Raw genomic sequence first — 57,671 nt, forward strand, 5'->3', positions numbered from 1 at the left:
ATGGTGACCCGTACGGGATTCGAACCCGTGTTACCGCCGTGAAAGGGCGGTGTCTTAACCACTTGACCAACGGGCCTTTCATGGTGAGCCATGGAGGATTCGAACCTCCGACCCTCTGATTAAAAGTCAGATGCTCTACCAACTGAGCTAATGGCTCTTGATACGAAGAAATTGTCGCTGTGGATAACGACAACATGAGTAATATTATCACGTCACAGTATCAATTTCAACTAGTTTTATATGAAAAAAATGATTCTTGGAAAAAAGCATCCGCCTCTGTGGCAGATGCTTAGTGATTTTTATTGGATCGCCCATACACCGCGGACCATATTTGTCTGATTCCGATCCGGGCCTACGGAGAAAATGCTGATAGGAATGTTGGTCAGCTGGGAGATACGTTCAATGTAGTGACGGGCGTTTACTGGAAGGTCCCCAAGCGAAGAAGCACCGGTGATGTCTTCTGTCCAGCCGGGCAGTTCTTCATAAATCGGCTCGCACTCGGCAAGTACTTTAAGACTCGCAGGGAATTCTTCCATAATCTCTCCCCGATACTTGTAGGCTTTACATATTTTCAATGTTTCAATACCGGTCAAAACATCAATGGAATTTAAGGATAAATCGGTAATACCGCTCACTCTGCGCGCATGGCGTACGACAACGCTGTCGAACCAGCCAACTCGGCGGGGCCGGCCGGTAGTAGTTCCGTATTCGTTTCCAACTTCACGAATCTGCTCTCCGGTTTCGTCGGAAAGCTCTGTTGGAAACGGCCCGTCACCCACACGGGTTGTATATGCTTTAGAAACACCCACCACATGCTGAATTTTGGACGGTCCTACCCCGGAGCCAATAGTTACGCCGCCGGCAATAGGATTCGAAGACGTTACAAATGGATATGTGCCCTGGTCAATATCAAGCATGACACCCTGCGCGCCTTCAAACAGTACACGGCGGCCTTTATCGATCGCTTCATTCAATTCTACCGAGGTATCACATACGTACTTCGCAAAAAACTGGCCGTAGTCGTAGTATTCATCCAAAATATCTTCAAGTTCAAATCCTTCTGCGTCATACATTCTTTCCAGCAGGCGATTCTTTTCTTTTAAATTCCGTGACAGCTTTTCCCGGAATTCATCTTTGTCCAGAAGGTCCGCAATACGGATGCCGACACGCGCCGCCTTATCCATATACGCCGGGCCGATGCCTTTTCGGGTCGTTCCAATTTTATTTGTGCCTTTGCTGTCTTCCTCCACAGCATCGAGACGCAGGTGATACGGTAGAATAACGTGCGCCCGGTTGCTGATACGCAGATTGCTTGTATCCACCCCGCGCTCATGAAGATATTCCAGCTCTTCGACAAGCGCTTTCGGGTCGATAACCATGCCGTTTCCAATGACACACGTCTTGTCATCATAAAAAATTCCGGACGGAATTAAATGAAGTTTGTATTTAGTTCCCCCGAACACAATCGTATGCCCCGCGTTATTTCCACCCTGGTAACGAGCCACAACCTCTGCATTTTCTGATAAGTAATCCGTCACTTTTCCTTTTCCTTCGTCTCCCCACTGAGTTCCTACAATTACTATTGACGACACAGCGTCCACCTCCACAATCTCTCCTGCCGGCACCTTAGGCATGTTTTTTCTTTGCTTATTCGATAACGTTCAGTTGGCTTCATTTAAAACTTTCATATGAATTCCACTCTGGAGAAAATCCCTTAGATAGTCTACCAACCACGGCTGACAAAGTCAATAAAACACGAACGTTAAAAGTTTTATCAGCTTAATTTGTTCGTTTATGTAAAAAGCCCGAAGCTTAAGCTCCGGGCGGGATTTGATTATCGTCATGTCGCCGGTCCAAATTAACGAATTTATTGTATTCCTTAATAAAAGCAAGCTCTGCCGTACCGACCGGGCCATTACGTTGTTTGGCGATAATAATTTCAATAATATTTTGGTTTTCAGATTCCTGGTCATAGTAATCATCACGGTACAAAAACGATACGATATCTGCGTCCTGCTCGATACTTCCAGATTCCCTCAGGTCAGACATCATCGGGCGTTTATCCTGCCTGGACTCTACTCCGCGGGAAAGCTGGGACAGCGCAATCACTGGCACATTGAGTTCACGGGCAAGAGCTTTTAAATTACGGGAAATTTCCGAGACTTCCTGCTGGCGGCTTTCTCCGCCCCTGCTGCTTCCCTGGATCAACTGCAGATAATCAATCAAAATCATGCCAATACCCCGTTCCTGCTTCAAACGAAGGCATTTTGCGCGTATGTCGTTTACCCGGATGCCCGGGGAATCATCAATAAAAATGCCAGCCGAAGATAAGCTTCCCATCGCCATCGTCAGCTTTTCCCAGTCCTCTTCCTGCAAAGCACCGGTACGAAGACGATTGGCGTCAATATTTCCTTCCGCACAGAGCATACGCTGCACAAGTTGGGCAGCACCCATCTCCAGGCTGAATATTGCTACGTTTTCTTCAGACTTTGTCGCAATGTTCTGGGCGATATTTAAGGCAAAAGCTGTTTTCCCCATCGAAGGCCTGGCAGCTACAATAACTAAGTCACTGCGCTGAAAACCGGCTGTCATATGGTCAAGTTCGGCAAAGCCGCTTGCGATTCCGGTGACATCATTTTCCCGGTTTTGCAGCATTTCAATATTGTCATATGTTTCAATGAGTACGTCTTTAATAGAAACAAAGGCCGAGGACCGGCGTTCCTGTGATACTTCCATAATGGTTTTTTCAGCTTCATTAAGTACTTCCTCTACATCGTGTTCTCCGCTGTAGCCTTCATTTACTATGTTGGTTGCTGCCCTTATCAGCCGCCGAAGCAGGGATTTGCTGTATACACCCTGACTGTAATATCCAACGTTTGCTGCTGTCGGTACAGCATTTGCCAGATCTGTCAGATACGACAGGCCGCCGATTTCTTCAAGTGCCTGCTTTGTCTGCAGTTCCGTGCTGACTGTAATAAGGTCGACCGGTTCTCCCCGTTCAGACAGCTCAATCATCGTATTAAAAATACGCTGGTGCGACTGGCGATAGAAGTCTTCCGGCATCAAATGCTCCGTGGCAGTAATGAGTGCTTCTCCCTCTAGAAAGACAGCACCTAAAACGGCCTGTTCTGCTTCAATATTCTGCGGGGGGACCCGTTCTGTGAAAATATCATTCATTGCTTTCACCTCGATAGAACGTGTTGAAAAAAGAGCCTGGTTCTTACCCTCTGTTTATGACGGGGAAACAGGCTCTTTATTCATCCACGCAGCTGTTACTCTTCGGTCACGTGTACGTTTACGACAGCCGTGACTTCAGGATGGATCTTGATTGGTACTTTTGTGTAGCCAAGCGAACGAATTGGCTGGTCAATTTCTATTTTTCTTTTATCTACTTTCATGTCCATGCTCTTCAGTTTTTCAGCAATTTGTTTTGTAGAAACCGCTCCGAACAAACGGCCGCCTTCGCCCGCTTTAGCTGTGAGCTCCACATCTGTTTTTTCGAGCTGCTCTTTAAACTTCTTCGCCTGCTCGAGCTCTTCCTGCTCCCGCTCTTTTTGCTTTTTCTGCGTAGCTTCCAGGTCCCGCAGGTTGCCTTTGCTCGCTTCTACGGCAAGGTTTTTCTTTAACAGGTAGTTTCTGGCGTATCCTTCGGAAACGTCTGCAACTTCACCTTTTTTCCCCTGGCCCTTTACGTCCTGCTTCAATATAACTTTCATTCGGTTGTGCCCCCTTGCAAATATTCATCAATGGCCTGCTTCAGGCGTTTTTCCGCTTCATCAATCGTAACGTCGGTCAACTGCGTTGCTGCATTCGTCAAATGACCGCCTCCGCCTAAAGCCTCCATTATTAACTGCACGTTCACTTCACCCAGTGAACGGGCGCTGATACTAATTTTATCATCCTGGCGCTTAGATATCACAAAAGAACCTTTAATATCATTCATCGTAAGCAGGGTGTCTGCTGCCTGGGCGATTAAAATCTGGCCGTACATTTCGTCTTCTGCTGCTGCTGCGACAGCCATTCCGTCCCGGTACACTTCTGCCCGTTCGATAAGGTGCGACCGCTCCACGTATTGATCGAGATCTTCTTTTAACAGCATCTGTACCATCGTCGTATCGGCCCCGTGCATTTTTAAAAATGAGGCTGCATCAAATGTTCTCGATCCTGTCCGGATGGCAAAGCTTTTCGTATCCACAATAATGCCTGCGAGCATTGCTGTTGCTTCAAGCACGTCCATGCTGAGCTTTTTCGGCTGATACTCCAGAAGCTCCGTTACAAGCTCGGCTGTGGAGGAAGCGTACGGCTCCATATATACAAGCACCGGGTCTTCAATGAACTCTTCCCCCCGGCGGTGATGGTCAAGCACAATCGTACGGTTCACGCGGTCAATCAGCCGCGGCTCAATAACCATGGATGGTTTGTGTGTGTCCACGACAACAAGCAGCGTATGCTTTGTCACTTCATCCATTGCTTCTGAAGGCGTAATAAATTGAGACCACAGGTATTCATGGTTTTCGATTTCTTCCATCAGCTTTTTCACGTCCGGATTAATTTCATCCGGGTCCACTACAACATACGCATCCGTATTGTTTACTTCCGCGATTTTAAGTACACCGATCGCAGCGCCAATCGCATCCATGTCCGGGTTCTTATGCCCCATTACAATAACCTGGTCGCTTTCAAGCACGAAATCACGCAGCGCGTGGGAAATAACTCTAGCGCGCACTCTCGTGCGTTTTTCGACTGCGTTGGACTTTCCGCCATAAAAACGCACTTTTCCATTAGCATCTTTGATGGCTACCTGGTCGCCTCCACGTCCAAGCGCCAGATCCAAACTGGACTGAGCCAGCGAACCAAGCTCCTGGAGCGAAGGCTCGCCCGCTCCAATGCCAATGCTCAGCGTAATGGTTACTTTTTCTTTACTGGTAATATCACGAACGTAATCGAGCAGTTCAAACTTTGTCTGCTCGAGATGATCAAGGGCCCCCTGATTCATGACAGCAATAAACCGGTCCACTGCAATACTTCGCAGTAAAATGTCATGATCGCCCGCCCATTCATTTAAAGCGGTGGTTACATGACTCATCAGCCGGCTTCTTGTCTGATCATCCATGCCCTGGGTGACTTCGGTGAAATTATCTAAATAAATAAATGATACAACGGATTTTTCTTTTTGATAAAGCGCCTGGGTATCTATCGTTTCGGTCATATCAAAAAAGTACAGCAGGCGTTCTTCGCGGTGAATATACACTGTGTAATGGCGATTTCTCATCGTCAGCTGTATTTCACTTTCGCCCTGCTTAATCGCTGCAGACAGACGTTCAGAAACAGTACTGAGCGGTTTTCCCATGAACTCTTTCGGTAGATAGGAAAGAATAAAGGGATTTGCCCACTGTACTTGATAATCCCTGTCGTACAGCAATATGCCTATGGGCATTTCAGTGACTGCTTCTTCCCCCGCCTTGTTCACCCGGTGGGTCAGCGTAGATATATACCGCTCCAGCTCTTTTTCAAATGAACGCTCCGCCTGGATAACATAAACAGCCAAAGCTCCGAGCAAAATAAAACCTACAGCCCCTATTTCCCATTGAAACCATGTGAGAAAGGCCAGGGCTATTCCGGCTAGTATGAACAATCCGACGATATGATAGCCGTACCACCGCCGTATTAAAAACTTCGGCATGTAACTCAACCCCTACTTCGTGTCGGTTTGAATGCGTTGCTTCAAATTTAGACCTAAATCTATTATACCTAAAATGCGGGCTAAAAATAATGCTATTGTTGATAATAATATACTCCCGACGATAATGAGAACCCCGTAGTATTTTGGATAGGATTTGGCATGCAGAAAATAGAAAATAACGGTAAAGCCCTGAATCGCTACAGCCAGCTCCAAAAGAGGAAAAAGGTTCATGACAACAATATACATAGCTGTGCCTTCTTCAAGCCCAATCAAAATAAATATAGAACCGGTCAAATAATACCATATAAGGGACCTCGGAAAGTTCCAGTTTCGAAATGCCGGAAACTGCTGATAATCCACCCGGACACGCTTCAGAATAATGTGGGCAAACGCCTGAGTTATAAACGAAAGAATAATGCCTGTACCGATAAGGAGAACTGGGCCGATATATTGAATCAGCGTAACCATCTCAGCCAGGGCGTCCAGGTTCGAGGTATTTTGATCAATGCTTTCCATCATGCTTCTCGCCTGGGAAATAGACTCGTTCAGTGTTTGTTGTATTAATTGGATAGGGTCAATATTAAACAGAAAAACGGAGCTCAAATAAAATAGAACCAGGCCGGTTATATATGCCACAGTCCCCGCAGCAAACACAGCAAAAGCGGGTTTCCTTTGATGAATAAGTGCCCCGGTCGCAATGCCTCCAAGACCGAAAATCAAAGCCGTCGGAAAGCCGATCCCACCCGTAAACAGAGTGGCAAGCAGCGCACAGACAATAAACATAAAAATGCCCGGCTTCCATCCGTTTCTTGCTACAAAAATAATAAACGGAAGCGGCATCGCTATCGTTAATAAACTCCCCAGGACCGGCACAAAAATCAACAGCAGTACCAGCACCAGGAACACAGCGCTAAAAACAGCTGCTTCTGCGACACTTCTAGCGTTTCTCACTTCACGTTCACCTCATTTGCAAAGGCAGTCAAATAAATGTACAGCAGCCGCTCAGCGCTTTCACTCCAACATTATCCCCGTGCTGCCTTTATTCCTTCGTATTCATGGAAATTCCATTCGTTCATTTTAGCTTATTCCTTTTCAAAAAGAAAGACGAACAGCCGAATAGTCAAAGGCTGTCCATATTTAAAAAGCGCTGACTTCCGCCAGCGCCCTGTTTCATTTATTTGCTTGCTGAAAAGCTTCTTTCTATTCTTCCTTCGGCAGTTTGAAAGAAGAGTTATCCGGCACTTCTGCTTCTATGTTTTCCTCTGCGGCCTGAATATCATCCTGTTTCAGTTCTTCCAGCTGTTTATTAATTTTTGTAATATAAGACTGAACGTCCATACAAAAGCCTCCCTCTTGGTGTATAAAGTGCGTCAACGATTACTTTATGTATACCCCGGAGGAAAAACACTAAACATCGAGACGATGCAAAACAGCTCCGCCGAAAAAAACAAACACCCCTTTCCAGGCATGAAACCTGGAAAAGAGTGTTTAGATGTTTTCCTTACTGCTCACGCACATAAGGAAGCAATGCTACGTGACGGGAACGCTTAATAGCGCGGGTCAACTTACGCTGATATTTCGCACTCGTTCCAGTTACGCGGCGTGGAAGAATCTTCCCTCTTTCTGAAATAAACTTCTTCAAGAGTTCAGTATCTTTGTAATCGATATGAGTAATTTTATTTACTGTGAAGTAACAAACTTTCCGTCTTTTTCCTCTACGACGTGCCGCTGCTGCCATTGTTTATCCTCCTTTATAAAAGATTGTTTATGCTCTCAGGGGTTTTAGAATGGCAAATCGTCATCTGAAATGTCGATTGGCTGCCCGTTGTCCGAAAACGGATCATCGTTTAAATTAGACGAATCGCGATTTTGCTGGCCTGAACCTGAGCTTTGGCTGTTCTGCTGCTGAGAATAGCCGCCTCCCTGCGAAGAACCTCCGCCTCCGGATGCTCCGCGCGGCTCAAGGAACTGCACGCTCTCCGCCTGAACTTCTACTACTGTTACACGACGGCCTTCCTGGTTTTCATAACTCCGGCTCTGCATACGTCCGTCTACACCGGCCAGGCTTCCTTTTTTCAAGTAATTGGCCACATTTTCTGCCTGCTTCCGCCAAATGACGCAGTTAAGAAAGTCTGCTTCACGTTCGCCCTGCTGGTTGGTAAATGGACGATTTACCGCAAGGCGAAAGTTAGCGACTGCTACGCCGTTCGGGGTATAACGCAGATCAGGGTCCGCGGTCAGCCTGCCGACTAACACGACACGATTTATCATTTAAACCCCTCCTGATTGTTAATGAAATTAGTCGTCGTTACGAACAACTAAGTGGCGGATTACGTTATCATCGATTTTAACCAGACGGTCAAATTCGTTGGTAGCGTCCGCGGTGCCTTTAATGTAAGTTACAACGTAATACCCGTCACGAAAATCATTGATTTCGTATGCGAGACGTTTTTTCCCTACTTCGTCTACTTTTTCAATTTCAGCGCCGTTATCTGTTAAGATTTTGTTGTACCGTTCGATTGTGTTTTTCACACCATCTTCGTCAACATTCGGGCTGATAATGTAAAGTACCTCATAATTCCGCATGCTGCGTCACCTCCTTTTGGTCTTCGGCTCTTTTCCAGTGGAAAAGAACAAGGAGCAAAAAACGCTTATCCGTTTTTAACTCGCAAGTTAAAATTATATCAGCTTGACTTTCATTTTACAATATTCCCGGCAGAAAAATTAAACGTTAAAGCGGAAGTGGACAACGTCCCCGTCTTTAACAATATATTCTTTGCCCTCAAGCCTTACCTTGCCTGCGTCTTTGGCACTGTTCATTGCACCTGCCTGCATTAGGTCTTCATAACCGACTACTTCTGCACGAATAAAGCCCTTTTCAAAATCACTGTGAATAACTCCGGCTGCCTGCGGTGCTTTTGTATTTTTGCGGATCGTCCAGGCGCGCACTTCAGGTTCGCCTGCAGTAAAGTACGTCTGCAGCCCAAGCAGGGAATAAGCTTCCCGGATCAGCTGGTCGAGTCCCGGTTCTTCAATGCCGAGATCCTGAAGAAATTCATTTTTTTCTTCTCCCTCAAGCTCTGCAAGCTCCTCTTCAATTTTCCCGGAAATAACGACCACGCCGGCGCCTTCAGCTGCTGCAAATTCTTTTACGCGGGAGACATGTTCATTGTCCCCTTCCTCCATTAAGTCGTCTTCACTGACATTGGCTACGTACAATACCGGCTTCATCGTGAGGAGCTGGAAGCCCTTGACGATTTTCAGCTCTTCCTCGGTCCACTCCAGGCTGCGCACTGGCTGCTCTTCTTTTAATGCTTCGATGATTTTTTCGAGAACCGCATGCTCCTGCATCGCGTCTTTATCTTTGGACTTGGCAAGCTTTGCTACCTTATCAATCCGCTTTTCTGCTGTTTCAAGGTCTGCAAGAATCAGTTCAAGGTTAATTACTTCGATATCGTTAATCGGATCTATTTTCCCGGACACGTGGGTGATGTCGTCACTATCAAAGCAGCGTACTACATGGGATATCGCATCCACTTCCCGGATATGAGACAGAAATTTATTTCCGAGGCCTTCCCCTTTGCTTGCGCCTTCCACAATGCCGGCGATATCTGTAAATTCAAATGCGGTAGGAATCGTTTTTTTCGGCTGAAACATATTTGTTAACTGCTCGAGCCTGCTGTCCGGAACTTCTACTATGCCTACGTTGGGGTCAATGGTGCAGAACGGATAGTTGGCAGACTCCGCCCCTGCCTGCGTAATCGCATTAAACAATGTTGACTTCCCGACATTTGGAAGCCCGACTATACCTGTAGTTAAAGCCATTTATTATTTCCTTCTTTCTTTCAATTAATATTTCTCTAAACATAACAAAGAGGACAACCGCAGCTGTCCTGTAAAGCAACTCTTTATCGTTAGTATATTGCTTTGAGTATAGTATAATTTCTTTTCTGCGACAACAAGAGCGGCTTCGATGGTTATTCGAGCACCTTTTTTACCTTTTTATTGAACTCTTTTCTCGGAAGCATCACGCTGTGCCCGCACCCCTCACATTTAATCCGGATATCGGCGCCCATCCGAATAATTTTCCAGCGGTTTTCTCCGCACGGATGCTGTTTTTTCATTTCTACAATATTATTGATTTCAAAAGGCTGCTTTTCCGCCATAGCTCCCGTTTCTCCTTTCCCATCATTTTTACCTGAACAATTTGATACTTTTTATCCTATCTTACTCCGCCGCAAACCTCAATAAAACCAGCATTTCCTTATTCACGAAGCCTGTCGCTTAAATATAACCGTTATTTTTGCCCACACGCGGGTATAGTAGGCTAATATCATTTATTTTTGGCTGCAATTCCGGAAAGGGGCTATCTGCTATGGGGAAAAAAGCTGTTTCACGTGAAACCTATCGTACTCACTGCCATGTCAGCATGAATGAGCCCGAAAGCGCTGGAGAACTGGCAAAATGCCTGACCAGCCATCTCCGTGAGCGTGTCACAGACGAAGACATTATAGTCGTGTGTATCGGAACAGACCGATCCACCGGAGATTCACTCGGCCCTTTGACTGGCAGCAAGCTTCTTGAAAAAAGACTGGAAAATTTTTATGTATATGGTACTCTCCAATACCCAGTACACGCTGTTAATTTGGAGGAAACGCTCTCTCTCATTGAAGCAGACCATCCGCATGCTTTTGTTATCGCTGTCGACGCCTGCCTTGGCTATCTGCAGAATGTCGGAAAAGTTACTTTGAATGAAGGAGGAGTAACTCCAGGGGCTGCGATGAAAAAGAAACTCCCTATAGTTGGAGATATGCACATTAACGGCATAGTGAATGTCAGGGGGATGATGGAATATTTTGTACTGCAAAACACCCGGCTTTATACTATCAATACGATGGCTTCTTTAATAGCAGACACCTTTCTTCTCGTTGATCAGTCATTATCAAAGCAGGATATTTTACGCAGGGGAGAAGCTGCTGCTCTTCCCGTTACATTTCATAATGATGATGATCATATCCGTTTTCTGCGTGAAGCTTCATCCGCCGAACAGGCGGATAATAAACACAAAAAAAGCCACCATCGGTATCGCCGGAAGTAGATTGGCTACCCGGATTTCTAAAAGCCCCACTAACTTCAATCCAATGGCGATAATCATCACGCCGCCAGTAGCCGTCATTTCGGTAATAAAGGTATCCATGGCTTCCTGGGGTACCAGCCTGTCAATTTGGACAGCAAAAAGAGCGATTGATCCCTGATAGAGGACAACAGGTATAAATGAAAAAAGCACACCTATCCCCATCGTCGTTGTAAAGATAAGCGCTGAGAACCCATCCAGCATTGATTTTGTAAATAAAACGTCGTGTTCCTGGCGCAGGCCGCTGTCCATTGCTCCAAGAACCGCCATCGCTCCCACCACGTAAACCAGCGTGGCCGTTACAAAACCTTTGGCTACTTTATTATCTGCACTACCGCTTCCAATCCGTTTTTCCACCCACCGCCCAAGAGATTCCAGTTTATCCTCAATTCGTATCCGTTCTCCTGCCCAGGCTCCTGTCACCAGGCTGCCTACGACAATTAAAAATTGTTCTGTCTGCAGTCCCATCTGTATGCCGAGAAGTACAACAGCCAGCGCCAATGCCTGCATAATGGTAGTTTTCATTCTTTCCGGAATACGGTGAAATAACAATCCCATTAACGATCCAATAATAATGGTCACTCCGTTAACCAGCGTTCCTGTAAGCACCATAAACGTCCGCTCCCTTTTCCTGCTTGTTTCTTTGTTTTTATATGTGCCCATCCAGAACTCAAAATCATAACGGTAAACGTTTGTCAGAAGCAGGCACAGGCTTTGCTTTCCTCTTCGTTTTCTTTCGGGAGTTCTTTTCAGCTGTCATTTCATTCTTTCCAGATTGGATAAAAGCTTTCCTTTTTACTTGCATACAGCATGTCTTAAAGATCTCCGTGCCCCGTCTCTTCTGGCAGGCACTCTCCAACTGCCGTTCACCTTTGTTAGTAACGGCTGGGCTTTAAATATTTTACTATAAAATGAAATAGAGCGGGCCCGTACTATACGGCAAAAGTTACATAGCCAAGATCTTTTACAGTTCCCCCGCCTCTTTCATTTCAAGGAGAGATCGTTATGATTGTCCAGTTATCCAATCATAAATACGAAACCGCAAAAAGCATACTTGCTCTGCAGCAGCAATCCTACTATACAGAAGCTGTGCTTATAGATAATTTTGATATCCCTGCTTTAAACGAATCAGTAGAAGCCATCCGCTCTTCGAAGGAAACTTTTGTAGGTTATTTTGTAGAGGGTGAACTCCGTGCTTTAATTGCTTATGAACACCAGGAAAAAAAGCTGCAAATTACAAGGCTCGTCGTGCATCCGGATTTTTTCCGGCGGGGCTTTGCTTCCTACCTGATGAAATATCTATTAAACCACCATCTCGATACTTTAATTTACGCTCATACGAGCGTAAAGAATCAGCCGGCGATCGATCTTTATTATTCTTTTGGATTTGTCATATCCCGTAAATTCAATCTCCCGGACGGGCATCCTATGGTAGTGCTAGAACGCTATTCTTCCTATGCCTGAAAAGGTCTTTTTCCCCGGGAGGCCTCTTTTGAACTATAAAAATTAGAAAAGGCTCCCGTTTGATAACTGGAAGCCCTTTCGTTATTCTTTCTCTTCGCTCAGAAGCTGGAGGATCCGATCGAGATCCTCATCCGAAAAGAATTCAATTTCAATTTTGCCTTTATTTTTCCCCTGTTGAATAGAAACAGAAGTTCCGAAATACGATTGAAGCTCTTCTGCTTTCTGCTCGAGAAAAGGAGAAGCAGGTTGCTTCTGCTTTGTTTCACGTGGAACACCTTCATTCATCTGCTGAACGAGCTTTTCCGTCTGCCTTACATTAAGAGACTGTTTAACAATCTGCTCGCTCACCTTAGCGGCCAGCTCTTTCTTTCTCAATCCAAGAAGCGTTCTGGCATGCCCCATAGAAATTCCCTTCGTTTCCACGAGCTTTTGTACTTCTGCTGGCAGCTGCAGAAGCCGGATATAGTTGGCAATGTGCGGTCTGCTCTTCCCGAGACGCTTAGACAGTTCATCCTGAGTAATATCGAGTGACTCCACCAGGCGCTGATACGCATGGGCTTCTTCCAAGGGATTCAAATCTTCCCGCTGCAGGTTTTCAATCAAAGCGACTTCCATCATCCGTTCATCGCTTAAATCCTTTACGATTGCCGGAATTTCTTTTAATCCCGCTGCCGAAGCAGCCCGGAACCGCCGCTCTCCGGTGACGATATCATATCCTTTAATACTTTTGCGGACAAGAATTGGCTGCAGAACGCCAAACTCTGCCACAGACTGCTTCAGCTCTTCAATGGCTTCTTCTTCAAACCGTTTTCTCGGCTGATAAGGGTTGGGCCGCAATTCCTGTACTGGTACCGCAGTGATTTGATCTTCGTTGCTGCCTGTTTCTTCCGGAAAAAAAGCGTTCAACCCTCTACCTAGACCTTTGGCCACCAGCAACCACTTCCTTTGCTAATTCTAAATAGACCTCGGCACCCTTAGACTTCGCGTCATACATAATAATTGGAAGACCGTGGCTTGGAGCTTCCCCAAGTCGTATATTCCGGGGGATAATCGTTTCAAATACTTTTTCCTGAAAGTATTTTTTTACTTCTTCTATGACCTGGAAACCAAGATTGGTCCTTGCATCGAGCATCGTAAGAAGCACTCCTTCAATTTCCAAATCATGATTTAAGTGCTTCTGTACGAGACGGACCGTATTGAGCAGCTGACTTAATCCTTCCAAAGCGTAGTATTCACACTGTACCGGAATTAAAATCGAATCCGAAGCAGAAAGCGCGTTAATCGTTAGAAGTCCCAGAGAGGGCGGGCAATCGATTATTATGTAGTCGTACTGCTCAGCCACATCCTCCAGAGCATTTTTCAGTCTTATTTCCCGGGAAATAGTGGAAACCAGTTCAATTTCTGCTCCGGACAGCTGAATAGTGGCAGGTACTACGTCCAACTGTTCCAAAGCAGTCCCCCGCACAATATCACGAATGTCCGTGTCTTCGACGAGAACGTTATATATGCACCGCTCCACGTCCCCTTTTTCAATACCGGCCCCACTGGTAGCGTTTCCCTGCGGGTCAATATCTACGAGAAGCACCCGCTGGCCTACATGCGCCAGGCAGGCGCTTATGTTTACTGCTGTTGTTGTTTTCCCAACGCCGCCTTTCTGGTTGGCGATAGCAACAGTTTTTGCCATCGATACACCTACTTTCCAAGTTCCATGCTGTTCTTCTTGTTTACTGCTTTGATTTTGGTATTCGAATAGTCACCTGATAATAACCATCGTAGTCTTCCTCATTTGTATCAATCGCCATACCGCTTTTTGTTACCATCTCTATTGACTCGCGGATCGTATTTAAGGCAATACGGGTATCCCTGGAGACATGCTTCTTCGGCTGCTTTGTTTTTTTCGGCTTAGGATCGAGCAAAGCAGCAATCTTATCTTCCGTCTGTTTTACATTCCAGTCCTTTTCTATCGCTTCATCAACGATACGATCCTGGCGCTCTGCATCCGGAAGCTTTAGAAGTGCTCTGGCGTGTCGTTCAGTAATAGTTTTTTCTGACAGCTTATCCTGCACATACTCAGACAGGTGTAAAAGACGAAGCTTATTAGCGATCGTAGACTGGCTTTTCCCCAGCCGCTGCGCCAGACTTGCCTGCGTGAGCTGATTCATTTCGAGCAGCCTGGCATAAGCGGCTGCTTCTTCAAGCGCAGTTAACGCTTCCCGCTGCAAATTTTCAATAAGCGCAATCGAAGCCGTCTGTGTATCATTAAATTCTTTCACCAGCGCCGGTATCTCTTTCCAGTCAAGCTTTTGCGAAGCACGCCAACGCCTTTCACCGGCAATTATTTCGTACCCCCCGGACTGCTTTCTGACCGTAATTGGCTGCAGGAGCCCGTGCGTCTGCAGCGACTGGGCTAACTCCGAAAGCTTTTCATCTGAAAAGATCGTCCGCGGTTGAAATGGGTTAGCCATGATTTGATGAATTGGAATCATTTTGACTTCGTGTTCATTAATGCCGCTTTTTTCAGCCTGATTATCGCCCAGGCCGAACCATTTTTGAATCGACTGTTTCATACCCGTATATCACCTCACTTAAAAACTGCGACCCTTGATGCTTCACTAGTGGATTTCGTGCCTTTGCTATTTTCATTCTATCACGTTTCTAAAGGTTGTCGAATGAGCCGGTAGTGATTATAAAGGATTTTTTGCCGGTGTTCCTGATTTTCTTGGATACGCCTTTGGGGTTTTTTTCTTTTTTGCGAATGTTAGAAGCACTCGTTCACTGTTTTCTTTCGGGAGTTTCATTTTCTCCGGGCTCCCAGCTTCTGCTTCTAATTTTGCCAGGGCGTTCTCCGCAGTGTGAAGTTCCTCTTCGCCACTTGCTCCCTTCCATGCAATAAAAACGCCTCCCGGCTTTACAAAAGGCAGGCATAGCTCCAAAAGCACCGGAAGTCTGGCCACAGCACGGGCACTGGCCATATCGAACTGATCCCGATACGCTTTTTGCCGTGCAAGCTGTTCGGCCCGGTCATGGATTAGAGTCACTCCCTCAAGCCCAAGCTCACTTACGATTTCCTCCAGAAAACCAATACGTTTTTTTAAAGAATCAACAATCGTAACCTGGAGTTCCGGGAAGCATATTTTTAGCGGCAGGCTCGGAAATCCGGCCCCCGATCCTACATCGATAAAAGATCCTTCTGCCTTGAAAGCCGGGAGAGAAGCTCCGGTGAGAGAATCATAAAAATGCTTCTCATACACCTCCTGTTCTTCGGTAATCCCTGTCAGATTCATGCGTTCATTCCATTCAACAAGCAGTTGATAATACTGCTCAAACTGCTTTTTCTGTTTATCATCCAAATTAATATGTATGGCTTGAAGCCATTCTGGAAACGCTTCTTTACTCATTTTATCTTCCCTGCCCTTCACTGGATAATACAACACTCCCGGACTTTCTTCCGGGAATAGAGATATCTTGAAAAAAGCCCCTGCTTACTGAAAGCAGGGGCTTAGTCATGCGCTACTGTTACGTTGTTGCCATACGGCCCTGTTCGATATATACAAGCAGTATAGATATGTCGGACGGGTTCACCCCGGATACACGGGAAGCCTGGCCGACAGACAGCGGACGTACTTCTGAAAGCTTTTGTCTTGCTTCGATTGCAATACCCGAAATGTCATGATAATCGATGCTCTCCGGAATCTTTTTCTCTTCCATTTTCTTCATACGCTCCACCTGTTCAAGCTGTTTCGAAATATATCCTTCGTATTTCACTTGAATTTCCACCTGCTCGGCTACATCCGGCGCAATTGACGAAGGCGCCTCAGCAAACGGAGCGATGTCAGCATAACCGATTTCCGGCCGCTTCATCAGGTGGGCTGCCGAAGCTGCTTCCTTCATCGCTGTAGAGCCCTGGGAAATAAGCATTTCATTAATCGCTTCATGGGGCTTCAAGGTAAAGCTTTCCAGTCGTTTTTTCTCGGCTTCGATCGCTTCTTTTTTATGAACAAATCGCTCGTAGCGGGCCTCCGGGACTAATCCGATCTCGTGGCCGGTTTCGGTTAAACGCAGGTCAGCATTATCATGACGGAGAAGGAGGCGGTATTCCGCTCTCGACGTTAACAGGCGATACGGTTCGTTAGTGCCTTTAGTGACCAGGTCATCAATCAATACACCGATATAGGCATCCGAACGGTCGAGGATAACGCCTTCCCTGCCCTGAGCCTTGCGGGCTGCGTTAATACCGGCCATGATTCCCTGCCCGGCAGCCTCTTCGTACCCGGACGTACCGTTAATCTGGCCTGCGGTAAATAGACCTTCCACCGTTTTGGTTTCAAGCGTCGGCCAAAGCTGCGTCGGTACAATGGCATCATATTCAATCGCATAGCCCGGACGCATCATTTTTACGTTTTCGAGCCCCGGGATCGTTTTAAGGATACCGAACTGAATGTCTTCCGGAAGACTGGTGGACAGCCCCTGTACGTATACTTCATCTGTGTTTCTGCCTTCAGGCTCGAGGAAAATCTGGTGCTTTGGTTTGTCATTAAAACGCACGATTTTATCCTCGATTGAAGGACAGTACCTCGGTCCGGTTCCTTCGATCATACCCGAATACATCGGAGAGCGCTGCAGGTTGTTTGTAATCAACTCATGTGTCTCCGAACCGGTATAGGTAAGCCAGCATGGCAGCTGATCAGTAATAAATTCCACCGTTTCGTAGGAAAAGGCTCTCGGCTGCTCATCGCCAGGCTGAATTTCTGTTTTGCTGTAATCAATAGAATTACTGTTTACCCGTGGCGGCGTGCCAGTTTTAAAACGGACCATGTCCAGGCCGAGTGCTTTAATGCTGTCCGATAAATTGATGGAAGGCTGCATATTATTCGGCCCGCTTTCATAAGCCAGTTCTCCGAGGATAATTTTACCGCGCAGGTAGGTGCCCGTAGTTACTACAACCGATGAAGCGTAATAGCTGGCACCAGTATTAGTCACTACACCCTTACAAACGTTATCTTCAACGATCAATTCCTCTACCAGCCCCTGGCGGATCGTTAAATTTTCTGTGTTCTCAAGGGTCCGCTTCATTTCCTGCTGGTAAAGAAACTTATCAGCCTGCGCACGAAGTGCCTGGACTGCCGGGCCCTTCCCCGTATTAAGCATTCGCATTTGAATATGCGTTTTATCGATGTTTTTAGCCATTTCTCCACCGAGTGCATCAATTTCACGGACGACGATGCCTTTTGCCGGTCCTCCTACGGACGGGTTACAGGGCATAAAAGCTACGGCGTCCAGGTTCAGCGTCAGCATCAATGTATTGGCCCCCATGCGTGCAGAAGCAAGCCCTGCTTCTACTCCCGCGTGTCCGGCGCCGATGACGATCGTGTCATAATTTCCTCCGTTGTAACTCATTACGGTTCCTCCTTCTAGTATTTTCCTCCGCCTACAGCGGATATATCTATTTTCCGAGACAAAACTGGGCAAACAGCTGGTCAATTAATCCATCATGTACGTTTTCCCCGACAATTTCGCCGAGCTGTTCCCAGGCCCGCGTAATATCAATTTGTATCATATCTACAGGCACTCCCATTTCCACAGCTTCCAAAGCATCATTCACCGAACGTTTGGCCTGATTCAATAACCCGATATGACGGGCATTGGACAAATAATTCATGTCTGCCGCTTCCACCCCTTCATCAAAAAAGAGATGGGCGATCGCTTCTTCAAGACTGTCGATGCCTTCATCATTCAGAAAAGAAGCAGCAATAATCGGCCGGCCAGATGTAAACTCCCGGAGTTCTTCCTCGTCTACCTGCTTGGGAAGATCCGTTTTGTTCATTATAACAATAACATTCATGCCTTGAACTGCCTGAAATAATGCTCGGTCTTCATCAGACAGCGGCTCTGCGCTGTTAATGACAAGAAGGATCAGTTCCGCTTCCTGAAGTACCTGCCGGGAACGCTCTACGCCAATCTTTTCCACAATATCTTCGGTTTCGCGTATACCGGCAGTGTCAATTAAACGAAGAGGTACTCCCCGGACATTCACATATTCTTCGAGCACGTCCCTGGTGGTGCCGGGGACTTCCGTTACAATCGCTTTATTTTCATGCACCAGGTTATTCATTAGCGAGGATTTCCCTACGTTCGGGCGGCCGATAATCGCTGTACCAAGCCCTTCACGCATAATTTTTCCCTGTCTTGCCGTTACAAGCAGCTGATCGATCTCTTCGCCGACAAACGCTACATTTTCCTTTAAAACGTTCGTGGTCACGACATCAGCATCAAATTCGGGGTAGTCAATATTCACTTCCACATTGGCTACTGTTTCGAGAAGCTTTTGGCGGAGTTTACGGATGCGTTCGGAAAGCCTTCCCTCCACCTGTTTTAAAGCACTCTGCATGGCACGGTCAGTTTTAGCTCTGATCAGATCCATAACACCTTCTGCCTGGGTGAGATCAATGCGTCCGTTCAAAAACGCCCGTTTCGTAAACTCTCCCGGCTCCGCCAGCCGTGCTCCCTGACTTAATACGTTATCAAGAACCCGGTTGACCGACACCAGCCCGCCGTGGCAATTAATTTCCACAATGTCTTCTCTTGTAAATGTTTTTGGGGCTCTCAGGACAGAAATCATGGATTCTTCAATCACAGAGCCATCTGCCGGGTCAATAATATGTCCGTAATGGATTGTATGAGTTTCCACTTCATGAAGAGATTTTTTGCCTTTATACACATGGTCTGCAATATCAAGCGCTTCGTCTCCGCTCAGGCGGACAATTGCAATAGCCCCTTCCCCGCTCGGAGTGGAAATCGCAGCAATTGTGTCTGTTTCCATTCATCAACCCTCCCTGGGTTTTTCTTCGTCTATTAGACACACGAAAAGGACGACACCTTTTTCGGCATCGCTCGCGTCGTTTTCCTTCTATGCTTCTAACTAAATAGAATATCATATGAAAGCATTTCGCAAAAGACTTTTATCCACATGTGGATAACCTGTGTATAAACGGCTTGCGAACAAAAAACCGCCTGGCAGCCCAGGCGGTGGTTAAATTTATTTTGGGTTTTCTTTTGCGGCAGGTGTAATTACCACATGGCGTCTCGGTTCTTTGCCTGTAGAGGTCGTTTCGATATCCGGGTGCCGGTGCAGCGTTTGATGAACAATTTTTCGTTCTGCTGCATCCATGGGCTCGAGCTTAATCGTAATGGCTTCCCGACGAGCTTTCCCGGCCATACGCTCCGCAAACCGCTGCAACGATTCTTTTCGATTTTGACGATAATTTTCAGCATCAAGCACAATATGCTGTTTAGCATTGGCATGCTTGTTGGCGACCGTGTTCGTAAGGTGCTGAAGCGCATCAAGAGTTTTCCCCCGTTTTCCAATTAAGAGACCCAGAGAATTACCTTCGAGCTCCATCAAAATAAGTTTTCTTGAGATTTTTACTTCCACTTCTGCTTCTACGTTCATAGCCTGAACCACATCTTTTAAGTATGCCGCCGCCTCTTCTACAGGATCAACCCGCACGGATACTTCCACGTAAGCCTGCCTCGCTCCAATGCCTAAAAACCCTTTTCGTGGTTCTTCAAGCACCTGGTATTCGATACGGTCTATTGTTGTTCCCCATTCCTGCACAGCTTTATCTAAAGCTTCTTCTATTGTTTTACCGGAAATTTTCATCGATTGATTCACTGTCAGCCCGCCCTCCTGAAGCCTTACGTTTCTTTGTGGCAAAGATTTCATGTACAATCATGTGCAAAAATAATTCAGGTGAGTCAGCCCCTCTAGCACTTTAAATACATTCTCCATCACCCCGGGAAATTCCTGCTCTTTGTCAGAATTTTACCATGCTGAACAGAACCGGGAGCAGAGGAGTGCCTATTTTTGTGGCTTTGCCTTGCTGGGGGTTAATAGACCAGCCTTTTTAAACACGTGAGTGAGGCTCTTTTTCGTTTCATGGTAATCCATCTCTGCTACTGGTTTCCTGGCTATAACCACTAGGTCATAGCCTCCAGGGATGCGAGGCTCAAGTTCCGATACAGCTTCCCGAAGATAGCGCTTAATCCGGTTACGCATGACGGCATTTCCCATGCGTTTACTTACTGTCAGCCCTGCACGGTAATGAACCTGATCCTCCTTCTTTAAGGTGTAAAGCACAAACTGCCGGTTGGCAAAGGAAGTCCCGTGCGCAAAAATATAGCTGAATTCGTGATTCTTTTTTAAACGATTATACTTTTTCATTACCCGGTTTTCCCCCTTTTTCCTTTAACAACCGCCGGTATTTTTCTTTCCAGCTGAAGACAGAAAAAAAGACCACTGGATAGAATCCGTGGTCTCTTTTTATGCAGATAATACTTTTCTACCTTTACGACGACGATTTTTCAAAACCTGACGGCCGTTTTTTGTTCCCATTCTCGCACGGAAACCGTGTACCTTTTTACGCTTCCGGTTGTTCGGGGTAAATGTTGGTTTTCCCATAGTGTATCGCACCTCCTCAAGGAGTAATAAACGTTCGAAAACATTCCCGTAAATTATATAGAGAATAAGAAAAACTGTCAACCATCCCCTTGTGAAAACAGGCAGCTGGTCCCTTTGTTTGTACACATCTGATTTAACCGATTGTGTGGATAAACAAAAGCGAACATAAAAAGCACCCACAGCATTATAAACAACTTGTACACATAATCTAGTGTTGTGGATAGTTTCTATACACAAGTTCTTGAGTTTGTGGATAAGCAAATATGTTCCCGTTGTTATTCATCTTTTTATTTGCTATCATTGATTAAGTTTCTGTTAATAACATTTCATACAACAACGTCTTATCCACACGTGTTGATAACTTTGTGGATAATTTTCCACAGCCTCCGGATAATATTATTCACAGCCTTGTGTATTATGTGTATTTCTTTTTTTACATAATTTTATTATTATTGCACAATAATTTTATAACGCATGCAATATGCATTTTCCGCATATTTTACTTATTGGGTTTCTTTCTTTCACCATGATAAGATAGAAGCCTTTTCTGTCTTTCTAAGGATTTAAGTTCCCAGCCAAGCCACTGTATACTGCTAAGCCTGTACGAGAGGAGTGCATCCTTATTGGAAAATATTACTGATTTATGGAACCAGACATTGGAACTAATGCAGGAAAAAGTAAGTAAGCCAAGCTATGAAACATGGTTAAAAGCGACAGAAGCCTCGGATCTTCAAGGAGACACTGTAATTATTGAAGCACCGAATGAATTCGCCCGTGACTGGCTTGAAAGCCGATATACAAACCTGATTACTGACGCTTTAGAAGATATTACCGGATCTGCACTGCAGGTGAAATTTGTCATTCCCCAGGCTGAATCCCCGGTAGAAAACGAACCAGCGCCGCCAAAGGCTGCACCTCCCGCCTCCAGCCAGGACCTTCCAAAGAGCATGCTGAATGATAAATACTCGTTTAACACTTTTGTAATTGGTTCTGGAAATCGTTTTGCCCATGCTGCCTCACTTGCAGTAGCTGAAGCTCCAGCCAAAGCGTATAATCCATTGTTTATTTATGGTGGAGTCGGCCTTGGAAAAACACACTTAATGCATGCTATTGGACACTACGTTATTGACCATAATCCAAATGCCAAAGTCATGTATTTGTCTTCTGAAAAGTTTACCAATGAATTTATTAATGCTATCCGGGACAATAAAGCCGTACATTTTCGAAACAAATACCGGAACGTCGATGTGCTGCTTATCGATGATATTCAGTTTCTAGCTGGAAAAGAGCAGACACAGGAAGAATTTTTCCACACCTTTAACGCTCTTCATGAAGAAAGCAAGCAGATTGTCATTTCAAGCGACCGGCCGCCAAAGGAGATACCAACGCTTGAGGACCGGCTCCGTTCCCGGTTTGAATGGGGGTTGATCACTGATATCACGCCGCCGGACCTGGAAACAAGAATTGCTATTCTGCGCAAAAAAGCAAAAGCAGAAATGCTCGATATTCCAAATGAAGTTATGCTTTATATTGCTAACCAAATTGATACAAACATCCGTGAGCTTGAGGGGGCACTTATCCGCGTCGTCGCTTATTCTTCTTTGATCAACCAGGATATGAATGCTGATCTGGCGGCTGAAGCTTTGAAAGACATTATTCCCACTGCCCAGCCTAAAACGGTTACTATAGAGCATATTCAGGAACGGGTAGCGACGCAGTTTCAAATGCCTGTACCGGAATTAAAGGCGAAAAAACGCACGAAAAGCATTGCTTTTCCGCGCCAGATCGCGATGTACCTCTCCCGCGAAATGACGGATGCCTCTCTTCCAAAAATCGGTGAAGCTTTTGGAGGCAGGGATCATACAACCGTCATTCACGCCCACGAAAAAATATCAAATTTAATGTCTACGGATACGGATCTGCAGAAAACCGTTCAAGGAATCATCGATCAGTTACGCACATAGGTGTGGATAACACCACAACGCTATACACAACTTATTCACACGTGGAAATCCCTGATCTGGCAGTGCAAACCTTATTTATCCACATTACTAACAGGCCCTACTACTATTACTACTTTAAAAACAATATATATAAAGGGAGATGACCTATGCATTTCACCGTTAATCGAGATCAATTTGTGCAACATGTACAAAACGTAAATAAAGCTGTCTCCTCGAGAACGACAATCCCAATACTGACTGGTATCAAGATCGTTGCCGCTGCTGATGGCGTAACATTAACCGGAAGTGATTCCGATATATCGATCGAAACGTTTATTCCGACAGAAGAAAACGATAACCAGTATGTTCAAGTGCACGAGCAGGGAAGCATCGTGCTTCAGGCCCGTTTTTTTGCAGAAATTGTAAAGAAACTCCCGGGCGAGGAAGTTGAAGTTGTTGTACAGGACCAGTTTGCGACTACGATTCGTTCCGGTTCGGTCGTGTTTAACCTGAACGGCCTGGATCCTGAAGAATACCCAAGGCTTCCCCAGCTTGATGATACAAATATGTTTCACCTGCCACAGAGTCTGCTTAAGGATATGATCCGCCAGACTGTTTTCGCCGTATCAGCGCAAGAAACCCGGCCAGTGTTGACAGGTGTAAACCTTGAAAGCGAAAACGGGGAGCTGATCTGTACGGCTACAGACAGCCACCGTCTCGCTCTCCGAAAAGCAAATCTTGAAGCAGGTTCGGATGCGCCCGATTTATCTAATATTGTTATCCCGGGTAAAAGTCTAAATGAGTTAAGCCGCCTGCTGAGCGATGATGATTCCACCGTTGAAATTATTATTACGGAAACCCAGGTAATGTTTCGTTTTCCACATCTTCTGTTTTATTCACGACTCCTCGACGGGAAATACCCGGTAACAAAAAATATGATTCCTTCCGAGACCAAAACCGGGGTGGAGTTGTCCACAAAAGAGCTGCTACAGTCCCTCGACCGGGCACTGCTGCTATCAAGAGAAACAAAAAACAACGTGATCAACTTGAAAACGCTCGGGGACGGACGAGTTGAAATTAACTCCGTTTCATCTGAAATTGGAAAAGTGACGGAAAACATCGATTGTGATAAAATAGATGGAGAAGAACTTCGCATCTCGTTTAACGGAAAAAACATTACAGATGCCCTGAAGGTAATCGACAGCGAAAAAATCCATATTCAATTCACCGGAGCTATGAGCCCATTTGTTGTACGTCCGACAGACCACGATCAAATGCTGCATTTATTCTCACCGGTACGCACGTATTAAAGTTAAACGAGTATACGGCCTTTTGTATAAAACAGGAGGCCGTTTTTCTTATGTTGTGCTGGCAGGGCACGTGAAACGAATAGTGCGATATACTGGCATTTTTCGCTTATTTTTAGTAAAATATAGAGTATGAATGAAATATGTTCGGAAACAGGCAGAAGTAATAATTATGCTTTGAATATCCGGCGTCGGGAGGATCAATATGGGAGAGGCGATTAATATCACAACCGAATATATAACACTCGGCCAGTTCCTCAAAGAAGCTGGAATCATCGATACAGGTGGTATGGCGAAGTGGTTTCTCTCTGAGTTCGCTGTGGAAGTGAACGGGGAAGAAGAAGCCCGCAGGGGAAGAAAGCTGTATCCAGGAGACGTAGTGGAAGTCGAAGAGAACGGAACCTTCACTATCGATACCGGCGAAGGATGACTACAGGCCTGTGTATGTAAAAAATATTCGGCTCAAGCAGTATCGGAACTATGAAGATATTGCTTTGCAAATAGAGAACACTGTAAACGTTATTGTTGGAGAAAATGCCCAGGGAAAAACGAATTTGATGGAAGCTATTCATATGCTTGCTTTTGCGAAGTCCCACCGGACCCCCAAGGATAAGGAGCTAATCGGCTGGAACCACGATTTTGCCCGTATTGAAGCTTCAGTAGAACGAAAGCAGCGGCACGTTGATCTTGAAGTCGTTCTTTCTGCTAAAGGAAAAAAAGTAAAAAAGAACGGCATTGAACAAAAAAAGCTAAGTGAATATATAGGCGCCTGCAACGTCGTCATGTTTGCCCCGGAAGATCTTAACCTTGTAAAAGGCGGGCCGAATATGAGGCGGCGTTTTATTGATATGGAGATCGGCCAGATCAGCCCGGTGTATCTGCACGACCTCTCCAAGTATCAGCGCATTCTGAAGCAGCGCAACCAGCTGCTGAAGGGCATGTTTCCCGTGCCCAGCCAAGAGCAGGAATTAACGCTTGAAGTAATTGATGAACAGTACATTGAAGCAGCCGTGAAGGTAATTCAGCGTCGTTACGGCTTCCTGCAGCAGCTTGAGCGATGGGCCTCAGAGATCCATACGCGGATCACACAGAACCGGGAGCGCCTTGAGCTGCGGTACGACCCCTCTGCAAACATTCATGCAGAGATGGAGCCCTCCGTGCTTGCTGAAGAGCTTCGTACAGAGCTAGGCCGACGCAGGGAAAATGAGGTCCGCCGGGGGCTTTCGCTTGCAGGACCGCACCGGGACGAAATGAAGCTCCTAGTCAACGAAAGGGACGTACAAACGTACGGTTCCCAGGGCCAGCAACGAACAGCTGCCCTGTCCCTGAAAATGGCAGAGATAGAACTTATCCGCGCTTATGTAGGAGAGTATCCTATTCTTCTGCTTGATGATGTGCTTTCGGAACTTGATCAGCATCGGCAGTCTCATTTATTGGACGCGATTCAGGGGAAAGTACAAACCTTTGTTACCACGACAAGCATTGAAAGCATCAAGCACGAGACAATCGAGCGGGCAACCGTGTTTACAGCCCGCAAGGGTCAATTGGAAAAACAGTAGGTGGTGAATCACATTGTTTATACATTTAGGCGACGGCACCGTAATACGTTCGAAAGACGTTATTGCGATTTTAGATAGTAACAGCCAGAATTCTTCAAGCATCACACGGCAGTTCCTGCAGGCAGTCGAAAGTGACGACAAAGAACAAATCGCAGATTCTGAAGCAAAATCCGTCGTGGTTACGGAAGAAAAGGTATATTTCTCACCTATTTCTTCTTTAACGCTGAAGCGCAGATCGCAGATTATTTCAGAATATGATGAATATCATGAAGAAATACAGGCAGCTAAAGAAGACTAAGCGTGCAAAAGCATGAAAACGAGCGCAGGTATTTACGGACTACACGCGAGAGTTGATCCCGCAGGAAGCGAAGGTGAACAGATTGTCGATGAACCAAAATTCATACGATGAAAGTCAAATACAGGTACTTGAAGGACTCGAGGCAGTCCGGAAGCGTCCAGGCATGTATATCGGCTCTACAACGTCCAGAGGACTTCACCATTTAGTGTGGGAAATCGTGGATAACAGTATTGATGAGGCCATGGGCGGCTATTGTGATCAGATCTATATTACGGTTGAAGAAGATAACAGCATTACTGTAGAAGATAACGGGCGTGGTGTTCCTGTTGGTATGCACGAAAAAATGGGTCGTCCGGCGGTAGAGGTTATTATGACCGTACTGCACGCCGGCGGTAAATTCGGTGGAGGCGGCTATAAGGTTTCCGGCGGTCTTCACGGCGTTGGGGCCAGCGTAGTAAATGCTCTTTCCGAAACACTTGATATTGAAGTGCACCGTGAAGGCGAAATTTATCAACAGGCTTACCGCCGTGGTATTCCGCAGCATGATCTCGAGAATGTAGGCAAGACAGATAAACGGGGCACAAAGATCCGTTTTAAACCAGATCCGGAGATCTTTGAAGAAACCACCGAATTTGAATACGAAACACTTACGAGCCGTGTACGGGAGCTCGCGTTTCTTAACCGCGGACTCCAAATTACCTGCACCGATAAGCGCACCGAAGAAGAACAGGTGCAGACCTACCATTACGAAGGCGGTATTGCTTCCTTTGTGGAATACCTGAACCGCCAGAAGGACACACTCCATAAAGAGCCGATTTTTCTTGAAGCGAACCGCAACGGCATCCAGGTGGAAGTTGCCATGCAGTACAACAATGGGTACACGAGCAATGTGTATTCGTTTGCCAATAATATTAATACCCACGAAGGCGGAACTCACGAGTCCGGATTCCGGACGGCTCTGACGAGAGTTATTAATGATTATGCCCGCAGAAACAGTCTTTTCAAGGAAAACGACCCTAATTTGATCGGGGACGACGTGCGTGAAGGGCTGGTGGCGATTGTTAGTGTGAAGATTCCCGATCCCCAGTTTGAAGGACAAACAAAAACAAAATTAGGAAACGGGGAAGCCCGGACTATCACAGATTCGTTATTCTCAGAGCATTTCTCGAGATTTATGAGTGAAAATCCGGATACGGCGAGAACAATCGTAGAAAAAGGGTTGATGGCTTCACGTGCCCGCGATGCGGCGAAGAAAGCCAGGGAATTGACCCGGCGTAAAAGCGCCCTTGAGGTCAGTTCGCTGCCGGGGAAACTGGCTGACTGCACCTCAAAGGATGCGGCCAGCAGTGAAGTGTATATCGTGGAGGGCGACTCTGCCGGCGGCTCGGCCAAACAGGGACGGGACCGGCATTTCCAGGCGATCCTGCCGCTGCGCGGAAAAATTTTAAACGTAGAAAAAGCGCGCCTGGATAAAATTCTTGCCAACAACGAGATCAGAACCATAATTACGGCTCTTGGCACAGGTATCGGCAATGAATTTGATATCGAGAAGGCCCGCTATCACCGTATTATTATCATGACAGATGCGGATGTGGACGGGGCCCACATCCGGACGCTTCTGCTGACCTTCTTTTACCGTTACATGCGGCCGTTAATCGAAAGAGGCTATATTTATATCGCCCAGCCGCCTCTGTATAAGGTCCAGCAAGGCAAACACGTCCGCTATCTCTTTTTCGAACGTGAACTTCAGCCGGCCTTAGCAGAGCTTCCGGCACAGCCAAAACCAAACCTTCAGCGCTATAAAGGCCTCGGGGAAATGAACCCGACCCAGCTTTGGGAAACTACTATGGATCCGGAGTCAAGGACGACGATGCAGGTGACGCTTGAAGACGCTATGATGGCGGACGAAGTGTTTGAAACATTGATGGGAGACCAGGTAGAACCCCGCCGTGATTTTATTCAGGAAAACGCACATTACGTCCAGAACCTCGACGTGTAAGAGACGGCATCAAGGTGACACAAAGAAACCCCCGCGAAAGATTTAAGCGGGGGTTTCTATCGAATATAGCAACAATAGGCATTTAAGCCTGATGGAATAGAAAGTAGGAGGTTACTGCAATGGCAGAAAACGAATCCAGAGTCACGGAGATCGGTATTGGCGAAGAGATGCGCACCTCGTTTTTGGACTACGCGATGAGCGTTATCGTCAGCCGTGCTCTTCCGGACGTTCGTGACGGAATGAAGCCGGTGCACCGGCGTATTTTATTTGCAATGAGCGAACTTGGCATGACCCCGGACAAACCGTTCCGGAAGTCAGCCCGTATCGTTGGTGATGTTATCGGTAAATACCATCCACACGGCGACTCTGCAGTTTATGAAACAATGGTGCGGATGGCACAGGATTTCAGCTACCGCCACCCAATTGTTAACGGTCATGGGAATTTTGGTTCCGTAGACGGGGACGGCGCAGCAGCGATGCGTTACACTGAAGCGAAAATGTCCAAAATATCGCTTGAAATGGTCCGCGATATTAACAAAGACACCATTGACTACCAGGAAAACTATGATGGCAACGAACGGGAGCCTGTGGTGCTGCCGGCCCGCTTTCCGAATCTGCTGGTTAATGGAACCTCCGGAATTGCGGTAGGAATGGCTACCAATATTCCACCGCACCGGCTGGAGGAAGTCATTGACGGAGTGCTCGCCCTGAGTGAAAACCCTGATATTACGGTAGAAGAGCTGATGGAATACATTCCCGGGCCTGACTTCCCAACAGCTGCTTCCATTTTAGGACGCTCCGGTATCCGGAAAGCCTATCAAACGGGTAAAGGTTCAATTATTATCCGCTCGCATGCTTACATTGAGGAAGATAAAAGAGGCAAGGAAACCATTATCGTAGATGAACTGCCGTACCAGGTGAATAAAGCCCGGCTGGTAGAGCGTATTGCAGAGCTGGTGCGCGAGAAAAAAATCGACGGCATTACTGATCTGCGCGACGAATCAGACCGTAACGGCATGAGGATCGTCGTGGAAGTACGAAGAGATGCCAACGCCAACGTCATTTTAAATAACTTATACAAGCAAACGGCCCTGCAGACGAGCTTTGGCATTAACATGCTTGCTCTCGTTAACGGCCAGCCGAAAGTGCTGGATCTTAAAGAATGCCTGTACCACTATCTTGAACATCAAAAAGTAGTGATTCAGCGCCGCACTGCTTTTGAACTCCGAAAGGCAGAAGCCCGGGCTCATATTGTGGAAGGCCTGCGGGTAGCGCTTGATCATCTTGATGCAGTGATTGAGTTGATCCGGGAATCAGATACGACGGAGATTGCAAGAAACGGCCTGATGGAAAACTACGATTTGAGTGAAGATCAGGCGCAGGCCATCCTCGACATGCGTCTGCAGCGTTTAACAGGCCTCGAGAGAGATAAAATTGAGCAGGAGTACCGGGAGCTCATGGAGCGGATCCGCGAGCTGAAAGACATTTTAGCCAACGAAGAGCGGGTGCTTGAAATTATCCGGGAAGAGCTTACCGAGGTGAAGGAAAAATTCGGGGACGACCGCCGGACCCGCCTGGAAGCCGGAGAGAACTCCATCGAAGATGAGGACCTTATTCCGCGCCAAGACGTAGTAGTCACCATTTCGCACCAGGGCTATATTAAGCGTATGCCGATTGATACGTACCGGAGCCAGCGCCGGGGCGGCCGGGGCGTACAAGGAATGGGCACGAACGAGGATGACTTCGTAGAGCATCTGCTTACGACTAATTCTCACCAGACGATTTTATTCTTTACCAACAAAGGGAAAGTGTATCGCCTGAAAGCATATGAAATTCCTGAATTAAGCCGTACGGCTAAAGGAATTCCATTAATCAACCTGCTTCAGATTGATAAAGGGGAGTACATCAGTACCGTCATTCCAATCGAGGAGTTCTCGGAAAATGCTTACCTTTTCTTCCTAACGAAAAAAGGGATTTCGAAAAGAACCGTTCTTTCTGCGTTTTCGAATATCCGCAAAGGCGGCCTGTTCGCTATTAATGTCCGGGAAGACGATGAGCTTCACGGTGTGCGTCTCACTTCCGGGGACGATTCCTTAATTATCGGTACCAAACAAGGAATGTCTATTCACTTTGAGGAAGAGGATGTACGCTCGATGGGACGGACTGCTTCCGGTGTTAAAGCAATCTCGCTTCGAAATGGCGACGAAGTAGTGGGTATGGACATTGCACAGGAAAATGAAATGATCTTAATGGTAACGAACAAAGGATATGGAAAGCTCACATCACTTGAAGAATTCAGTAAACAAAACCGCGGCGGCAAAGGGCTAAAAGCCATTAAACTTACGAGCCGTACCGGTGAACTTGCAGCGATGCGTTCCGTACCGGTAGATATCGACCTGATGGTTATGACTATCCAGGGAATAGTTATCCGCATGCATGTTGGCGACGTTTCCAGGCTCGGCCGGTACGCCCAGGGCGTGCGTCTCATCCGCCTTGATAAAGGGGAAGCTGTTTCTACAGTAGCGCCTGTAATCGAACACGAAGTGAACGAAGAAGAAAACGTGCCAGCAGAATCCGAAGAAGAATAGTGTAACTCCCGGCCGTATGCTGAACGGCCGGGTATTTTTTTATGGAAGCTTGTTCTAAAATTATCCAATCAAAATAATGGAATTTTTCAAGGAAAATAGTACAATGAAAGTACTATATCAGGAGAAGTGGAGGAGGCTCCATGCGGATACATATTAATCAGGCAGTACCCGGATGCGTACTGGTGAACGATGTTTTTGCAGTGAACGAAACGCCGGTGGTTAGGAAACAAACAGCATTAACAGAACAGTTGGTTGAAATTATCAAACAGTTTCTTATAGAGTACATTGAGGTAAAGCCGGTGCTCGTTAACGGCGACCCTTTTTCACCAGTTAAAGAGGCTGAGGTAAACAGCAGGCATCAACAGCCGGAATTTGAAGATATATATGATACAGCGGTAGAAGCCCATGAAGCTATGTGGCGCTCTTGGAAAGCCGGGGGAGCCATTGAGATGACAAAAGCCCGGGCGGTCCTTGCTCCTCTGCTCGAAAGTCTTGAAGAACATGCCTCCAGCGTTTTTACGAGCTATCAGTTTATAGATCAGGAAAAGTACGATAGCCATCACGCAATCGCAGTGGCTCTGCTAGCTGCCTTTCTGGCCAAAAAGCATGGCTGCAGCCGAAAGGAATGGGCCGGAGCAGCACTAGCCGGGCTCTTATGTGACGCTTCCCTGGCCAGAAATTCCGCGTCGGGACAATCGGAAGCAGATAAGCATCCGATTCAGAGCTACCAGATGGCAAAGGCTGCCGGGACGGTCAGTGATGAAGTATTGCTTGCGATTCTGCAGCACCATGAACGAGAAGACGGGAGCGGCTATCCGCTCAAAATGAAAAGCGGCAAAATATATGTACTGAGCAGCCTTGTTGCAGCGGCGGATATGTATCACGCCATGGCAGGCGAGAGGCTGAACAGCGAAGGAAAATCGGCGTTTCATGTGATGCAGGAGCTGGCAGTCCATTCGTTTGGAAAACTGCCTCCCGCCGTAATAGAAACGTTAACAGAGCAGTTCATAACTGTAATGACTGGAAAGAAGGTGCAGCTTGCCGACGGCAGAACGGCCTCCATTGTGCATTTGGACCGCCGGGAGATAGAATATCCGCTGGTTCAGCTTGATAAGGACAAAGAGGTCGTTCAACTAAATGAAACATTAGCCATACACCATGTTCTCTAGCATGGTGTATTATGTATGAAGTAAAAACAGTGAAATCCTTTACATAAATATTAGCAGTTATTTATAAATTTTCGGAAAAATAAAACATATTCCTTTTGCTTCTGAGACTGGCTGAAACGTGATAAGATATTAGAAATAAATAAGTTACAGACCTCAGGATAGTGAAAAATCCTGTAAAATTACCCATTTTGAAGGAGGAAGATTCGTGCGAGCAGACAAGTTTTCCCAAGAAGGGCTAACGTTTGATGACGTTTTATTGTTACCGGCAAGATCTGATATTCATCCAAGGGATGTATCAGTACGCACCTCGTTAACCGACAAGCTTCCTTTGAATATTCCTGTCGTAAGTGCTGGAATGGACACAGTGACGGAAGCAGACATGGCAATTGCGATGGCACGGGCTGGCGGTCTTGGCATTGTGCATAAAAATATGTCCATCGAAGCACAGGCAGAGATGGTGGACCAGGTGAAACGTTCAGAAAGCGGCGTTATCACGAACCCTTTCTTTCTCCATCCGGACCATCAGGTGTTCGACGCCGAGCATCTAATGGGGAAATACCGCATTTCGGGCGTTCCTATCGTTGATGAGGAGCAAAAGCTGGTGGGGATTATCACCAACCGCGACCTTCGTTTTATCGAAGACTATTCGATTGGAATTAAAGAAGTAATGACCGCCAATAACCTTATTACAGCCCCGGTAGGCACTACGCTGGAAGAAGCAGAAGATGTGCTGCAGAAACACAGAATTGAAAAGCTTCCGCTTGTAGAAAAGGACGGTACGTTAAAAGGGCTTATTACAATTAAAGACATCGAGAAAGTCATCGAATTCCCTCATTCGGCAAAAGACGCCCAGGGAAGGCTGCTCGTTGGGGGAGCTGTCGGTGTGAGCGCCGATACAGACAAACGTGTGGAAGCTCTGGTCAAAGCAGAAGCCGATGCGATTGTTATTGATACTGCCCACGGCCATTCTAAAGGAGTGCTTGATAAAATTGCAGAAATCCGGAACAGCTATCCGGAGGTAGTACTGATAGCTGGCAATGTGGCTACAGCTGAAGGCACAAGGGATTTAATCGAGGCAGGAGCCGACGTTGTAAAAGTCGGTATAGGCCCGGGATCGATATGTACGACCCGCGTGGTAGCGGGCGTCGGAGTTCCACAGATTACTGCTGTATATGAGTGTGCAGAAGAAGCGGACAAGCATAACGTTCCGATTATCGCCGACGGCGGAATTAAATATTCCGGCGACATTGTTAAAGCTCTGGCTTCCGGCGCTCATGCAGTAATGCTCGGCAGCTTGCTTGCAGGAGTAACAGAAAGCCCGGGAGAGCGTGAAATTTATCAGGGCCGGCAGTTTAAAGTTTATCGCGGCATGGGTTCGATGAGTGCCATGGAACAGGGAAGCAAGGACCGCTATTTCCAGGAAAACAGCCAAAAGCTTGTTCCGGAAGGCATCGAAGGCCGTATTCCTTACAAAGGGCCGCTGAAGGATACCATCCATCAGCTGCTTGGCGGTTTAAGAGCCGGTATGGGCTACTGCGGTACCCCGACGGTCTCCTCCCTGCGTGAAGATGCCCGTTTCGTACGAATTACCAACGCCGGGCTGCGTGAAAGCCATCCTCATGACGTACAGATTACGAAAGAAGCGCCAAACTACTCTTAATAATAATGGAAGACGGAAGCCGCCAGCTTTCGTCTTTTTTGTATCTGCGCATATTTCCCGGGAAATATTGTTGCCCGGCCGGTTCTGGAAGGCTTTATAAAAGGAACAATGGCAGATATGTTTTAAAGTGAGGCTGTGGTAAAATATGCGATAGCTATACACCACGGAGGTGCAGAGATTGAAGAGAAATAAGCTGAAAACAGCAGGGGTCTCCTGCGTAGCGGCTGCAGTCATCTGGACGTTTGGCAGTATGCCAGTTCAAGCGGCAGAGCCTGATATAGAAGCAAGCGCTTCGATTATGATAGATGCAGACACAGGGCAGATAGTGTATGAAGATAATACAGAAGAGCTGCTTTCTGCGGCCAGCATGTCCAAAATGATGACAGAATACATAGTAAACAAAGCAGTTGAAGAGGGCGATATCAGCTGGAATGATGAAGTGGCAATCAGCGAGAAAGTCCGTGAACTTTCTCTTCAAACCAATTTATCAAATGTGCCTCTTCGTCAGGATGAGACCTATACGGTCAAAGAACTTTACGAGGCTATGGCCATTTATTCTGCGAACGGGGCAACCATTGCTTTGGCGGAACATATTGAGGGCAATGAGGCAGCTTTTGCCGACCGGATGAATCAACAGGCCGAGGAGCTTGGCATGGAGAAGTATGAATTCGTAAACGCGACCGGGCTGAATAATTCTACGATGATGGGGTATGCACCGGAAGGAAGCGGTAAGAGCGCAGAAAACATGATGTCAGCCAACGATACGGCCTTGTTGGCTTACCATCTGTTGGATGAATATCCGGAAGTGCTGGACGTGGCAGGCGTGCCGAAAAAAACATTCAACGAAGATTCGGAAGAATCAATCGAGATGATTAACTGGAATAAAATGCTTCCAGGTCTCCAACAGGAGTACGAAGGAGTGGACGGGCTGAAAACAGGCACAACTGACTTGGCCGGAAATGCTTTTACCGGGACGATCGAACAGGACGGAAACAGATATATATCAGTTGTGATGAATGCAAAAACAAAAATGTCACGTTTTACAGAAACGGCTAAACTGTACGATTATGCTGATCGGGAACTTGAAAGCCAAACGCTGGTGGAAAAAGGAGCAGAAATCGGCAGGGACTCCTCTATTGAAGTAGAAAATGGCCAGGAAGAAAACATACAAGTAGCAGCAGGAGAAGCACTGGAGCTGATTTCTTCAGAGAATAAAGAGCTCGAATATGAGATTGCTGTATCTAAAAATGAAGCCCCAATCGAAAAAGGGGAAGAAGTGGGCACAGTAGTTGTTACAAACAGTGAAGCCTCTTATATACAGGGCAGAGCCAACCGTACCGAAGTACCTCTGGTAGCGGCAGAAGCCGTGGAGAAGCGCGGATGGTTTGGTAACATGGTGCAGAACATTGGCAATCTGTTCAGCGGTTTATAGAACAGAGCCACTGATGAATAAAAGCTTTCTTGAAGGCTTTTTTGGCTTAAAACAAGATGCTTTATCCAGATATAGTATAGTGTTACAATAGGACTACTGAGCGTTATTATTACACCACAAAAAATGGTGGTAAAAGATAGAATATTGGAGCTGGAGGGCTGGAATATGGCAGAGAGAGGAACAGATCGGATTAAAAGAGGCATGGCTGAGATGCAAAAAGGCGGCGTTATTATGGACGTCGTCAACGGAGAACAGGCGAAAATCGCCGAGGAGGCAGGAGCCGTAGCTGTAATGGCCCTTGAACGGGTGCCTTCAGACATTCGGGCTGCTGGCGGCGTAGCGCGCATGGCAGATCCTACAATCGTTCAGGAGGTCATGGAGGCTGTATCGATCCCGGTAATGGCAAAAGCCCGTATCGGCCACATCGTCGAAGCACGTGTGCTCGAATCGCTGGGTGCTGATTACATTGATGAAAGCGAAGTCCTCACCCCGGCAGACGATGTGTACCACATGGATAAAACAGAATATACAGTCCCATTTGTCTGTGGAGCCCGTGATCTTGGAGAAGCGGCCCGCCGTATTGGTGAAGGAGCTTCCATGCTTCGTACAAAAGGGGAGCCGGGCACCGGTAACATTGTGGAAGCAGTACGCCACATGCGTTTGATTCAGTCTCAAATCCGCAAAGTAATCGGCCTGTCGAAAGACGAATTAATGACAGAAGCGAAAAACCTTGGTGCCCCGTACGAACTGCTGCTTCAAATCCGTGAAGAGGGCCGCCTGCCGGTGGTTAACTTTGCTGCAGGCGGAATAGCGACGCCAGCCGACGCCGCTTTAATGATGCAGCTGGGCGCTGACGGTGTATTTGTGGGCTCCGGTATTTTCAAATCCGAATATCCGGATAAATTTGCCCGGGCTATTGTTGAGGCGACAACACACTATGAAGATTACGAACTGATTGCTAAGCTGTCCAAAGGGCTGGGTACTGCAATGACCGGGATGGATATTTCCCAGCTCGAAGGCTTTGACCGCATGCAGGACCGCAGCCAGTAATATAATACAGGGGGTTTTTACTCATGATGAAAATCGGCGTTTTAGCTCTTCAAGGCGCTGTTCGTGAACATGTTAAAGGTTTAGAGGCCCCTGATACGGAAGTTATTATCGTAAAACGGCCGGAACAGCTTGAAGAAATTGATGGGCTGGTATTTCCGGGAGGCGAAAGCACGACGATGCGGCGTCTGGTGGAAAAATATCAATTTTTTGAGCCGCTGCAGGCGTTCGCCAAAGCAGGGAAGCCAGTGTTTGGCACGTGCGCCGGCCTGATTTTGATGGCGACCGACGTGGTGGGCGAGCCGGGAGGCCATCTTGAACTGATGGATATGACGGTTCAGCGTAATGCATTCGGACGCCAGCGGGAAAGCTTCGAAACCAGGCTTTCCATTCGCGGAGTCGCAGACGATGCCGAAGCAGTATTTATCCGGGCTCCACTGATTACGGAAGTTGGACAAAACGTCGAAGTGCTCGCAGAGTATAACGATGAAATCGTAGTAGCTCGGCAGGATCATCTGCTTTCCTGTTCTTTTCATCCGGAGCTGACGAACGACCGCAGATTTCACCAGTATTTCGTACAAATGGTACGGGAAGCGCAAGCGGCAGTGAATGTGTAAATACAATCGCGTTGATGGACAATAGTACTTCTGCATTTTTTCTTCAGAGAGTCGGTGGCTGGTGTGAACCGATGAAAATGCAGGGGGAATCCCGTCCGGAGTAAAACGGTGAACATCAGTAGCCGTTTTCGGCTTGTCCCCGTTAACGGATGAAAGAAAAGCCGGCAGTGACGTTTACTGCAACGAGGGTGGCAACGCGGGAAATTAAAGTCTCGTCCCTGATTCACAGGGGCGGGGCTTTTTTATAATATATAAAATAGATAACTATACAAGGAGGAAACACACTTATGCTTGACCCTAAACGATTGCGAAATGATTTTGATGCAGTGAAAGCCCAGCTTTCGAAACGAAATGAAGACATTAGCGAATTAGATTCTTTTGAAGCGCTCGACCGGGAACGCCGGGAACTGATCCAGGAAACAGAAGAGTTGAAGCAGCGACGTAACACTGTATCTGATGAAATCGCAGCTAAAAAGAAAAACAAAGAAGACGCCGATGAACTTATTACGGAAATGCGGGACGTATCAGGCAGGGTTAAAAAGCTGGACGAACAGCTACGTGAAAAGGATGAACGTCTGCAGCAGATTCTGCTTTCCATTCCAAATGTTCCACATGAAACAGTACCGGTCGGAGAGGATGAATCAGATAACGAAGAAGTTAGAGCCTGGGGAGAGCCGCCGGTGTTCGATTTTGCACTGAAGCCGCACTGGGATATCGGCGTCGATTTAGACATGCTTGATGCCGAACGGGCTGCAAAAGTAACCGGAAGCCGGTTTATGTTTTATAAGGGCGCCGGAGCCCGCCTTGAGCGGGCGCTGATTCAGTTTATGATGGACCTGCACAGCGATGAACACGGCTATGAAGAATTGATCCCTCCGTACATGGTCAATCGAAGCAGCATGACCGGCACCGGCCAGCTGCCGAAATTCGAGGAAGACGCTTTTCAGATCCAGGAAGAGGATTATTTCCTTGTACCAACAGCAGAAGTGCCTGTTACCAACATGCACCGCGAAGAAATTCTTGCAGGTAAAGAACTGCCAAAAGCCTATACGGCGTTCAGTGCGTGCTTCCGTTCTGAGGCAGGCTCTGCGGGACGTGATACCCGCGGCCTGATCCGCCAGCACCAGTTTAATAAAGTGGAGCTTGTACGCTTTACAACACCAGATGAGTCGTATAAAGAGCTTGAAACATTGACCGGTCATGCTGAAAAAGTGCTTCAGCTGCTTGAGCTGCCATACCGTGTGATGAACATGTGCACTGGAGATTTAGGTTTTACGGCCGCGAAAAAATACGATATCGAAGTATGGCTCCCAAGCTACGAAGATTACAAAGAAATTTCTTCCTGCAGTAATTTTGAGGACTTTCAAGCCCGGCGCGCCAATATTCGTTTCAAACGGGACCGCGGGGCGAAAACAGAATTCGTGCATACGTTAAACGGTTCTGGGCTCGCCCTTGGACGTACAGTGGCGGCAATTATGGAAAACCATCAGCAGGAAGACGGTAGCATCAAGATTCCTGAAGTGCTGCGTGGATATATGGGCAATAAAGCATACATCACAGCGAAATAGGCAGATTTTAAAAAACTCTGGACGCTTTAGGCGGCCAGAGTTTTTCATAGTTATGCAAAATACCTTCAAAGAAGCAATTGAAATGAAAGCGCTGACATTGTAGTATGAAAAGTATATTTGGCCTGTTTTCGAATCATAACATCGTTATATAATCTTACAAAAAAATTCATAAAAATCTTTCACGAATATTGCAATAATAAGAACAATTACTTATAATTACGTTAATCCACCCCGGTAATTGTTACGAAATTACTAATGTTAATTGTTTTATCTCGGTAATTCGTAATAACGAATACACGGTCATCAAGGTGAGAATGAGACAAAGAGAAGGGATGCCAATGAGCGTTTCATTAGATCAAGTAGATATGTCGATACTTGGGTATCTGCAGGCAAACGGCAAGGAATCCTACAGTGAAATCGCCCGTTGCCTGGGAGTGAGTGAGGGGACTGTCCGTTCAAGAATTAACAAAATGCTCCGCTATAACGTCTTTGAATTTATCATACATACCAATCCAAATAAAATTGGCCTTGATGTGCAGACGATTATCGGGCTAAGCACAAAGCTTGGAATGCAGGACGAAATTGCGAGTAAGCTGCAGCGTTTTTCCGAAGTGCGGTTTGTCGGTGCTTTCTCCGGCAACCACGATTTAATTTTACAGGCTTATTTTCGAAATAACGAGGATTTAGTGAATTTTGTTAACAGGGATTTAGCGCAAATTGATGGAATTTTGAACGCTGACGTGAACGTTGAGTTAAAGCAGTACAAGGATTCCTTTTCTTATTTAACTCCTTAACGGACCAACATTAAAGGTGGTGGTACCACGAGCGCGGGTAAAGCCGGGAGCATTTAATTTGCTGTGTAGTACAGAACCAGCAGTAAAAGATCCAGGGCAATCAGCGCCGCAGTCTGAATGAAAAGAACACGGAAAAAAGAGGTCTCGATGACCTCAGAAGGCGGAAGCCGTTGTTCCCAGCCCTGAGTTGAAGGCCTGGAGGGGGCGAGCCGATGAGCTACTTTTCGAAAGCTGTGAGTAATAGCATCGAAAAATCCTCCGCGCATTACAAAAGCTGCAATGAAAACGATTAGATAAAACAGCCCTACATAAAACACATAATTAATCACATTCAGCAGCCCGAATGCCGGAGAAAAAATGAAAAACAGCAGGCCGGCAATTATTAAATTAGCGGTGAATACGGAGAGATTCAGTTTCCAATGCATATGCGGAACTCCTTCAGGATATTTATAACGCCCATCATTATAGCATAAATGCAGGCCGTCGCTGAACGAATCATTTTATTTACGAATAATTGCCCTGTGTACAAAAACATTAGTGCTTTTCGTATAGACAAAACGAATAAATTTTCATTTTCGCAAAAAATTAAAAAATTAATGAAAATATTCGCAAAATCTTGTATACTTTGTGAATGCAGAGAAAACAGAAATTTTACACAATAAAGACATAAAAGTTTTGGGGAGGTCAACATATCTTATGAAAAAGACAAAATTGACAGTATTAGCTTCTGCATTAATCTCGAGTACAGTACTTGCAGCGTGTTCCGGCGGCGGGGGCGGAGAGTCCGGCGGAGACGGCGGCAACGGCGGTGGTGATGGAGGCGGCGAAGGCCAGGCAAGCGGCGAGCAGGTTATCAACATCTCGCAGTCGGGCGATATTCCTTCCATGGACCCTTCACTTACTACAGACCAGTTCGGCATCCAATGGTCGGGGGAAATTTATGAAGGACTTTACCGTCTTGGCGAGAATGCGGAAATTACTGACGGCGTTGCTACAGGCGACCCGGAAATAAGTGAAGACGGAACGACTTGGACGTTTAATCTTCGGGAAGATTCTACTTGGACAAACGGAGACCCTGTAACAGCCGAGGATTTCGTTTATTCCTGGCAGCGGGCGGTAGATCCGGAGACAGCTTCTGAGTACGGACCTTATATGATGGGGGGCGTCATTGAAAACGCTACTGCCATCAGCGAAGGCGAAATGGAGCCGAGTGAACTTGGAGTGGAAGCTGTAGATGAACATACACTGGAAGTTTCTCTTGAAAAACAGACGCCATATTTCGAATCTCTGACAACATTCCCGACATTCTATCCTCTAAATGAAGAGTTTGTGGAAGAGCAGGGTGATGATTATGCCTTGAACCCTGATAATATGCTCACAAACGGACCATTTACAATGGAAGAATGGAACACCGGTGACAGCATGGCATTCGTGAAAAATGAAGACTATTGGGATGCAGATACTGTACAGCTGGAGGAAATCAACGTACAGGTAGTCAAAGAACCTTCCACAGGCACGAACCTGTACGAAACCGGTGAATTGGACCGCACAGAGCTGACTGCGGAATTTGTGGATGAGTACAGCACGAACCAAGACTACCGTGCAGTAGAACAGCCAACTTCCTGGTACGTTAAAATGAACCAGGAAAATGAAATTCTTGCGAACGAAAATACTCGTAAAGCCATCCAGATGGCCGTGAACAAAGAAGACTTAACAAATACTATCTTAAACAACGGCTCCATGCCTCTGGGCGGCCTGATGCCGGGTAACTTCGTTTTCAGTCCTGAAGGAGAAGAAGATTTCCGCGAAGTAAACGGCAACCTCTCAGCAACTGACAAAGAGCAGGCGCAGGAGCTTTGGGAGCAGGGTCTTGAAGAAATTGGCGCCGATAGCGCAGAGCTAGGTTACCTCACAGGTGATACTGAATCAGCTCAAAACATTAGTGCATATCTCAAGGAACAGTTAGAGGGCACTCTGGACGGGTTAACTGTGAACGTGCAGCAGGTGCCGTTTCAGGAGCGTCTCGATCGTGACACTAACATGGATTATGACCTGTTAATGTCCGGCTGGGGTCCTGACTATGTGGACCCGAACACATTCATGAACCTGTTTGTTACAGATAGCGGCAATAACCACACTGGTTATTCCAGTGAAGAATACGATTCCTTGATTGAAGAAGCAAACAACGAGTTAGCTGACCAGCCGCAGGAGCGTTGGGACAACTTCCTCGAAGCAGAAAAGCTTCTGATTGAAGAAGACGCAGTAATTGCTCCAATGTACCAGGAAGCCCAGGCTTATCTCTGGAACCCGGAACTGCAGGGAGTTATCGTTAACGCTGCGGGGCCTGATTTTGAATACAAGTGGGCTTACGTCAACGAAGATGCTACAGAGGAATAAAAACTAAATAAAATAATATTTTCAGGGGGCAAGAGAGTATATCCATAATAATTGGCTTATGCTCTCTTTTCCCTTGTTTCCTAAACTTAAAGGATTCACAACATGACTAACACCACGACATTTACAAGGAGGAAAAATGTATGGCACGTTATATTGCCACCAGAATCGTATACATGGCGATTACTTTATTTATTATCGCCAGTGTTACATTCTTTTTAATGAAATTGATGCCCGGCACGCCTTTGAGCTCGGCTGATCGTTTGTCAGAATCCCAACAGCAGATTGTGCTGGAACAGTACGGCCTGGATAAACCGGTGCCGCTTCAGTATGTGGACTATATGCTGGGGCTTGTGCAGGGAAACCTTGGTATCTCCTTTCAGTTTGACAATCGGGAAGTAACCGAAATCCTTGGAAACCGGATCGGCCCTTCTCTACAGCTGGGCATTCAAGCGCTTTTCATTGGCTCGATTTTAGGAGCTCTTTTAGGGCTAGTCGCGGCTATTTTTCATAACGGTATTTTAGACTTTGGCTCTACGCTGCTTGCGGTTATCGGGACTTCGATTCCGTCCTTTATTTTTGCGGGGCTGCTCCAATATTTTCTGGGCGTGCAGTGGCAGTTGTTCCCGGTTGCTACTTGGGGAACGTTCGCTCATACAATAATGCCGACAATTGCGCTACTTATATTTCCGATGGCTATTTGCGCGAGGTTTATGCGTACAGAAATGCTGGAGGTATTAAACAAAGATTATATCACTACAGCAAGAGCTAAAGGCGTCGGCTGGACAGCAGTTATTTTCAAGCACGGACTGCGCAATGCCCTGATTCCTTTGATTACGATTCTGGGGCCGCTTGCAGTAAGTCTTTTAACAGGAACTCTTGTTATCGAACAGATCTTTGCAGTACCGGGGATCGGGGAGCAGTTTGTCACCGCCGTAACGACGAACGATTACCCAATGATCATGGGAACGACCCTGTTTTTCAGCTTCTTATTTGTTCTGATTATTCTAATCATCGATATTCTTTATGGCATCATTGATCCGAGAATCCGCCTGGATGGAGGGAAGTAGAAGTTATGCAGCACGAAAACGAGAAAGAAAGAAAATACGACAAAGAACTATTCTCTCCAGCTGATGTACGGGAAGAGGACATGGAGCAAATTAACCGTCCGAGCCGGACGTTTTGGCAGGATGCCTTCCGGGCGCTGCGTAAAAACGTGGCAGCGATGATTTCTTTAATAGCATTATTACTTATTGTGTTTTTTGCTATCTTTGGCCCGATGATGAATGAATATACGCCGAGAGAGCAGGACTTATCACGGTCAAATTTACCGCCAAAAGTTCCTGTGCTTGAAAATATCGGCTGGCTGGGTATGGACGGCCAGGAAACATATGTTTTTGAAAATATTACAGCGGAGCAGGCCCAAACAAACGCAGAAAGCCGGTTCGGCAACGAAGATTATGTTCAATATGAAACGTTAAGCGAAGGCGATGGCTCTGTAGGCTCTGCCCAGGTGCAGGTCAACGTGGACAGTTACGCGGCAGCCGGAGTAGAAGAAACCAACTTTTGGTTCGGAACGGACCGGCTGGGAAGAGACCAGTGGACAAGAACGTGGGACGGCACGAGAGTTTCCCTTTTCATTGCTCTCATTGCCACGCTGCTTGACTTATTTATCGGTGTCGCCTACGGCGGTATTTCCGGCTTCTTTGGCGGTAAAACGGATAACATTTTACAGCGTCTGTTAGAAATACTTTCCGGTATACCGAACCTTGTCATTTTAATTCTTATGATTGTTGTCCTTGACCCGGGGATTCTCTCCATATCGCTTGCGATTGCGATTACTGGCTGGATCGGTATGTCGCGTATTGTCCGGGGAGAAATCTTAAAGCTGAAAAACGAAGAATTTGTGCTGGCTTCCCAAACGCTTGGACTGTCAAATTCAAAAGTAATCACTAAGCACCTTGTACCGAATACTATGGGCTTAATTATCATTAACACGATGTTTACGATTCCAAATGCGATTTTCTTTGAAGCTTTTCTGAGCTTTATTGGTCTGGGGCTGCAGCCTCCGAACGCTTCGCTCGGGGTGCTGATTGATAACGGCTTTGATGCCCTGCAGACAACCCCGCACGTATTAATATTCCCGGCCGTTGTGCTGTCAGTGTTAATGATTGCCTTTAACATTCTGGCTGACGGTATGCGTGATGCGTTTGATCCGAAGATGCGCGATTAGAATGTGGGAGGAACGAACATGAGTAACGAAACCATTTTAGATGTAAAAAATTTAAGTGTTTCCTTTAAAACGCCAAACGGCGAAGTGCAGGCTGTAAGAGACGTCAGCTTTTCAGTTGGAAAAGGGGAAACCCTGGCAATCGTAGGCGAGTCCGGATCGGGCAAATCGGTAACGACAAAGGCGCTGATGGGCCTGCTTCCGGCACCGAAAGGGTATATTAAAAATGGCAATATTCTATACGGGAATGAGGATTTTGCCAAGCTGAGCGATAAGCAGATGACTAAATACCGCGGCAAGGATTTTGCGATGATTTTTCAGGATCCGATGACCTCCCTCAATCCGACGATGAAAGTAGGAACGCAGGTGATGGAAGGGCTGCGGATGCACCGGGGCATGAATAAAGAGGAAGCGAAAAAGGAAGCAGTACGGCTTCTGGAGCTGGTGCGCATCCCCGATGCAGAGGCAAGAATGAATCAGTACCCGCACCAGTTTTCGGGGGGCATGCGCCAACGGGTGGTCATTGCCATCGCGCTCGCCTGCGACCCGAAAGTATTGATTGCAGATGAGCCGACAACAGCGCTTGACGTAACAATCCAGGCGCAGATTCTGGATATTATGAAAGATATTCAGGAGGAATTTGAAACCTCGATTATTTTCATTACGCACGACCTGGGCGTTGTGGCAAATGTAGCGGACCGGGTCGCGGTCATGTATGCCGGTAAGATTGTAGAAATCGGCTCTGTGGACGAGCTTTTTTACAACCCGAAGCATCCTTACACCTGGGGCCTCCTTGGTTCCATGCCGACGGTGGACCAGCGGGAGGAAGAATTATTTGCCATCCCGGGAACGCCGCCGGATCTGCTTCATCCGCCAAAGGGCGATGCTTTCGCCCCCCGGAACCGGTACGCGTTAAAAATTGATTACGAAGAGCAGCCGCCAATGTTTCAGGTATCCGACACGCACTATGCAGCGACATGGCTGCTGCATGAAAACTCACCGGATGTACAACCACCCGCCTCAGTACAGCAGCGCATTGATGAGATGAACGGGAAATGGGAGGCAGGAAAGTAGATATGAGTGATGAGAAATTATTGGAAATCAAAAACCTGAGTCAGCACTTTAAAACAGGTAGAAAAAGTGTCGTACGGGCAGTAGACGGCTTGAATTTTGATATATACAAAGGGGAAACGTTCGGGCTGGTAGGAGAGTCGGGCTGCGGAAAGTCAACGACTGGACGCTCGATTATCCGCCTGTACGAAGCGACAAGCGGCGAGGTTTTGTTCAAGGGAGAAAACGTTCAGGGCAAGAAATCCAAGAAAGAGCTGAAGAAGTTTAACCGCCAGATGCAGATGATTTTCCAGGATCCATATTCATCGCTGAACCCGCGGATGAAGGTCATTGATATTATTGCGGAGGGCATCGATATTCACGGCCTGGCAAAGGATAAAGAAGAGCGTCGCCAGCGCGTATATGAACTGTTGGAGACGGTCGGGCTAAGCCGGGAGCACGCAGAGCGCTACCCGCACGAATTCAGCGGAGGCCAGCGCCAGCGGATCGGGATTGCACGTGCCCTGGCTGTGAAGCCGGAATTTATTATCGCTGATGAGCCGATTTCAGCTCTCGACGTGTCGATTCAGGCCCAGGTCGTCAACTTAATGAAAAAGCTCCAGCGGGAAGAAGAGTTAACGTATTTGTTTATTGCTCATGACCTATCTATGGTGAAATATATCAGCGACCGTATTGGCGTAATGTATTTTGGCCGTCTTGTAGAGCTTGCTTCGAGTGAAGAGCTTTACAAAAATCCGCTGCATCCATATACGAAATCACTTTTATCTGCGATTCCCCAGCCTGACCCGGTCCACGAACGCACGAGACGCCGGCTGGCTTATAACCCGGAAGATCATGACCAGAGCGAAGAGCCTGAATTTCGGGAAGTATCAAAGGATCATTACGTGCTGTGCACAAGCCAGGAATTTGAGGAGATGCAGCAGCAGGCTCCGGTATAAACGGAAGTCCCCGTTCCCAAACTCATCAAGGAACGGGGAATTTTTCTTTCAATATGGGTTGATCAACGGGTAGGGCTGTGCTATGATTATCGTTGTCAGTCACCAAGCTACATATTTTTCAGCACGGAGGAGTACCCAAGTCTGGCTGAAGGGAGCGGTCTTGAAAACCGCCAGGGGCTTTGCGGCCCGCGGGGGTTCGAATCCCTCCTCCTCCGCCATTAATTTACCAGCGATAACTGCCCCAGACGGCAGTTTTTTTTAACGCCACTATCCGTTACGAGGGAAAAGAGGGCAGATGGCAATGGATCTACATACATATTGGATGCAGGAAGCCATCCGGGAAGCAAAACAAGCAGAAGCAGCAGGAGAAGTGCCAATTGGCGCGGTCATTGTTTATCAAAATGAAGTGATCGGGCGGGGAAGAAATCGTCGGGAGGAAGATCAGCAGGCGTCCGCTCATGCTGAGATGATTGCCATCCAGGAAGCCTGTACGTTTTTAAACAGCTGGCGGCTTGAAGAATGCACACTTTACGTCACGCTTGAGCCCTGTCCGATGTGCGCGGGAGCTATTGTGCAGGCCCGGGTGCCCTCCGTTGTTTTTGGAGCACATGACCCAAAGGCAGGCTGTGCCGGGACGTTGATGAACCTTCTTCAGGAGGAGCGCTTTAATCATCGCTGTGACGTTACTGCTGAAGTTGAAAGATCCGCTTGTGCTGATCTCCTCATTTCATTTTTCCGCCAAATGAGAGATCAGAAAAAGAATAGAAAGAAAGAAAACGGGGAATAGCTCTACAGTCGTTTAATTCTATTTGGAATATAGAAGCGTACCGTGCTATATTTAACAGGATTATTGAATAAACAGGGGGTTTTCCAGTGCGTTCAAATCAATTTACCGTGGAAACGGCACAGAAGTTGTCTGAAAAGCTGAATGTCCCGGCTGAACAAATTATGCATACGCCGCCTCATCTGATTAAAGAAAAAATCGCTGAGTGGGAAGAAAAAGAAGCAGGTAAAAGCCCGCACAAATCTATGTCTGCCGATTGAACCTCATCGGTTGCATAATACTGAAAAAATAGATATACTTATTATGCGCTTCGATAAGAAGTGCCTAAATATAGTGAACCCATTTGCCGTGCTAAGTGGGGAGGTAGCGGTGCCCTGTACTTGCAATCCGCTATAGCAAGACCGAATCCCTTTCCGAGGCTTTATTTTTGTAGGGTCTGCCCTGCGTAAGTGGTGTTGACGCCCAGGTTCTGCGCAACGGAAACCCGCGAACCCTGTCAGGTCCGGAAGGAAGCAGCAGTAAGCGGACTCTTCCGTGTGCCGCAGAGCTGCCTGGGCCGAGCAAACTGCGCAGGTAACGCTTATGAAAGTATTGTCGAAGAAAGGTGCACGGCTCTATAAACATATCATTCAAACGATTCCGTCTCAGGGGTCGTTTTATTTTTATATTCAAGTACGAGCTCCCGGCGTTTGAGTTTTGAAAATAGCTTCATAAATAGGTATAATGAATAAAGAAAGAAACGGAAATGAAGGGGGGAAACATGGTTGGGCCATCAAGCTTTATACCGGATGTGGCGGCCGCAGCTGCTTGAAGACGTAGTCGGCCAGGAACATATTACAAAAACGCTTCAGAATGCCCTTGTGCAGGAAAAATTCTCCCATGCTTACTTATTCAGCGGGCCGAGAGGGACAGGAAAAACGAGCGCCGCTAAGATCTTCGCCAAAGCGATCAACTGCGCGCAGGCTCCAACAGCTGAACCATGTAATGAGTGCGACGCCTGCACGGGCATTATGGACGGTTCAGTCGTTGACGTGATAGAAATTGATGCCGCCTCCAACAACGGTGTGGATGAAATTCGTTATATCCGCGAAAACGTGATTGCCGCTCCGAGGGATATCCGTTATAAAGTGTATATTATCGATGAAGTTCACATGCTGTCGACTGGGGCTTTCAATGCGCTGCTTAAAACATTGGAAGAACCTCCAAAGCATGCTGTTTTTATTTTAGCGACGACGGAACCGCATAAGATTCCGCTCACGATTGTTTCCCGCTGCCAGCGTTTTGATTTTAAGCGTATCCAGCCGGAAACCCTGGTGGAACGCATGAAATATATACTCGGGGAGCAGCAGGAAACAGCGGAAGAACAGGCGCTTTACCTGATTGCCCGGGCGGCTGAAGGCGGCATGAGAGATGCCCTCAGCCTGCTTGACCAGGCAATGTCGTTTGCTGAAGAAGCGGTTCGTGCAGAAGACGTGCTGGCAATCACCGGCGCGGTGTCGCAGCAGTTTTTAACAGACACCGTACGTGCATTGAAAGAACAGAATACAGCTGAAGCAGTGCAGGCTGCAGATCGTCTGGTGAAGGAAGGCAAAGATCCGGTCCGTTTTATGGAGGACATCATCTATTATCTCCGGGATATGCTGCTGAACCAGGCAGCTCCGGGCATGCAGGAGCTATTGGACCGGGCCACGCTTGACCAGGAATTTGAAGCCCTTTCCTCGGAGGTGCCGGCAGAATGGATTTACCAGAGGATTGATCAGTTAAATAAAATTCACCAGGACATGCGCTGGTCAAGCCATCCTAAAATCTTTTTGGAGGTTGCTTTGATTCAGTCCTGCCACACGTCGGCCAAGGAGGCTGCTCCAGTATCGGAAAGCGGGGCTTCCGATGACAGAACGGCCCGCCTGGAAAACCGCATCGCATCGCTTGAAAAAGCCCTGAAAGAGAAACCGGCGGCGCCTGCGGCTCCTGAGCAGGCCCCGCCGGCGGCGGAAGAGCCCAAGCCTGAACCGGCTAAGCGTGCTTCCAAAAAAGGAGCTACTTCTTCCCCTTCCCAGGGTAAAGTCAAAGAAATCCTAAAAACAGCGACGAAGCAGGAGCTGCAGGACCTTGCCAATCAATGGAACAGCGTCATGAATGCAATGCGAGCAAAAAGTGTGCCCGGCCACGCCTGGCTGAACAACTCCAAACCGGTGATTGTCAACGAAACGGCCGTGCTCTTGTCTTTTAAAAACGAAATGCACCGCAATATGATTGAAACAAAGTTCCGGGAAGAAGTTATTGATGCCCTGCGGGAAATCACGGGGAAAGAACTGGAGCCGTATACGATCCTTTCAAATGAATGGGAAAGGATTAAGGAAGAGTACAAACAGCACCAGCAGGAAAATGGCACAGAGGCAGCAGAAAGTGAAGCGCCGGAAGCACCGGAAAATTCACAGGAAGAACCGCCGGACCCACTGGTGGAAGAAGCAGTGAGGCGCTTCGGCTCTGAGTTTGTCGAAGTGGTGGATCACTAAATATGAGGAGGAAATTAAAATGAAAAACCAGGCAAATATGATGAAACAGATGCAGAAAATGCAGAAGGATATGCAGAAGGCTCAGGAAGAGCTGAAGGAAAAATCAGTAGAAGCAACGGCTGGCGGCGGAGCTGTAAAGGTAGTAGCTTCCGGCGACAAACAGATTTTAGACATTGAAATTGATGAAGATGTGGTTGATCCAGATGATGTCGAAATGCTCCAGGATCTCATGCTTGCAGCAATGAATGAAGCGCTGAAGAAAGTGGATGAGCTTGTTGAGCAGGACATGGGGAAATTTACTAAAGGAATGAACATTCCCGGAATGTTCTAGGAGGAGATCAGGTGCAGTATCCGACACCTATTTCGCAATTAATTGACAGTTTTATGAAGCTGCCCGGCATCGGCCCAAAAACGGCCGGCCGGTTGGCTTTTTATGTATTAGATATGAAAGAAGACGATGTGCTTGAGTTTGCCAAAGCGCTTGTTAACGCAAAGCGGGAGCTTACGTATTGCTCGGTCTGCCACCACATTACCGACACGGACCCATGTTATATCTGCCAGGACAAGCAGCGTGACCGCTCTGTCGTGTGCGTGGTACAGGACGTTAAAGACGTCATAGCCATGGAAAAAATGCGGGAATTTTCAGGGCTGTATCACGTGCTGCACGGGGCGATTTCCCCTATGGACGGCATTGGGCCGGAGGATATTAACGTGCCCGACCTGTTAACCCGGCTCCAGGATGAACAGATCCAGGAAGTGATCATTGCGACGAACCCAACCATTGAGGGGGAAGCTACAGCTATGTATATTTCGAAGCTGCTAAAGCCGACCGGCATGAAGGTAACAAGAATTGCTCATGGTCTGCCGATCGGCGGGGATTTGGAATACGCTGATGAAGTAACATTATCAAAAGCCATTGAAGGACGTCGCGAACTGTAAGGGGATTTGTATGCCACTGAAAAAAAAGCTGAAAAAAAAGGAGCTCGAACGGCTGAAGGACCATATTTACGCTGCGAAGGAAAAAATGGAACAGTACCAGCGGCTTTTAAATAAAAGCGTGGAGCCTTCGGAAGAGCTTACGATCCAGTTCAAAATTCATCAGGCCAAATATGTTTTTTTACTCAAAGAAGCAAGGCATCAGAGGTATGAAGTAAAAACAAGTCCGTTTGCTTTGGAATAATACAGTAAAGTCGTTTCAGGCTTTTGGCACTGCCGGAGCCTGGAGCGGTTTTTTTACATAATACTAAAATCTCAGATTAAGAAAGTAGATATTATTCAAATTTTATTGTATTACTTCATTGAAACCCTCGTGATACGATTGCTTTTGAAAGCGATTACATTAATGAGGGGGATACATCATGGGGAGAACATGGAAAAAGCCTGTGGCGGCTTCACTGGCCGGAGTACTGGCTCTTGGGGGGCTCGCTGCCTGCGGTAATGACAGTGGCAGCGGAGGAGATGACGACGTCGTAACACTCAGTTACTGGAAATCGGCAGACACAGGCCGTCCGGACTTCGAAGCATTTATGGAGGTAGTAAACAAATTCAACGATGAACATGAGGATATCCAGCTGGATGTGAATACAACGCCCAATGATGATTATCGTACAAGGTTAAATACGAGGGCTGCCGGCGGAGATCTGCCGGATGTATTCCAAGTATGGCCAGGGGCAGAACTGCGCCCGCTTGTAGAAGCCGGAGCGGTAGAGCCAATCGATGATATTGAAGATTACTGGCTTGACAGTGGTTTGCTGGAAGAAGGATCTTTTGATGAATTTACAATAGAAGACAACACATACGCAGTACCGGTGAATAGTAACCCGACGCATTTTATATATTACAACAAGGACATGCTGAGTAAGGCCGGATATGACAGCTTTCCTGAAGATTATGAAGGATTTCTGCAGCTTATCAAAGATTTGAAAGAAGAAGATGTAACTCCAATTTCTCTTGGGAATTCAGGAGGATGGGTTTTGCAGTCAGTCTACATTTCCACAATAGCGGATCGATTTACCGGTCCTGACTTCCTGGAGGGCGTGGAAAATGGAGATAGAAAATTTACTGATCCTGAGTTTATTCAGGGCCTTGAAGTCATCGAAGAATTGAACAACATGGAAGCTTTTAATAACGATTTGAATACGATTGACAGTATACAGATGATAGACCAGTTTCTACAGGAGGAGTCCGCCATGGTAATGGACGGTAACTGGGCGGCTACTGAAATTATCGAAAATAAACAGGAAGATCAGGATATCGGCATTACTACTATTCCTTTAGGCGATCGTAACAGCATCTCAAATACTATGGGAAGCGCAAGCGCGATTAACAGTGATATCTCTGACGAGAAAAAAGAAGCAGCCAAAGAATTCTTAAAATGGCTCTACAACGAAGAATTGTTTAAAGAACTTCAATCAGTGGGCCGGATTGTGCCAACGAATGTGGAAAATCCAAATGATGAACTAGATCCGCTAGTAAATGAAATGATGGAAATTACGCAGGAAGCCGAAAATGCGCCAGTGTATGACGCCACTCTTACGCCGAGCTTAAATGATGAGCTTGAAAACCAGCTGCAGGCTTTAACCCTTGGAGAAACGACTCCGGAAGAAATTGGGGAAGCCCTGCAAGACGAAGTAGAATAATTAAGCCGTTCTGTTATCAAACATGATTTCATATATACTAAATAAAAGGAGGATGACCGGATTTCAGGTTTATCCTTCTTTTTGTTCCAGGAAAGGAGGGCGGTGTAGTGCGTAAAAAGCTTCCAATAAAGGACTGGAGCCTCAAAACAAAATCAACCATCATATTTCTCTGTCTGGCTACGCTCCCTATTTTAGCCGTGAGTGCCATCTTTTTTTACCAATCCAACAATATCCTCCGCCAGCAGGCGCTTGAAACGTCCAACCAAAACCTTTCCTCTATTGAAGCTGATTTAAATAATACGATGAGAGAGATTGAGGATATCTCGGAATATATTATATATAATAACGAATTTTATCAATATTTGACCTTTGAAGACGGGGAGGCCACAGTAGAAGAATTCAGCAACATGAATGAAAATCTGCGTGCATTTTTTACCTTTCATTTAACAAATAAAAACTACTTCCAGTCCGTGTTTATTGAAGGAGAGAATGGACGTTCCATTATGATGGGGGACTATATAGAAAACGAAAATAAAAAGTGGATCACGGCTTCGAGAGAGCGGGAGGGACAGGTCCTGTGGACAGATCCTTATGAAGTGCAGACAGGTTTTCCGACTGAAGAGAAAAAAGTGATCAGCCTGTTTCGCCAGATTAACAGCCGATATGATTTCACCAACTCGATAGGAGAGGTACGCATCCACTTAAATGAGCAGCAATTGTATGATTACTTGATGAGTGACCTGGAAAATGAGTCCAGCGACTTATTTGTGTTGAGGGAAGATGGAACGTTAATGCTTCATGCAGACAAAGAAACCGCTGGGCGTTCTTTTTCCGACCAAACTCTTATGCGGCGCATAAAAAATGAACAGGAAGAGCCCTTCAAATACAGCTACAACGGTGAAGATTATTATGTTTCTTCCAAGCAGCTCGAAGATTTATATCTTGTTTCCATGGTGAAAGAATCGTATATAGCAACAGAGCTTTCTAACGTACGTCACATTACTGCCGGAATTATCATTGGCACCATTATTTTAAGTATTCTTGTCATTATAGGTTTTTTCATGTTCGTGTTGAAACCGATCGGGGCATTAACACGAGAAATTCGAAGAGTGGAAAAAGGTGATTTTACGGCCCGGGTCGAAGCCGCTTCCAAGGATGAAATCGGAACATTAAGCAGACGCTTTAACCGGATGGTGCAGGAAATTCAGTCACTGATCAATACGAAGTACAAGCTGGAGCTTAAAACAAAGGAATCAGAGCTGAAGGCGATGCAGAGCCAGATCAATCCGCATTTTCTATATAATACCCTGGATATGATTCGATGGTCAGCGAGGCTAGAGAAAGCTCCAAATACCGGTAAAAGCATCGAAGACCTTTCCCGGATTTTTCGGCACACGTTAAGTAAAGGCAACACCTGGGTGGGCCTTGAAGAGGAATTAGTAAGTGCGAAAAGTTATCTGGAGCTTCAAAAAAGAAGGATGGGGGCAAAGCTTCACTACTCGTTGTTTGTAGAGACAGGATTGGAGCACGTGCCGGTGATGAAAATGATCGTGCAGCCCTTAATTGAAAACAGCATCGAGCATGGAATGGGGGCAAAGAAGCAGACAATTCATATTAAGGTTCGCGCTTACCAGCTTGAAGAAGCGCTGATTATAGATGTTATAGACAATGGAGTCGGTATTGAAGCGGAGGATATTAAAGAATTAAAAAGCAGCGCGCCTGAGTCACGACAAGGGTTTGCTCTGCAAAATATTGAGAAACGCATTGCCAATACTTACGGGGAGAGATTTGGTCTGAATATAGTGCCGGCGGCAGAAGGAACGCATATTCAGATCCGTTTTCCTATTCTGAAAGAAAAAAATAATGAATCACACCTCAACAAAGAGGAGGGGGAGACAAATGGCAACGAAAATATTGATCGTGGATGATGAACCTATGATTTGTGAAGGGCTTTCGCAAACGATCGACTGGGAAAGCATTGATGTAGAAGTAAAAGGAATAGCCTATGATGGCCTGCAGGCATTGGAGATATTGAACAAGCATAAAATAGATATAGTTCTTACGGACATTACCATGCCTAACATGGACGGTCTTGCTTTAACGGAAGAATTGACAGCGCTTCATCCGTATGTGGAAGTGATTATGTTCAGTGGCTATGACGAATTTGAATATGCCAGACAGGCTCTGCGGCTGGGGGTAAACGACTTTTTACTGAAGCCGATCGATATTGAAGAGCTGCTGTCTATTGTAAAACGTCTTCAGCATAAAAAAAGTTTCTCTGAGAATAATTATAGTGATCTTCGGGAGCAACTAAAGCTTACGATACAAAAACAGTTATTTCGTCATTATATTACGACTGAAGAAATTAATCGATGGGAGAAGCACTATAAAAGCTGCTGCGTAGTGGTCGCAGAAATAAAAGAATATGCCCGTGGGAAGGAAAAAATAGAGCAGGAAGGGCAGAAAGAACATTTGATGGCAATGATTGAAGAAAAAATTGCGGTATGGAGCCAGCAGTTCATCCGTATATGGAAGCATGAGAACGAATGGATATATGTATGCTGCGGGGATGACTCAAGCCTGTCAGTAACAGAGGATCACCTCGAAAAACTTCAAAAGCAGGTCGAAGCAAAAGGGATAAAAATGCAGGCAGCGTTATCCGCCCCCGGCTCCTTTCAAGACATACGAGTGCTTTATGAACAAGCAGACACACTTTTAACCCTTATCAGAGGAACCACTAAGGGCGTTACAGTGGGAGGGAATGATGAGCTTCAGGAAGCTTCTTTTTCTGCCTCAAAAGCCTTCAAAGACCAGCTGGCCGTTTGTATTATGGGAGGGCAGGCGGCAGAAGCAAAAGAGCTGGTACAGGAAGTATTTGATGAACTAATCGAAAAAGATACAGCCGTTGATCCAGTCTTCCGTATAATGAGGGAGCTTGAAGTAGTAATAAAGAATAAAGTGTTTTCCCAAGTCCAGGAACGAACATTTGATATCAACGAGTTTAAGCTTCAACAGGACGTTGATACGCGTATTTACAATACGCCCGAAGATATTCAAAGCTTCTTCATGGAGGATATGCTTCGCATGGCCGGGGCTTTATCAAACAGGAAGGAAACCAATTGGATCATTGATCAGGTGCTTTATTACATGAAACACAACTATCAGCATGATTTACAGGCAAAAGCGATCGCGGAAACCCATTTCATTACTCCTAATTATTTCAGTATATTATTCAAACAGGAAACGGGGCTGAGCTTTTCAGATTATTTAAATACCCTGCGTATCGAAAAAGCTTCAGAGCTGTTGGTGACTACGTCAAACCGGGTATTTGAGATCGCCGAGTATGTCGGCTACAGCGAATACAAATACTTTGTGAAGGTATTCAAAAAATATAAAGGAACGACCCCTACGCAATACCGCGCCATGAATACAACAAATACTCAATAAATGTGGATGTTATGTTAAAAAAGTCGATTTTTTGTCTCGGCAGCTCCTTTTATAATCTAAATGTAAGCGTTTTCTAAAAGGAGTGAAAAAATGCACTTGCTCAGAAGTCCATGGAAAATTGGTTTAGGTTTAGTGCTGCCATTGATTATTTATATGGTGTTTGGCATTATTCCGATTTTTATTTCTTTCTACTATTCCTTTATGGCCTGGGACGGGTTTTCTGCTATGAACTTTGTCGGAATAGAAAATTACGTTACTGCCTTTCAGGATTCGACGTTCTGGCTGTCACTGCGTAATAACATTTTGGTGGTACTTGCCTCTGTGCTTGGACAAATTCCGATTGGTCTGGGATTGGCTCTGTTATTAAACCGGAAAATTAAAGGAGCGAAGTTCTTCCGCACGATCGGTTTTCTTCCAGTGGTTATCTCGACTGTTGTAATCTCTATTACATGGAGGATGATCTACAACTCAGAGCAGGGGCTTCTTAACAATTTACTGGAGACTACAGGACTTGGTTTTCTCCAGCAGAACTGGCTCGGCGACCCGGATTCCGCCATATTTGCTATTTTAATTACGATAGTTTGGCAGTTTGTTGGCCTGTACTTTATTATTTTCCTTTCCGCCCTCCAGACGATTCCGAAGGAACTGCTTGAAGCAGCAGAGCTTGACGGGGCCGGGGAGTGGCACAAGATCTTACACATTACGCTCCCTTCCATCCGAAACGTCATTTTGGTCGCGATTGTTTTGTGCATAAGCGGCAGCTTAAAAACATTTGATTTGATTTATGTTATGACCCAGGGCGGCCCCGCGCATTCCACAGAAGTAATGGCCACCTATATGTACAGTGAAACATTTGAAGGCCTGAGCTACGGGTATGGAAGCGCGCTTTCGATTTTAATTCTCGTATTCAGCCTGATCCTGATTTTAATCACAACAAAAGTAATGGGTGTTAAGAGAGCATAAGGAAAGGAGAAAAAATATGATGGGAAATAAAGCAGAGCCAAGAGAAATGACTGCCGTCGACCGGGACGCCGTGGCAAAAACAAAACGAAAGCTCCGTAGGACGCTCGTATATATCATTTTAATTTTATTTACAATCGTGAATGCGTACCCTATCTTCTGGATGATTATGAATGCTTTCAAAACGAGCCAGGATTTTTCATTAAACCCGTTCGGCCTCCCGGCTCAGTGGGTGTTTGAAAACTTTCAGGATGCGTGGGTCACGGCAAATATCGGCACTTTCTTCTTTAACAGCGTACTGGTTGGAGCGGCAGCTGTGTTAATTTCTATTTTTTCGGGCGCGCTTGCGGCGTACTTTTTATCCAGGTTTGAGTTCCGGGGGAAAAAGTTCATTTATGGATTTCTCGTGATCGGCCTTTTGATTCCAATCCATGCCACTCTTGTGCCAATGTATATTCTTATGCAGAATTTAGGGATTTTGAATACGTATTGGGCACTGATCTTCCCGTACGTGGCGTTTAACCTTCCTATCACAGTATTTTTACTTACCAGCTTTATGAGTTCTTTTCCGAAGGAAATGGAGGAATCAGCGATTATGGACGGATGCGGGGTATTTCGTATCTTTTGGTCCATTATTCTGCCAATGACAAGGCCGGCGATTGCTACGGCAGTTATCATCAACTTTATTAACAACTGGAACGAGTTTGCCTTTGCCCTGGTGCTTATCAGCGACGAAGCGCTTCAGACACTGCCGCTCGGCCTGGCAAACTTTGCAGGCGCCTACACAACAAACTATCCGGCTCAGATGGCGGGATTAACTCTTGTGCTGGTCCCTACAATCATTTTTTATCTGCTCATGGAAAAGCAAATTGTTGAAGGCATGACACAGGGAGCTGTAAAAGGCTGATATTTTGAATATGAAGGAGCTGAAAATATGTCTACTCATACAGTAACTATTCCTAAAAATTTTATGCTTGGGGCCGCGCTGTCGGCCTGGCAGTCGGAGGGCTGGTCCGGGAAGAAGGAAAGCCAGGATTCCTACATGGACCTTTGGTATAAAAACCATCGGCATGTCTGGCATGACGGCTACGGGCCAGCCATAGCCACGGATTTCCGGAATCGGTACAAAGAGGATATCAGCTACATGAAAACCATCGGCCTGACGCATTTTCGTACCTCGGTGAACTGGTCCCGGTTTTTAACCGATTATGAAAACGCCATCGTCGATGAAGAATATGCTTCCTACGTGGAAGACATGGTGGACGAATTAATCGCCCAGGGCGTGGAGCCGATGATCTGCCTTGAGCATTACGAGATTCCGGCCGAGCTGTTTGAACGGTACGGCGGATGGGAATCCAAGCATGTCGTTCGGTTGTTTGAAAAATACGCGGAGAAAGTGATGAACCGACTCGGCGACCGGGTCAAACACTGGCTGACGTTTAATGAGCCCATCGTGCCGCAGACCCGCATGTATTTGGATGCGATTCGTTATCCGTTTGAACAAAACACTCAAAAATGGATGCAATGGAACTTTCATAAAACGCTTGCCACCGCCCGTGTCGTGAAATTGTTCCGGGAAAAACAGCTCGCGGAGCGCACCGGAGCGAAAATCGGTGTCATCCTCAATCCGGAAGTCACCTATGCCCGGTCGACAGCGCCTCATGATCAGGAAGCGGCGCACAAGCATGACCTGTTTTTTAACCGGATGTTTCTGGATCCGACAATCAAAGGGGAATATCCGGAAGAGTTGTATGAACTGATGCACAAGCACGATATTGCCTTTACAGCGGCCGAGGAAGACTTGGATACGATCCGCAGCTATACCGTGGACTACGTCGGACTAAATTTGTATTTTCCCCACCGCGTGCAGGCACGGACGTCCGGGTGGAACGAGCAGGTCCCGTTTCATCCAAGGTACTATTACGACCCCTTCGACCTCCCCGGGAAAAAGATGAATCCTTACCGCGGGTGG

55 protein-coding genes, 3 tRNA genes, 1 other RNA gene and 1 other annotated feature (1 of these 60 running past the window's edge) are annotated in these 57,671 nt (G+C 46.5%); of the genes, 35 read left to right on the forward strand and 24 right to left on the reverse strand.

Annotated features, from left to right (window positions below; translation table 11 throughout):
- Nucleotide 1: 1 nt before the first annotated feature.
- The 13 genes from ACTTK6_RS08780 to ACTTK6_RS08840 form a co-directional block, all read right to left on the reverse strand.
- Nucleotides 2-76: transfer RNA gene (locus ACTTK6_RS08780), tRNA-Glu, on the reverse strand.
- A 5-nt stretch (nt 77-81) separates the two neighbouring features.
- Nucleotides 82-157 (reverse strand) — tRNA-Lys (locus tag ACTTK6_RS08785).
- Between the two features lie 142 nt (nt 158-299).
- Entirely contained in the window at nt 300-1,592 is a 1,293-nt protein-coding gene (locus ACTTK6_RS08790; protein WP_079475045.1) for an adenylosuccinate synthase, read from the reverse strand.
- Between the two features lie 220 nt (nt 1,593-1,812).
- Nucleotides 1,813-3,177, reverse strand: coding sequence for a replicative DNA helicase (dnaB, locus tag ACTTK6_RS08795; RefSeq protein ID WP_079474490.1), 1,365 nt, complete (start codon nt 3,175-3,177; stop codon nt 1,813-1,815).
- A gap of 95 nt (nt 3,178-3,272) precedes the next feature.
- Nucleotides 3,273-3,716: a 50S ribosomal protein L9 gene (rplI, locus tag ACTTK6_RS08800; RefSeq protein WP_079474489.1), complete on the reverse strand. Its 444-nt coding sequence runs from the start codon at nt 3,714-3,716 to the stop codon at nt 3,273-3,275.
- Nucleotides 3,713-5,683, reverse strand: a complete 1,971-nt coding sequence (locus ACTTK6_RS08805) for a DHH family phosphoesterase (RefSeq protein ID WP_079474488.1) — start codon at nt 5,681-5,683, stop codon at nt 3,713-3,715. Before ACTTK6_RS08805 ends, rplI begins: the two co-directional genes overlap by 4 nt.
- A gap of 12 nt (nt 5,684-5,695) precedes the next feature.
- Nucleotides 5,696-6,634: a YybS family protein gene (locus ACTTK6_RS08810; RefSeq protein WP_462833219.1), complete on the reverse strand. Its 939-nt coding sequence runs from the start codon at nt 6,632-6,634 to the stop codon at nt 5,696-5,698.
- A gap of 249 nt (nt 6,635-6,883) precedes the next feature.
- On the reverse strand, nt 6,884-7,021 hold the full coding sequence (locus ACTTK6_RS08815) for a hypothetical protein (protein WP_158219096.1): 138 nt from the start codon (nt 7,019-7,021) through the stop codon (nt 6,884-6,886).
- A 163-nt stretch (nt 7,022-7,184) separates the two neighbouring features.
- Nucleotides 7,185-7,421 carry a 30S ribosomal protein S18 gene (gene rpsR, locus ACTTK6_RS08820; protein WP_079474486.1) on the reverse strand — a complete coding sequence of 79 codons (237 nt, stop codon included), beginning with the start codon at nt 7,419-7,421 and terminating at the stop codon, nt 7,185-7,187.
- Nucleotides 7,422-7,465: 44 nt separating this feature from the next.
- Nucleotides 7,466-7,954 carry a single-stranded DNA-binding protein gene (gene ssb, locus ACTTK6_RS08825; RefSeq protein ID WP_079474485.1) on the reverse strand — a complete coding sequence of 163 codons (489 nt, stop codon included), beginning with the start codon at nt 7,952-7,954 and terminating at the stop codon, nt 7,466-7,468.
- A gap of 27 nt (nt 7,955-7,981) precedes the next feature.
- A complete protein-coding gene (rpsF, locus tag ACTTK6_RS08830) occupies nt 7,982-8,269 on the reverse strand; it encodes a 30S ribosomal protein S6 (protein WP_022792961.1) in 288 nt (95 codons plus the stop codon).
- A 138-nt stretch (nt 8,270-8,407) separates the two neighbouring features.
- Complete coding sequence (ychF, locus tag ACTTK6_RS08835; protein WP_079474484.1) at nt 8,408-9,508, reverse strand: redox-regulated ATPase YchF; 1,101 nt, start codon at nt 9,506-9,508, stop codon at nt 8,408-8,410.
- A 152-nt stretch (nt 9,509-9,660) separates the two neighbouring features.
- Nucleotides 9,661-9,849 carry a DUF951 domain-containing protein gene (locus ACTTK6_RS08840; protein ID WP_079474483.1) on the reverse strand — a complete coding sequence of 63 codons (189 nt, stop codon included), beginning with the start codon at nt 9,847-9,849 and terminating at the stop codon, nt 9,661-9,663.
- A gap of 209 nt (nt 9,850-10,058) precedes the next feature.
- On the opposite strand from ACTTK6_RS08840, the gene yyaC reads away from it, so the two are divergent.
- On the forward strand, nt 10,059-10,781 hold the full coding sequence (yyaC, locus tag ACTTK6_RS08845; RefSeq protein ID WP_462833220.1) for a spore protease YyaC: 723 nt from the start codon (nt 10,059-10,061) through the stop codon (nt 10,779-10,781).
- Here yyaC and ACTTK6_RS08850 read toward each other — a convergent pair.
- Nucleotides 10,719-11,429, reverse strand: a complete 711-nt coding sequence (locus ACTTK6_RS08850) for a DUF554 domain-containing protein (protein WP_079474481.1) — start codon at nt 11,427-11,429, stop codon at nt 10,719-10,721. The genes yyaC and ACTTK6_RS08850 overlap by 63 nt on opposite strands.
- A 393-nt stretch (nt 11,430-11,822) precedes the next feature.
- Here ACTTK6_RS08850 and ACTTK6_RS08855 point away from each other — a divergent pair, with 393 nt between their 5' ends.
- On the forward strand, nt 11,823-12,281 hold the full coding sequence (locus ACTTK6_RS08855; RefSeq protein WP_462833221.1) for a GNAT family N-acetyltransferase: 459 nt from the start codon (nt 11,823-11,825) through the stop codon (nt 12,279-12,281).
- Nucleotides 12,282-12,362: 81 nt separating this feature from the next.
- Here the strand turns inward: ACTTK6_RS08855 and ACTTK6_RS08860 are convergent, their stop codons facing one another.
- From ACTTK6_RS08860 to rpmH, 9 genes are all read right to left on the reverse strand, one after another.
- Nucleotides 12,363-13,211: a ParB/RepB/Spo0J family partition protein gene (locus ACTTK6_RS08860; protein WP_079474478.1), complete on the reverse strand. Its 849-nt coding sequence runs from the start codon at nt 13,209-13,211 to the stop codon at nt 12,363-12,365.
- The gene (locus ACTTK6_RS08865; protein WP_079474477.1) at nt 13,192-13,965 is read right to left on the reverse strand and encodes a ParA family protein; all 774 of its coding nucleotides are present in this window, start codon (nt 13,963-13,965) and stop codon (nt 13,192-13,194) included. Before ACTTK6_RS08865 ends, ACTTK6_RS08860 begins: the two co-directional genes overlap by 20 nt.
- 40 nt (nt 13,966-14,005) lie before the next feature.
- Nucleotides 14,006-14,848, reverse strand: coding sequence for a nucleoid occlusion protein (gene noc, locus ACTTK6_RS08870; protein WP_462833222.1), 843 nt, complete (start codon nt 14,846-14,848; stop codon nt 14,006-14,008).
- Between the two features lie 117 nt (nt 14,849-14,965).
- Nucleotides 14,966-15,679: a 16S rRNA (guanine(527)-N(7))-methyltransferase RsmG gene (gene rsmG, locus ACTTK6_RS08875; RefSeq protein WP_462833223.1), complete on the reverse strand. Its 714-nt coding sequence runs from the start codon at nt 15,677-15,679 to the stop codon at nt 14,966-14,968.
- A 118-nt stretch (nt 15,680-15,797) separates the two neighbouring features.
- Nucleotides 15,798-17,678 (reverse strand): tRNA uridine-5-carboxymethylaminomethyl(34) synthesis enzyme MnmG, encoded by a 1,881-nt coding sequence (gene mnmG, locus ACTTK6_RS08880; RefSeq protein WP_462833224.1) that lies wholly within the window; start codon nt 17,676-17,678, stop codon nt 15,798-15,800.
- Nucleotides 17,679-17,724: 46 nt separating this feature from the next.
- A complete protein-coding gene (gene mnmE / locus ACTTK6_RS08885; protein WP_462833225.1) occupies nt 17,725-19,101 on the reverse strand; it encodes a tRNA uridine-5-carboxymethylaminomethyl(34) synthesis GTPase MnmE in 1,377 nt (458 codons plus the stop codon).
- A gap of 216 nt (nt 19,102-19,317) precedes the next feature.
- Nucleotides 19,318-19,953, reverse strand: coding sequence for an RNA-binding cell elongation regulator Jag/EloR (gene jag / locus ACTTK6_RS08890; RefSeq protein WP_462833226.1), 636 nt, complete (start codon nt 19,951-19,953; stop codon nt 19,318-19,320).
- A gap of 186 nt (nt 19,954-20,139) precedes the next feature.
- The gene (gene rnpA, locus ACTTK6_RS08895; RefSeq protein WP_079474471.1) at nt 20,140-20,502 is read right to left on the reverse strand and encodes a ribonuclease P protein component; all 363 of its coding nucleotides are present in this window, start codon (nt 20,500-20,502) and stop codon (nt 20,140-20,142) included.
- A 99-nt stretch (nt 20,503-20,601) separates the two neighbouring features.
- Complete coding sequence (gene rpmH, locus ACTTK6_RS08900) at nt 20,602-20,739, reverse strand: 50S ribosomal protein L34 (protein WP_079474470.1); 138 nt, start codon at nt 20,737-20,739, stop codon at nt 20,602-20,604.
- A gap of 623 nt (nt 20,740-21,362) precedes the next feature.
- Between rpmH and dnaA the strand changes: the two genes are divergently transcribed.
- The 14 genes from dnaA to ACTTK6_RS08970 all read left to right on the forward strand — a co-directional run bounded on the left by dnaA (nt 21,363) and on the right by ACTTK6_RS08970 (nt 38,720).
- Nucleotides 21,363-22,703: a chromosomal replication initiator protein DnaA gene (dnaA, locus tag ACTTK6_RS08905; RefSeq protein WP_079474469.1), complete on the forward strand. Its 1,341-nt coding sequence runs from the start codon at nt 21,363-21,365 to the stop codon at nt 22,701-22,703.
- A gap of 146 nt (nt 22,704-22,849) precedes the next feature.
- On the forward strand, nt 22,850-23,992 hold the full coding sequence (gene dnaN, locus ACTTK6_RS08910; RefSeq protein ID WP_079474468.1) for a DNA polymerase III subunit beta: 1,143 nt from the start codon (nt 22,850-22,852) through the stop codon (nt 23,990-23,992).
- A gap of 202 nt (nt 23,993-24,194) precedes the next feature.
- Nucleotides 24,195-24,419 (forward strand): S4 domain-containing protein YaaA, encoded by a 225-nt coding sequence (gene yaaA, locus ACTTK6_RS08915; RefSeq protein ID WP_079474467.1) that lies wholly within the window; start codon nt 24,195-24,197, stop codon nt 24,417-24,419.
- Nucleotides 24,420-24,429: 10 nt separating this feature from the next.
- Nucleotides 24,430-25,548, forward strand: coding sequence for a DNA replication/repair protein RecF (recF, locus tag ACTTK6_RS08920; protein WP_462833227.1), 1,119 nt, complete (start codon nt 24,430-24,432; stop codon nt 25,546-25,548).
- Nucleotides 25,549-25,561: 13 nt separating this feature from the next.
- A complete protein-coding gene (gene remB, locus ACTTK6_RS08925; protein WP_079474465.1) occupies nt 25,562-25,846 on the forward strand; it encodes an extracellular matrix regulator RemB in 285 nt (94 codons plus the stop codon).
- 82 nt (nt 25,847-25,928) lie between these two features.
- The gene (gene gyrB, locus ACTTK6_RS08930; protein ID WP_079475044.1) at nt 25,929-27,845 is read left to right on the forward strand and encodes a DNA topoisomerase (ATP-hydrolyzing) subunit B; all 1,917 of its coding nucleotides are present in this window, start codon (nt 25,929-25,931) and stop codon (nt 27,843-27,845) included.
- A 119-nt stretch (nt 27,846-27,964) separates the two neighbouring features.
- Complete coding sequence (gyrA, locus tag ACTTK6_RS08935) at nt 27,965-30,433, forward strand: DNA gyrase subunit A (protein WP_094908178.1); 2,469 nt, start codon at nt 27,965-27,967, stop codon at nt 30,431-30,433.
- 140 nt (nt 30,434-30,573) lie between these two features.
- A complete protein-coding gene (locus ACTTK6_RS08940) occupies nt 30,574-31,602 on the forward strand; it encodes an HD-GYP domain-containing protein (protein WP_094908179.1) in 1,029 nt (342 codons plus the stop codon).
- A gap of 205 nt (nt 31,603-31,807) precedes the next feature.
- Nucleotides 31,808-33,262, forward strand: a complete 1,455-nt coding sequence (gene guaB, locus ACTTK6_RS08945) for an IMP dehydrogenase (protein ID WP_079474462.1) — start codon at nt 31,808-31,810, stop codon at nt 33,260-33,262.
- A 178-nt stretch (nt 33,263-33,440) separates the two neighbouring features.
- Nucleotides 33,441-34,694: a D-alanyl-D-alanine carboxypeptidase family protein gene (locus ACTTK6_RS08950; protein WP_462833228.1), complete on the forward strand. Its 1,254-nt coding sequence runs from the start codon at nt 33,441-33,443 to the stop codon at nt 34,692-34,694.
- Nucleotides 34,695-34,859: 165 nt separating this feature from the next.
- Nucleotides 34,860-35,744, forward strand: coding sequence for a pyridoxal 5'-phosphate synthase lyase subunit PdxS (gene pdxS / locus ACTTK6_RS08955; protein WP_079474460.1), 885 nt, complete (start codon nt 34,860-34,862; stop codon nt 35,742-35,744).
- 23 nt (nt 35,745-35,767) lie between these two features.
- Nucleotides 35,768-36,358, forward strand: a complete 591-nt coding sequence (gene pdxT / locus ACTTK6_RS08960) for a pyridoxal 5'-phosphate synthase glutaminase subunit PdxT (protein ID WP_079474459.1) — start codon at nt 35,768-35,770, stop codon at nt 36,356-36,358.
- A gap of 2 nt (nt 36,359-36,360) precedes the next feature.
- Nucleotides 36,361-36,581 (forward strand) — a binding site (T-box leader).
- A gap of 64 nt (nt 36,582-36,645) precedes the next feature.
- Nucleotides 36,646-37,926 carry a serine--tRNA ligase gene (serS, locus tag ACTTK6_RS08965; protein WP_094908181.1) on the forward strand — a complete coding sequence of 427 codons (1,281 nt, stop codon included), beginning with the start codon at nt 36,646-36,648 and terminating at the stop codon, nt 37,924-37,926.
- A gap of 338 nt (nt 37,927-38,264) precedes the next feature.
- Entirely contained in the window at nt 38,265-38,720 is a 456-nt protein-coding gene (locus tag ACTTK6_RS08970) for an Lrp/AsnC family transcriptional regulator (protein ID WP_079474457.1), read from the forward strand.
- Between the two features lie 53 nt (nt 38,721-38,773).
- Here the strand turns inward: ACTTK6_RS08970 and ACTTK6_RS08975 are convergent, their stop codons facing one another.
- Entirely contained in the window at nt 38,774-39,145 is a 372-nt protein-coding gene (locus tag ACTTK6_RS08975) for a DUF3899 domain-containing protein (RefSeq protein ID WP_079474456.1), read from the reverse strand.
- A 271-nt stretch (nt 39,146-39,416) separates the two neighbouring features.
- Between ACTTK6_RS08975 and ACTTK6_RS08980 the strand changes: the two genes are divergently transcribed.
- The 19 genes from ACTTK6_RS08980 to ACTTK6_RS09070 all read left to right on the forward strand — a co-directional run.
- A complete protein-coding gene (locus ACTTK6_RS08980; RefSeq protein ID WP_079474455.1) occupies nt 39,417-41,117 on the forward strand; it encodes a peptide ABC transporter substrate-binding protein in 1,701 nt (566 codons plus the stop codon).
- Nucleotides 41,118-41,257: 140 nt separating this feature from the next.
- Complete coding sequence (gene opp3b / locus ACTTK6_RS08985; RefSeq protein WP_079474454.1) at nt 41,258-42,184, forward strand: oligopeptide ABC transporter permease; 927 nt, start codon at nt 41,258-41,260, stop codon at nt 42,182-42,184.
- A 5-nt stretch (nt 42,185-42,189) separates the two neighbouring features.
- A complete protein-coding gene (gene opp3C, locus ACTTK6_RS08990; protein ID WP_079474453.1) occupies nt 42,190-43,347 on the forward strand; it encodes an oligopeptide ABC transporter permease in 1,158 nt (385 codons plus the stop codon).
- 18 nt (nt 43,348-43,365) lie between these two features.
- Nucleotides 43,366-44,418, forward strand: coding sequence for an ABC transporter ATP-binding protein (locus tag ACTTK6_RS08995; protein ID WP_094908182.1), 1,053 nt, complete (start codon nt 43,366-43,368; stop codon nt 44,416-44,418).
- Between the two features lie 2 nt (nt 44,419-44,420).
- Nucleotides 44,421-45,353: an ABC transporter ATP-binding protein gene (locus tag ACTTK6_RS09000; RefSeq protein ID WP_079474451.1), complete on the forward strand. Its 933-nt coding sequence runs from the start codon at nt 44,421-44,423 to the stop codon at nt 45,351-45,353.
- A gap of 125 nt (nt 45,354-45,478) precedes the next feature.
- Nucleotides 45,479-45,571: transfer RNA gene (locus ACTTK6_RS09005), tRNA-Ser, on the forward strand.
- Between the two features lie 83 nt (nt 45,572-45,654).
- Complete coding sequence (gene tadA / locus ACTTK6_RS09010; RefSeq protein ID WP_371862277.1) at nt 45,655-46,140, forward strand: tRNA adenosine(34) deaminase TadA; 486 nt, start codon at nt 45,655-45,657, stop codon at nt 46,138-46,140.
- Nucleotides 46,141-46,226: 86 nt separating this feature from the next.
- On the forward strand, nt 46,227-46,397 hold the full coding sequence (locus tag ACTTK6_RS09015; protein ID WP_079474449.1) for a YycC family protein: 171 nt from the start codon (nt 46,227-46,229) through the stop codon (nt 46,395-46,397).
- A gap of 86 nt (nt 46,398-46,483) precedes the next feature.
- Nucleotides 46,484-46,749, forward strand: an RNA gene (gene ffs, locus ACTTK6_RS09020) — signal recognition particle sRNA large type.
- 152 nt (nt 46,750-46,901) lie between these two features.
- A complete protein-coding gene (gene dnaX, locus ACTTK6_RS09025) occupies nt 46,902-48,653 on the forward strand; it encodes a DNA polymerase III subunit gamma/tau (protein WP_462833229.1) in 1,752 nt (583 codons plus the stop codon).
- Nucleotides 48,654-48,672: 19 nt separating this feature from the next.
- Complete coding sequence (locus tag ACTTK6_RS09030; protein ID WP_022792923.1) at nt 48,673-48,984, forward strand: YbaB/EbfC family nucleoid-associated protein; 312 nt, start codon at nt 48,673-48,675, stop codon at nt 48,982-48,984.
- Nucleotides 48,985-48,995: 11 nt separating this feature from the next.
- A complete protein-coding gene (gene recR, locus ACTTK6_RS09035; protein WP_079474447.1) occupies nt 48,996-49,592 on the forward strand; it encodes a recombination mediator RecR in 597 nt (198 codons plus the stop codon).
- Nucleotides 49,593-49,602: 10 nt separating this feature from the next.
- Entirely contained in the window at nt 49,603-49,833 is a 231-nt protein-coding gene (locus ACTTK6_RS09040; RefSeq protein WP_079474446.1) for a YaaL family protein, read from the forward strand.
- Between the two features lie 178 nt (nt 49,834-50,011).
- Nucleotides 50,012-51,292, forward strand: a complete 1,281-nt coding sequence (locus tag ACTTK6_RS09045) for an ABC transporter substrate-binding protein (protein WP_079474445.1) — start codon at nt 50,012-50,014, stop codon at nt 51,290-51,292.
- Between the two features lie 107 nt (nt 51,293-51,399).
- Entirely contained in the window at nt 51,400-53,220 is a 1,821-nt protein-coding gene (locus ACTTK6_RS09050; RefSeq protein ID WP_462833230.1) for a sensor histidine kinase, read from the forward strand.
- Entirely contained in the window at nt 53,192-54,739 is a 1,548-nt protein-coding gene (locus tag ACTTK6_RS09055) for a response regulator transcription factor (RefSeq protein WP_462833231.1), read from the forward strand. The genes ACTTK6_RS09050 and ACTTK6_RS09055 overlap by 29 nt, the downstream gene beginning before the upstream one ends.
- A gap of 90 nt (nt 54,740-54,829) precedes the next feature.
- A complete protein-coding gene (locus ACTTK6_RS09060; protein WP_462833232.1) occupies nt 54,830-55,702 on the forward strand; it encodes a carbohydrate ABC transporter permease in 873 nt (290 codons plus the stop codon).
- Nucleotides 55,703-55,718: 16 nt separating this feature from the next.
- Nucleotides 55,719-56,606: a carbohydrate ABC transporter permease gene (locus tag ACTTK6_RS09065; RefSeq protein ID WP_233133258.1), complete on the forward strand. Its 888-nt coding sequence runs from the start codon at nt 55,719-55,721 to the stop codon at nt 56,604-56,606.
- 27 nt (nt 56,607-56,633) lie between these two features.
- Nucleotides 56,634-57,671 carry the 5' portion of a glycoside hydrolase family 1 protein gene (locus ACTTK6_RS09070; protein ID WP_462833233.1) on the forward strand. It continues 399 nt past the right edge of the window, so only the first 1,038 of its 1,437 coding nucleotides appear in the window; it begins with the start codon at nt 56,634-56,636; the stop codon falls past the right edge of the window.

The sequence above is a fragment of the Marinococcus salis genome, from assembly GCF_054971365.1.

What these genes read in the sequence shown, in the direction of transcription:
- dnaB (WP_079474490.1), bottom strand. Translation starts at nt 3,177, where the DNA reads ATGAATGATATTTTCACAGAACGGGTCCCCCCGCAGAATATTGAAGCA.
- rplI (WP_079474489.1), bottom strand. Translation starts at nt 3,716, where the DNA reads ATGAAAGTTATATTGAAGCAGGACGTAAAGGGCCAGGGGAAAAAAGGT.
- ACTTK6_RS08805 (WP_079474488.1), bottom strand. Translation starts at nt 5,683, where the DNA reads ATGCCGAAGTTTTTAATACGGCGGTGGTACGGCTATCATATCGTCGGA.
- ACTTK6_RS08815 (WP_158219096.1), bottom strand. Translation starts at nt 7,021, where the DNA reads ATGGACGTTCAGTCTTATATTACAAAAATTAATAAACAGCTGGAAGAA.
- rpsR (WP_079474486.1), bottom strand. Translation starts at nt 7,421, where the DNA reads ATGGCAGCAGCGGCACGTCGTAGAGGAAAAAGACGGAAAGTTTGTTAC.
- ssb (WP_079474485.1), bottom strand. Translation starts at nt 7,954, where the DNA reads ATGATAAATCGTGTCGTGTTAGTCGGCAGGCTGACCGCGGACCCTGAT.
- rpsF (WP_022792961.1), bottom strand. Translation starts at nt 8,269, where the DNA reads ATGCGGAATTATGAGGTACTTTACATTATCAGCCCGAATGTTGACGAA.
- ychF (WP_079474484.1), bottom strand. Translation starts at nt 9,508, where the DNA reads ATGGCTTTAACTACAGGTATAGTCGGGCTTCCAAATGTCGGGAAGTCA.
- ACTTK6_RS08840 (WP_079474483.1), bottom strand. Translation starts at nt 9,849, where the DNA reads ATGGCGGAAAAGCAGCCTTTTGAAATCAATAATATTGTAGAAATGAAA.
- yyaC (WP_462833220.1), top strand. Translation starts at nt 10,059, where the DNA reads ATGGGGAAAAAAGCTGTTTCACGTGAAACCTATCGTACTCACTGCCAT.
- ACTTK6_RS08850 (WP_079474481.1), bottom strand. Translation starts at nt 11,429, where the DNA reads ATGGTGCTTACAGGAACGCTGGTTAACGGAGTGACCATTATTATTGGA.
- ACTTK6_RS08855 (WP_462833221.1), top strand. Translation starts at nt 11,823, where the DNA reads ATGATTGTCCAGTTATCCAATCATAAATACGAAACCGCAAAAAGCATA.
- ACTTK6_RS08865 (WP_079474477.1), bottom strand. Translation starts at nt 13,965, where the DNA reads ATGGCAAAAACTGTTGCTATCGCCAACCAGAAAGGCGGCGTTGGGAAA.
- noc (WP_462833222.1), bottom strand. Translation starts at nt 14,848, where the DNA reads ATGAAACAGTCGATTCAAAAATGGTTCGGCCTGGGCGATAATCAGGCT.
- rsmG (WP_462833223.1), bottom strand. Translation starts at nt 15,679, where the DNA reads ATGAGTAAAGAAGCGTTTCCAGAATGGCTTCAAGCCATACATATTAAT.
- mnmG (WP_462833224.1), bottom strand. Translation starts at nt 17,678, where the DNA reads ATGAGTTACAACGGAGGAAATTATGACACGATCGTCATCGGCGCCGGA.
- mnmE (WP_462833225.1), bottom strand. Translation starts at nt 19,101, where the DNA reads ATGGAAACAGACACAATTGCTGCGATTTCCACTCCGAGCGGGGAAGGG.
- rnpA (WP_079474471.1), bottom strand. Translation starts at nt 20,502, where the DNA reads ATGAAAAAGTATAATCGTTTAAAAAAGAATCACGAATTCAGCTATATT.
- rpmH (WP_079474470.1), bottom strand. Translation starts at nt 20,739, where the DNA reads ATGGGAAAACCAACATTTACCCCGAACAACCGGAAGCGTAAAAAGGTA.
- dnaN (WP_079474468.1), top strand. Translation starts at nt 22,850, where the DNA reads ATGCATTTCACCGTTAATCGAGATCAATTTGTGCAACATGTACAAAAC.
- yaaA (WP_079474467.1), top strand. Translation starts at nt 24,195, where the DNA reads ATGGGAGAGGCGATTAATATCACAACCGAATATATAACACTCGGCCAG.
- gyrA (WP_094908178.1), top strand. Translation starts at nt 27,965, where the DNA reads ATGGCAGAAAACGAATCCAGAGTCACGGAGATCGGTATTGGCGAAGAG.
- ACTTK6_RS08940 (WP_094908179.1), top strand. Translation starts at nt 30,574, where the DNA reads ATGCGGATACATATTAATCAGGCAGTACCCGGATGCGTACTGGTGAAC.
- pdxS (WP_079474460.1), top strand. Translation starts at nt 34,860, where the DNA reads ATGGCAGAGAGAGGAACAGATCGGATTAAAAGAGGCATGGCTGAGATG.
- pdxT (WP_079474459.1), top strand. Translation starts at nt 35,768, where the DNA reads ATGATGAAAATCGGCGTTTTAGCTCTTCAAGGCGCTGTTCGTGAACAT.
- serS (WP_094908181.1), top strand. Translation starts at nt 36,646, where the DNA reads ATGCTTGACCCTAAACGATTGCGAAATGATTTTGATGCAGTGAAAGCC.
- ACTTK6_RS08970 (WP_079474457.1), top strand. Translation starts at nt 38,265, where the DNA reads ATGAGCGTTTCATTAGATCAAGTAGATATGTCGATACTTGGGTATCTG.
- ACTTK6_RS08975 (WP_079474456.1), bottom strand. Translation starts at nt 39,145, where the DNA reads ATGCATTGGAAACTGAATCTCTCCGTATTCACCGCTAATTTAATAATT.
- ACTTK6_RS08980 (WP_079474455.1), top strand. Translation starts at nt 39,417, where the DNA reads ATGAAAAAGACAAAATTGACAGTATTAGCTTCTGCATTAATCTCGAGT.
- opp3b (WP_079474454.1), top strand. Translation starts at nt 41,258, where the DNA reads ATGGCACGTTATATTGCCACCAGAATCGTATACATGGCGATTACTTTA.
- opp3C (WP_079474453.1), top strand. Translation starts at nt 42,190, where the DNA reads ATGCAGCACGAAAACGAGAAAGAAAGAAAATACGACAAAGAACTATTC.
- ACTTK6_RS08995 (WP_094908182.1), top strand. Translation starts at nt 43,366, where the DNA reads ATGAGTAACGAAACCATTTTAGATGTAAAAAATTTAAGTGTTTCCTTT.
- ACTTK6_RS09000 (WP_079474451.1), top strand. Translation starts at nt 44,421, where the DNA reads ATGAGTGATGAGAAATTATTGGAAATCAAAAACCTGAGTCAGCACTTT.
- tadA (WP_371862277.1), top strand. Translation starts at nt 45,655, where the DNA reads ATGGATCTACATACATATTGGATGCAGGAAGCCATCCGGGAAGCAAAA.
- ACTTK6_RS09030 (WP_022792923.1), top strand. Translation starts at nt 48,673, where the DNA reads ATGAAAAACCAGGCAAATATGATGAAACAGATGCAGAAAATGCAGAAG.
- ACTTK6_RS09040 (WP_079474446.1), top strand. Translation starts at nt 49,603, where the DNA reads ATGCCACTGAAAAAAAAGCTGAAAAAAAAGGAGCTCGAACGGCTGAAG.
- ACTTK6_RS09045 (WP_079474445.1), top strand. Translation starts at nt 50,012, where the DNA reads ATGGGGAGAACATGGAAAAAGCCTGTGGCGGCTTCACTGGCCGGAGTA.
- ACTTK6_RS09055 (WP_462833231.1), top strand. Translation starts at nt 53,192, where the DNA reads ATGGCAACGAAAATATTGATCGTGGATGATGAACCTATGATTTGTGAA.
- ACTTK6_RS09060 (WP_462833232.1), top strand. Translation starts at nt 54,830, where the DNA reads ATGCACTTGCTCAGAAGTCCATGGAAAATTGGTTTAGGTTTAGTGCTG.
- ACTTK6_RS09065 (WP_233133258.1), top strand. Translation starts at nt 55,719, where the DNA reads ATGATGGGAAATAAAGCAGAGCCAAGAGAAATGACTGCCGTCGACCGG.